The sequence below is a fragment of the Cellulosimicrobium sp. BMG9.22 genome, assembly GCF_059159975.1.
In genome coordinates, this window is sequence record NZ_JBZGBY010000007.1 from 113,315 (window position 1) to 158,901 (window position 45,587).

Sequence of the window (45,587 nt, forward strand, 5' to 3'; positions counted from 1 at the left end):
GTTCGTGGTGTTCGCCACGAGTCTCCTCGTCGTCAACGTCGTGACGCGACCCGGCGGCGACCCCGTGAGCATCGGCCCGCTCTCCGTGGGCGCGGACGGCCTGACGATCGGCGCCGCGCTCGCGCTGCGCACGCTGTTCGTCGGCGCCCTGTCCCTCACGCTCGTCCTGGCGACCGACCCGGTGCGCCTCATGACGAGCCTGCACCAGCACGCGCGGCTGCCCGCGACGTGGACGTTCGCCGTCCTCGCGGCGCACCGCCTCCTCGTCGAGCTGCCGGGCGCGTGGCACACGATCCGGTGCGCGCAGGCGGTGCGCGACCCGCGACGTACGCCCGGCGGGCTGCCCCGTTCGCCGCGTGCCCTCGGTGCTGCCGCGTTCGGGCTCCTCGTCGGAGCGGTGCGGCGGGCCGAGCGCATCACGGTCGCGCTCGAGTCGCGCGGGCTCGGCTCCGGACCGCGCACGACGGCACGACCCGTGCCCCTCGGCCCGGCCGACGTCGTCGCCGCCGGGGCGGTCCTCGCCGTCGCGGCGGCGGTGGTCGTCGCCGGCGTGCTCGGCGGGTGGGTGACCGGGCTCGGGGCCCTCACCGCGTGAGCGTCACCGGCTCGACCACCGCTCCCTCCGCCGGGACGCCCAGCGCGACGTCGGTCGCCCGCCCGCCGCGCACGTGCTCCCGGTACCCCCGGAACGCCAGGGGCACGCCGCGCGCCGCCGTCGGGTCCGGCCCGTCCATGACCTGGACGTGCACGTGCGGCTGCGTCGAGTTGCCCGAGTTCCCGCACCGGCCCAGCTCGTCCCCCGTCGCGACCCGCTGCCCCGGGCGCACCGCGACGGAACCGTCCCTCAGGTGGGCGAGCACGACGAACGCGCCCTGCTGGTCCAGGGCGACGACCACGTGGTTGCCGGCCAGCCCGCTCGCCCCGGCTCGCGCGCGCGACGCCTGCGTGAGCGCGTACCCGAGCAGCGCCGTCGGCGCGCGCCGGGCCTCGTGGTCGGGCTCGCCGTCGTGCACCGCGACCACGGTGCCGGACGCGGGCGCGAGCACCGGTATCCCGAATGCGTAGAACCGCCCGGGGGGCTCGGTCGCGAGCGCCGTGCGCCAGTCGCGCACGGGCGCCGTCCGACGACCCCGGACCGCCACGAAGTCGATCGCGTAGGTCGTCGCGAACAGGTGGGTGCCGTGGCTCGGGACGCGGCGGGCCGGGCTGTTCTCGACACGCCACGTCCCGGCGAAGGGCAGGGCCAGCTCGACGGCGTCGACCATGCCGCTCCCTCCGGTAGGTGCGCCGCCGACGGCGGTGCTGGTCAGGTGCGTGTCAGGTGCGTGTCAGTCGGACGCCGGGACCACCCGGGGCCACAGGTCCTCGGCCGGGGGCGACCACGTCGCGGCGTCGGCGTCGACCTGCTCGCCCGAACGGATGTCCTTGACCTGGTCGGGCCGCGGCTCGCCGTCCTGCTCCGTGTCCGGGGAGGTGCCCGGGAACCAGACGAAGGGGATGCCGCGACGGTCGGCGTAGCGGATCTGCTTGCCGAACTTCGCCGCCGCGGGCGCGACCTCGACGGGGATGCCGCGCGCGCGCAGTGCCGTGGCGACGGTGTCGGACGCCGGACGCGACTCCTCGCGCGCCACCGCGACGACGACGGCGCTCGGCACCGACCGCGTGGCGCGCACGAGGCCGGCGGAGAGCAGGCGCGAGACCAGGCGGGACACGCCGACCGACAGGCCGACGCCCGGGTAGGTGTTCGCGCCGTCGGACGCGAGCGTGTCGTAGCGGCCGCCCGAGCAGATCGAGCCGAGCTGCTCGTGCCCGACGAGCACGGTCTCGTAGACCGAGCCGGTGTAGTAGTCGAGGCCCCGCGCGATCTTCAGGTCGGCCACGACGACGCCGGGCGCACGCGTGCTCGCGGCCTCGATCAGGGCGCCGAGCTCGCCGAGCCCCGTCTCGAGCAGGTCGTGCACCACACCGTGCTCGGCCGCGAGCGCCCGCACACGGTCGATCACCGCGGTGTCGCTCCCGCTGATCGCGGCGAGGGCCAGGCACGCCTGCGCCTGCTCGGGCGTCGCGCCGGCCTCCGCGACGAGGAGCGCGGCGACCTTCTCGGGCCCGATCTTGTCCAGCTTGTCGATCTGGCGCAGCACCTCGTCCACGGCGTCGATCCCGAGCCCGCGGTAGAAGCCCTCCGCGACACGGCGGTTGTTGACGAGCACGCGCACCTCGGGCACGCCGATGTCGCGCAGCGCGCCGAGCGCCTCCGCCATGACGAGCGGGAGCTCGACCTCGTAGTGGTACGGCAGCTCGCCGGCACCGACGACGTCGATGTCCGCCTGGGCGAACTCGCGGAACCGGCCGTCCTGGGGGCGCTCGCCGCGCCACACCTTCTGGATCTGGTAGCGCTTGAACGGGAAGGCGAGGTGCCCGGCGTTCTCGAGGACGTAGCGCGCGAACGGGACGGTGAGGTCGAAGTGCAGGCCGAGCTGCTTGTCGCCCCGGCCCGCCCGCGGCTCCGCCTCCTCGGCGTCCTCCTGGAGGCGGCGGAGGACGTAGACCTCCTTGGAGGTCTCGCCCTTGCGCAGGAGCTGGTCGAGCGGCTCGACCGCGCGCGTCTCGATCCCGCCGAAACCGTGCAGCTCGAACACCCGGCGCAGCGTGTCGAGGACGTGCTGCTCGACGATCCGGCCGTCGGGGAGCCATTCGGGGAAACCTGAGAGGGGTGTGGGCCTGGCCATGGCTCACGATCCTTCCAGACGGGCGCCGCGGGTCCGAATCGTCCGGGCGCGGCCCGGCCGGGCCGGCTCAGGCGCGGGCGAGGAACGGGTTGGTCGCGAGCTCGCGGGCGACGGTCGTCGCGGGCCCGTGCCCGGGGAGCACGTCCCACCGCGGGTCCAGGCGCCCGACGACGTCGCGCAGCGTCCTGGCCATCGTCGCGCCGTCTCCCCCGGGCAGGTCCGTGCGGCCGATCGATCCCGCGAACAGCACGTCGCCGCTGAGCACGAGCCCGGACCTCGGCGCACCGACGAGGTAGAGGGTCGACCCCTCCGTGTGACCGGGCGCGGGCAGCGCGCGCAGCCGGAGCGCTCCGAACATGAGCGTCGCGCCCTCCCCGGCGCCACCGTCGAACGTGCGCACCGACGCGGGCTCGCGGTAGTCCTCGGGGTGTGCGCCCGCCTCGCGCAGCGCCGCACCGAGCGGGCCCGAGACGAGGGCCCCGCGTGCGTCGCCCGCGGAGGCGGGCCGGTGCTCGATCGTGCCGAACGGGTCGGCGAGACGATAGGCGTCCGCGGCGTGCAGCACGACGTCGACGCCGAACTGCTCCGCGAGCTCTGCCGCGTCCCACGTGTGGTCGACGTGCCCGTGCGTCGCGAGCACGGCGCGCGGGACGAGCCCGTTCCGTTCGACGTGGGCGACGACGTCGGCCGCCACGCCGGCGCCGGCGTCGACGACGACGCAGTCGCCGCCCCGGGCGCTCACGACCGTGCAGTTCGTCCCGAAGACCGGGGCGACGACCACGTGCACAGCGACGTCGGGCCGGGCTCCGTCGTGCCCGTCGGGTGCTGCCGGCCCCGCGCCGGTGAGTGCGTCCACGGCGCGAGCCTAGCTCTGGGGACCCGGTCGGCAGGCCCGTGCGCCGCCCTGCCGCCCGGGGCCACCGATACCGGACCGTGACCTGCCCGGCGGGAAACCACCCGTCGCCTGGGCTCTCGATGCCTAGACTGTGCCGTACCGACCGCGGCCGCACCGGGGTCGACCGTGCGCGCCGTCGCGGCGCTCGACGAAGGAGCTGGGGTGTCGACGAAGAGTCAGGAGCGGGCGAAGGCGCGCCGCCGCGAGGAGAAGTGGGAACGTCACGTCGCCCAGCTCCGCGCGAAGCGCCAGCGGACCTGGTCGATCGTCGGCGTCGTCCTGGCCCTCGTCGTCATCGGCGTCGCGGTGTGGTGGGCGCTGTCCGCCACGCAGGCCCCGGGCACCGACCCGGGGGGCGACCCCGGCTCGAGCGCGGAGCCGGGCGAGCACACGCTTCCCCCCGCGTCGGCCGCGGAGGGCCGGGACTGGACCACGACGCTCAGCACGAGCGCCGGCGACGTCACGCTCACCCTCGACGGCGCCGCGGCACCGCAGGCGGTCGCGAGCTTCGTCTCCCTGGCCGAGTCCGGGTACTTCGACGACACCGACTGCCACCGCCTCACGACGGAGGGCATCTCCGTGCTCCAGTGCGGTGACCCCACGGGGACGGGGACCGGCGGTCCCGGGTACAGCTTCGGCCCGATCGAGAACGCCCCGGAGGACGACGTCTACCCCGCTGGCACCGTCGCCATGGCACGCCAGGGCGGGAACGCCGAGTCGATGGGCTCCCAGTTCTTCCTCGTCTACGAGGACTCGACCATCCCGTCCGACGTGGCGGGTGGTTACACGGTGTTCGGCACCATCACGTCCGGCCTGGACGTCGTCCAGGCAGTCGCTGACGCGGGAACCGCGGACGGGTCCGGCGACGGATCCCCCGCCACCCCGGTCACCATCGAAGGAGTTGAGACCCAGTGAGCGAACCCGCCGAGAACCAGGCGAGCACGCCGGCAGCGGAGCCCGTGGGAGCGGGCGAGACCGAACGGGTCGAGGCGACCGAGGTGGAGCCCGCGGCGGTCGACGCGCCGCCCGTCGACGAGAGCACCGAGGACGCAGCGACGGCCGACACCGCCGGGGGCGACACCGGCGGGGGCGACACCGGCGAGCCCACCGCCGAGGCAGCGGAGGCACCGGAGGCACCTGCCGAAGCGGCACCGGAGCAGGCACCCCCCGCCGACGAGGCCGAGGAACCCGCGCCGAACGACGACGAGGCCGCGACGACCGAAACTGAGACGACCGAAGCTGAGCCTGCGACCGAGCAGGCAGTTGCCGAGACCGAGCCGGCAGCGGACGAGGTCGAGCCGACCGCGGACGAGGTCGAGCCGACCGCGGCGGAGGCTACGCCGGAGCCGGCCTCCGACGACGTCGAGCCGACCGAGGCCGAGACGGCGCCAGAGCCAGCTGCGAAGCCGGCCGCGACTCCCCGCCCCGCTCCGCGCCCGAAGCCCTCGGCGATCCCGCACCCGCCCCGCAAGCCCGCACCGACCGCACCGACCGCTCAGGCAGCCGCCGCTGAGGCGCCTGCCGTCCCTGCCGTGCCCGCCGTCCCCGCGCTCGCGGACGACTCCGCGGCGGCCAAGGCCGCGGCCGAGTTCGGGCGCGTCGACGAGGACGGCACGGTCTACGTCCGGGAGAGCGCCGGAGAGCGCGCGGTGGGGCAGTTCCCCGGCGTCGAGGCCGGCGAGGCGCTCACGCTCTACGTCCGCCGCTACCTCGACCTCCAGGCGAAGGTCGCGCTCTTCGAGGCGCGGCTGTCCGGGACGGACCTGTCCGTCAAGGAGATCGACCAGACCCTCACGCGCCTCGCCGAGGAGACGGCCGAGCCGTCCGCCGTCGGCGACCTCGACGCCCTGCGCGCCCAGGTCGAGGCGCTGAGGGCGGTCGCCGCGGAGCGGCGGTCGCAGCTCGAGGCGGAGCGTGCTGCCGCCAAGGCGTCGGCGCTCGCCGCTCGCACGGAGATCATCGAGGCCGCGGAGCAGATCGCCGCGACCGACCCGAGCCGGATGCAGTGGCGCCCCGCCGGTGAGGAGCTGCGCACCCTCCTCGACCGCTGGAAGGAGGCGCAGCGCTCGGGCCCGCGTATCGACCGCACGAGCGAAGAGGCGCTGTGGAAGCGCTTCAGCCATGCGCGCACCGCGTTCGACCGCGAGCGCCGGCACTACTTCGCCGAGCTCGAGCAGCGCAACAGCGCCGCCAAGGAGGCGAAGCAGAAGCTCGTCGCCGAGGCGGAGGCGCTCTCCTCCAGCACCGACTGGGGGCCCACGGCGGGTGCCTACCGCGACCTGATGGCCCAGTGGAAGGCCGCCGGCCGTGCGAGCCGCAAGGACGACGACGCGCTGTGGGCACGGTTCCGCGCCGCCCAGGACACGTTCTTCCAGGCGCGCGACGCGGCGAGCTCGGCCACCGACGCGGAGTACGCGGCAAACCTCGAGGTCAAGGAGGCGCTGCTCGCCGAGGCCGAGGCGCTGCTCCCGGTCAAGGACCTCGGGGCGGCCAAGGCCGCGCTGCGTGACCTCCAGGAACGCTGGGAGGAGGCGGGGCGCGTGCCGCGCGGCGACCTGCAGCGGGTCGAGGGGCGCCTGCGTGCCGTCGAGAACGCGATCCGTGACGCGGACCAGGCGCAGTGGACGCGGACCAACCCCGAGACGCGGGCGCGCGCCGAGGGCGCAGCCGCCCAGCTCGAGTCCGCGATCGAAGGGCTCGAGGCGGACCTCGCCGCCGCCCGGGCGAAGGGCGACAAGCGGGCCGTCGCGGACCTCGAGAGCTCGCTCGCGGCTCGCCGGTCGTGGCTCGAGCAGGTCGTGCGCGCGGCGGAGGACTCGCGCGGCTGACGACGGGCCGCCGTCGGTTCCGCCCGGAGGGGTCGGTGCTCGTCCACAGACGAGCGCCGGCCCCTTTCGCGTGCGCGCGTCGTGCGGCACCGTGTCGGGATGCGCACCGCACTCCTCCACACCGACCGGTCCCCTGTCCACTTCCCCGGCGCCGCGCCGGTCCCGGGGTACGTGGTGCCCCCGCTGGACCCGGAGCCGGGTCTCCTCGTCCGACCGGCCGAGGTCGGAGGACCCGCGGCCTTCCAGGACCTCGTGCGCCGTGGCGCGCTGGTCCGGCTCTGGGACGACGTCGGGGCACCCGCACGCGTGCCGGTCACCTCGACGCTCCGGGCGCTGGCGGTACGTGACCTCGTGCCGTCTCAGACCGTCGTCGCCGGGGCCGCGGCCGCCTGGATCCTGTGCGGCTCGGCTCGGCCACGCCAGCTCGACATCGTCGTCCCGCCGGGCCGGCACCGTCCGGCCCCCCTCGTCGGCCGGGCACCGCGCCAGGCGCACGTGCTGCGCGACGAGACGCAGCTCGTCGCCGGGGTGCTCGTCACGAGCGTCACGCGGACCGCGCTCGACGTCGCGACCCGCCGCCCGCGGGCGGAGGCGCTCGTGACGCTGCGCCGGCTCCGGGACGCGTGCGCCCTCGACCTGGCGGCCGCCGCACGCTCCCTGGAGCTGCGGTACCGCTGGCCCGGGCGCGACGTCGCCCGGCAGACCCTGGGACTCCTGCTCGCCGCGGACCGCGAGCCGGTCTAGGTTGGACCGCATGGCCGCAGCGACGACACCTCCGGTGGAGCTCGAGGTCGAGGGCCGCACCGTCCGGGTCACCAGCCCGGACCGCGTCGTCTTCCCCGCACGGGGGCTGACGAAGCTCGACGTCGTGCAGTACTTCGTGAGCGTCGGGGACGGGATCCTCGGTGCGCTCGTCGACCGGCCGACGACGCTCGAACGGTGGCCCAAGGGAGTCTTCGAGGGTGCGCGCATGAGCACACGCACCGACAACAGCGGCGACGCGTTCTACCAGAAGCGCATCCCCAAGGGCGCACCCGACTACGTACGGACGGCACGCATCGCGTTCCCCAGCGGCCGCACCGCCGACGAGGTGTGCCCCAGCGAGCTGGCCGTCGTCGCGTGGGCCGCGAACCTCGGGACGCTGACGTTCCACCCGTGGCCGGTGCGCGGCGGGGACGTCGAGGCCGTGGACCAGCTCCGGATCGACCTCGACCCGCAACCGGGCACCGACTTCGACGACGCGGTGCGGGTCGCCCCGCACCTGCGCGAGGTCCTCGACGAGCTCGACCTGCCGGGGTACCCGAAGACGTCGGGCGGGCGCGGGATCCACGTCTTCGTCCCGATCTCGCCCGAGTGGGACTTCGTGGCCGCCCGCCGCGCGACGATCGCTATCGGCCGGGAGCTCGAGCGCCGCCTGCCCGAGCAGGTCACGACGAAGTGGTGGAAGGAGGAGCGGGGCGCGAAGATCTTCGTGGACTACAACCAGATGGCGCGCGACCGCACGATCGCGTCCGCGTACTCGATCCGCTCCAACCAGCGCGCCACCGTCTCCGCTCCCCTGCGCTGGGACGAGCTCGGCGACGTCCACCCCGACGACTTCGACGTCCTGTCCATGCCGGGCCGGTTCGCCGAGGTCGGCGATCTCTTCGCGCCCCTGCGCGCGGACCGCGACGAACCGGGCGCCTCGCTGGAGCCCGCCCTCGAGCTGTCGAGACGGGACGAGGCCGAGCACGGACTGGGCGACCTGCCCTATCCGCCGGAGTACCCGAAGATGCCGGGCGAGCCGAAGCGCGTGCAGCCCAGCAAGGACAAGGACCGTTCCCGCGAGTAGCCCGCGCGGGTCGGCGCGCCTGCCGCGGCCTCAGCCGACCCCGGGCGCTCCGGGCAGGATGCTCGTGAGGTCGTAGCGCACGGGCTCCTCCAGCTGCTCGTACGTGCACGACCCCGGGTCGCGGTCGTCGCGCCAGCGCCGGAACTGCGCGGTGTGCCGGAACCGCGACCCCTCCATGTGGTCGTACGCGACCTCGAGCACCCGCTCGGGCCGCAGCGGCGTGAACGACAGGTCCTTGCCGGAGCTCCACCGGGAGACGGCGCCCGGCATGCGCTCGCCGGCCGGGTTCTCCCAGCCCGACCACGGGTGCTCGTCGGCGGCGGGCGTGCCTGGCTCGACGACGAGCGGGGCCAGCTCGGTCACGAGGGCGGCGCGGCGGGCGGCGGGGAAGGACGCGGCGACGCCCACGAACTGGAGCTGCGCCGCGTCGTCGTACAGGCCGAGGAGCAGGGAGCCGAGGAGCGGCTTCGCGGGCGTCGACGTCTTGTGCAGCCGGTAGCCCGCGAGCACAACGTCGGCCTCGCGCCCGTGCTTGATCTTGAGCATGGTGCGCTTGTTCGGCTGATACGTGCCGTCGAGCGGCTTCGCGACGACCCCGTCGAGCCCGGCCCCCTCGAAGGTCTCGAACCAGTCGCGCGCGACGGCGACGTCCCGGGTGCGCGGGGTCGCGTGCACCCACGGCCCGTCGAGACCGAGCACGTCGAGGGCTTCCTGACGGCGCGCGAGCGGCTGTCCGGTGAGATCCTCGTCGTCGAGCGCCAGGACGTCGAACACGACGAGGCTCGCGGGCGTCTGCTCCGCGAGGAGCCGCACGCGCGACGCGGCGGGATGGATGCGCTGCTGCAGCACCTCGAACTCCAGCCGGCCACCCTGCGCGACGACGATCTCGCCGTCGACCACGCAGCGCGGCGGGAGGGCCTCCCGCACGGCGTCGACGACCTCGGGGAAGTAGCGCTCCATCGGTCGCGCGTTGCGCGAGTCGAGGCGCACCTCGTCCCCGTCGCGGTAGACGATCGTGCGGAACCCGTCCCACTTCGGCTCGTACACGTAGCCGCCTGGCGTCGCGTCGGGCTCCGGGACGTCGGGGACCGACTTCGCGAGCATGGGCAGGACGGGCGGCACGACGGGCAGGTCCATGTGCCGATGCTGCCACCCGCACCGCCCTGCTGCGCGCCGGCCCGCCGTCAGACCGGAAGCTGTGGCGCCTCGGCGGCCTTCGACCCGGTGATGCGGTAGACGTCGAACACGCCGTCGACCTTGCGCACGGCGCTGAGCACCTGCGCGAGATGACCCGGCTCAGCCATCTCGAAGACGAACCGCGACAACGCGACGCGGTCGTTCGACGTCGACACGGTCGCCGAGAGGATGTTCACGTGGTTGTCGGACAGCACCCGCGTGACGTCGGACAGCAGCCGGGCCCGGTCGAGGGCCTCGACCTGGATCTGCACGAGGAACATCGCGTTGCTGCCCGTGGTCCAGGTGACGTCGACGATGCGCTCGGGCTGGTTGCGCAGCCCGACGACGTTGCCGCAGTCCGCCCGGTGCACGCTCACGCCCTGCCCGCGCGTGACGAAGCCGATGATCTCGTCCCCGGGCACCGGCGTGCAGCACTTGGCGAGCTTGACCCAGATGTCGTCGACGCCCTTGACCATGACGCCCGGGTCACCCGTACGGACGCGGCGCGCGGTGTGACCCGGGCGCGCCGTCTCCGCGACGTCCTCGACCGTGCCCTCCTCGCCGCCCATCGCCTGCACGAGCTTCGAGACGACGTTCGCCGCCGACACCTGGCCCTCGCCGATCGCGGCGTACAGCGCCGTGACGTCCGCGAAGCGCAGCTCGTTGGCGAGCGCGACGAGCGACTCGTGCGACAGCAGCCGCTGGATCGGCAGGTTCTGCTTGCGCATCGCCTTCGCGATCGCGTCCTTGCCGTGCTCGACCGCCTCCTCGCGACGCTCCTTGGAGAACCACTGGCGGATCTTGTTGCGTGCGCGGGGGCTCTTGACGAACGCGAGCCAGTCGCGGCTCGGTCCTGCGTTCTCGGACTTCGAGGTGAGGACGTCGACGGCGTCGCCGTTCTCGAGCGTCGAGTCCAGCGGCACGAGGCGGCCGTTCACGCGCGCGCCCATCGTGCGGTGCCCGACCTCGGTGTGCACGGCGTAGGCGAAGTCGACCGGCGTCGATCCCGCGGGCAGGGCCATGACGTCGCCCTTGGGCGTGAAGACGTAGACCTCGGCGCCGCCGATCTCGAAGCGCAGCGACTCGAGGAACTCGGCGGGGTCGGCCGTCTCGCGCTGCCAGTCGACGAGCTGGCGGAGCCAGGTCATGTCGTTGCTCGTGGTGTCGCTCTTGTCCGACTTCGCAGCGGACTTCGCGGTCTCCTTGTACTTCCAGTGCGCCGCGACGCCGTACTCCGCACGCCGGTGCATCTCGTGCGTGCGGATCTGGATCTCCACGGGCTTGCCGCCCGGGCCGATGACCGTCGTGTGCAGCGACTGGTACATGTTGAACTTCGGCATCGCGATGTAGTCCTTGAACCGCCCCGGGACGGGGTTCCACCGTGCGTGCAGCGCACCGAGCGCCGCGTAGCAGTCCCGGACGGTGTCCACGAGGACACGCGTGCCGACCAGGTCGTAGATCTCCGCGAAGTCGTGGCCGCGGACGATCATCTTCTGGTAGATCGAGTAGTAGTGCTTGGGGCGGCCCGTCACCGTCGCCTTGATCTTCGCGCTGCGCAGGTCCGCCGTGACCTGCTCGCGCACGACGGCGAGGTACTCCTCGCGCGCGGGCGCCCGCTCGGCCACCAGGTGCACGATCTCGTCGTACACCTTGGGGTACAGGGCCTGGAACGACAGGTCCTCGAGCTCCCACTTGATGGTGTTCATACCCAGCCGGTGCGCGAGCGGGGCGTAGATCTCGAGCGTCTCGCGCGCCTTGCGCCCGGCCGAGGACGACGACACGTACTTCCAGGTGCGGGCGTTGTGCAGCCGGTCGGCGAGCTTGATGACCAGGACGCGGATGTCGCGCGCCATGGCGACGACCATCTTGCGCACGGTCTCGGCCTGCGCCGCGTCGCCGTAGGTCACCTTGTCGAGCTTCGTGACGCCGTCGACGAGCATCGCGATCTCGTCGCCGTACTCGTCGCGCAGCTGGTCGAGCGAGTACTCCGTGTCCTCGACCGTGTCGTGCAGGAGCGCCGCCGCGAGGGTCGACCCGTCGAAGCCGAGCTCCGCCAGGATCGTCGCGACCGCGACCGGGTGCGTGATGTAGGGGTCACCGCTCTTGCGGAGCTGGCCCCGGTGGGCGCGCTCCGCCGTCGCGTACGCGCGCTCGAGCGCGGAGAGGTCGGTCCGCGGGTGGTTCGTCCGCACCGCCTGGAGCACGGGCTCGAGCGCAGGACTCCCGGCGTTGGGCCGCGCGCCGAACCGGACCAGGCGGGAACGCACGCCCCGGCCCCCCGAGCCGCCCTGGCCGCCGGCGGGCTGCCCGCCCGGCGCCTGGTTCCCGGGCGCGCGCGACGTCCGCGTGTTCTCGCTCATGCGCGCCTCCTCCCGAGTGCCGCCGACCGTCGTCGACCACCGGACGACGAGCCGACCGGAGAGGCAATCCTACGACCCGACGTGCACCAGCGTGGTCACGTCGCGGCCGACGAGCCGTGCGCGGCCGCCGAGGCCGTCGAGCTCCATGAGGAACGCCAGCCCCACGACGACACCGCCGCCCCGCTCGACGAGCTCGGCACCGGCCGCCGCCGTGCCGCCGGTCGCGAGCACGTCGTCCACCACGAGAACGCGCGCACCGGGGGGCAGTGTTCCCGTCCGCAGCTCGATGGTCGCCGTGCCGTACTCGAGCTCGTAGGTCACCGCGTCGGTCGGCGGCGGCAGCTTGCCCGCCTTGCGCAGCGGCACGAACCCGACGCCCAGGTGGGTCGCGAGCGGCGCTCCGAGAAGAAAGCCCCGCGCTTCCATGCCGGCGACCAGGTCCACCCCGCCCGTGGCGCGCGCGACCTCGGCGAGTGCGTCGACGACGTGGCGGAAGGCGTCGCCGTCCGCGAGCAGAGGCGTGATGTCACGGAAGGTGATGCCCGGCCCGGGATAGTCGGGCACGGCCCGGACGAGCTCGAGCACCCGGGCAGCACGCTCGGTGCCGAGAGCGGCGAGGCCGACCGCACGCAGGCCGTCGACCTCGCCGCCCGGGACGCCGTGAGGATCGCCCGTCACGGACGACGGCGGCGCGGCTGCGCCTTGTTGCCCAGGTGCGCGCCGGGCTGCAGCTGGCGGTGGCCCGCCGCCACACCCGCCGCGGCGAGCTGGGCGTCGTCCGCCGCATCGTCCCCGTCCGCCGTGGCCGCGGCGAGACGCTCGGCACGCAGCGCCTCGACCTTGCGCGTGTGCTCGGCGATCGCCGGCTCCTTCTCGCGCAGCCACACCTCGAGGGGCGTGGCGAGGTAGATCGACGACGCCGTACCGACCGCGATGCCCACGAACAGCGACAGCGAGATGTCCCGCAGCGTCCCCGCGCCGAGCGCGAACGCGCCGATGAAGAGGATGCCTGCCACCGGCAGGAGCGCGACGACGCCCGTGTTGATCGAGCGGACGAACGTCTGGTTGACACCGAGGTTCGCGCGCTCCGCATAGGTGCTGCGCGTCTGGTCGAGCACCCCCGCGGTGTTCTCCCGCACCTTGTCGAACACCACGACCTTGTCGTACAGCGAGTACCCGAGGATCGTGAGGAAGCCGATGATCGTCCCCGGCGTGACCTCCCAGCCCACCGCGGCATAGACGCCGGCCGAGATCAGCAGGTCGGCCAGCAGCGCGATGATGGCCGCGAGCGACATGCGCCAGGCGCGGAAGTAGATCGCCATGAACACGGCGACGAGGGCGATGAACACGACGACGCCCCACAGGGCGCGCGACGAGACGTCGCTGCCCCACGTCGGTCCGACGAAGTTGCTGGTGACGTCGGCGACGTCGACGCCGTAGGCGTCGGCGAGCGCGGCGGCAACCTGGTCGACCTGGTTCTCGTCCTCCAGCTCGGCGGTCTGCACCCGCAGGGCGTTCTCCCCGACGCTCGAGACGCGCGGCTCGCTCTCGGGAGCGACGGAGTGGACGGCCTCGACCGCGAGCTCCTGCTGCTTCGTGGTCACACCGGAGACGGTGAACTCCGAGCCGCCGCGGAAGTCGATGCCGAGGTTGAGGCCCTGGATCAGGAGCACGGCGACCGACAGCAGGCTGAGGATCCCCGCCACGGTGAACCAGCGCTTCCGACGCTGGACGATCGGGTACGACCTGCGCCCCGTGTAGAGGTCGTTGCCCCACTGGGCAAAGCTACGGCCGGCCATCAGCGGTTCTCCTCGTTCTCGCCAGGGGACGCAGGGCGTCCGTCGGCGGGCGGCTCAGGCTCATCGGACACGTCGGGGGCCGTCGCCTGGTCGGCGGCACGGCGCTCGGCGGCGCGGCGCTCGGCGATGGTCAGGCGACGTCCGTCATCCGTCGTCACCGGCGGTCTGGCCCTGGAACCGGCGAGCACCAGCTCGTCCTCGCTCGGCGACGACGTCGCCGGGACCGGCTCGTCGACGGGGGCCTCCTGGGTGTCGCGCGACGCGCTCGTCCTCCCCGCGACCACGCGCCCCGCGCCGACGTAGCGCGGACCCCTGGTCTGAAGCCGGTCCGGCGACAGGCCGGACCACCTGTGGCCGTCGCGGAAGAACGGCACGCGCGCCAGGAGCTCCATCACCGGGTGCGTGAACCAGAAGACGACGGCGACGTCGATGATCGTCGTCAGACCGAGCGTCACGGCGAAGCCCTGGACGCCACCGACGGCCAGGAAGTACAGCACGATCGCGGAGAGCAGGTTCACGGCCTTGGCCGCGAGGATCGTGCGCCGGGCGCGCAGCCAGCCCTTGGCGACCGCCTGCTGCAGCGTGCGGCCGTCACGGAGCTCGTCCCTGATGCGTTCGAAGTACACGATGAACGAGTCAGCCGTGAATCCGATCGCCACGATGAGGCCGGCGACGCCCGCGAGGGACAGCCGGTACCCGATCCCCCACGAGAGGAGGACGATCGCGACGTACGTGATGACGCCGGCGACCACGAGCGAGGCGATCGTGAGGAGTCCGAGCGTCCGGTACTGGAAGAGCGAGTAGACGAAGACCAGCAGGAGGCCGATGACGCCGGCGATGAGCCCCTTCTGGAGCTGCTCGCTGCCGAGGGTCGCGGAGATCTGCTCCTGGCTCTGCACCTCGAACGTCAGGGGCAGCGCGCCGAAGTTGAGCTGGTTGGCGAGGGTCGCCGCGCTCTCGCGGTCGAAGGTGCCCGAGATCTCGGCCTTGCCGTCGGGGATGACGACCTGCGACACGGGCGCGGAGATGACGAGCCCGTCGAGCACCATCGCGAACTGGTTCTGCGGGGCCGGCAGCGACGTGAGGCGCGTCGTGACCTCGCGGAACTTCGCCGTGCCCTCGGAGTCGAACTCGATGTTGACGACCCACACGTTCGTCACGGCACCGCTCGGCGTCGACCGCAGGCCGGAGTTCGCGTTCGAGATGTCCGTGCCCTCGATCTCGACGGGGCCGAGGATGTACTTGGCCGTGCCGTCGTCCGCGCACGAGACGAAGGCGGCGTCCGTGGGCCCGCTGTCGCCGCCGACCTGGTTCTCCGGCAGCGTGCAGTCGAGCGCGTCGAACTGCGCCTGCAGCTCCGGCGTGATCTGCGTCAGGTCGCTCGGGTTCTCCGGGCGGGTGGTCGCCTCGTCCTCGGTGCCCGTCGTCGCGTCGTCGGCCGGGGCCTCGGTCGCGGTGTCCGTGCCCTCGGCGGCCGGCTCCGTCTCCGTCTCCGTCGTGGCGTCCGCCGACTCGGTGGCCGCCGGAGCGTCCTCGGCCGCCGGGTCCTCCGCGGCGCCGTCCTCGGTCGCCGCCCCGTCCTCGGTGGCGGTGGCGGTCGGGGCCCCCACGGTGAGCACCGGTCGGAACCGCATCTGCGCGGAGGTGCTGACGAGGTCGATCGTCTCCTGCGACGGCTGGCCCGGGATGCCGACGACGATGTTGCTGCTTCCCTGGCTCGTGATCTCGGCCTCGGCGACACCGGAGGAGTCGATGCGCTGGCGGATGACGTTGATCGCCTGGTTGATCGTCTCGGGCGTGACCTCGGAGTCGTCCTCCGTCACGGGCTTCAGGACGATCTGCGTCCCGCCCTCGAGGTCGAGGGCGAGAGCGGGGGCGAACGAGGCGCCGTCGGGGTTGTCCGTGGAGCGTCCGTCGAGCTGGGTTCCTGCCACGAGCGCACCGAACGGGACGACGATGAACAGGATCAGGAACAGGACGATCGTCCGGACGGGCCTGGAACGGCGCGTGCTGGAGTTGGCCAACTGTCTGTCTTTCTCGTGCGGTCGACCGAGGGCCGACCAGGTCAGGCGCCGGTCGCTCGACGCGACCGGCGCACGGTCACTTGCTCTCGGTGCCGTCGTCGCGGCGGTCGCGCTCCGGTCGCTCGTCGGTGAGGCCGGACAGGTCGTCGGGGACGACGAGGTCGTCGTCCTTCGACGAACCGGCCGAGGCGGTCGCGGGGGTGCCGTAGTCCGAGTCGGACGCCTCCTCGAGCTCCGAGGCCTCCTCCTCGGCCTCGACCGGCGGCTCGATGAGCTTGGCGATCGCGGCGCGCAGCCAGCGCGACTGGTTGCCCGGCGTGGACTCGATGACGATCACGTCGGCCTCCTCGTCGACCTCGACGATGGTGCCGAACATGCCGGAGCCCGTCATCACCTCCTGCCCGGGGGCAAGGTTCGCCCGGAAGTTCTGGGCCTCGCGCTGCTGCTTGCGGGTGCGGCTGGTCATGAGGAACATCGCACCCGCCGCGAGGGCGAGGATGAGGATGAAGCTGATATCCATGACGGGGTCTCACGTGTCCTGTTCTGTGCGGGATCTGCGCGCAGTCTAGGCGTGCGCGCACGGTTCACCAACGAGCCGTCTCGCCGCGGAGTTCCGCCCGCTCGGGATCCCGACCATCCTAGTGCCTCCCCGGGCGGCCTGTGACGGCGGTCACCAGCAGGGCGCGGTCCCGCACGTGGACCAGCGGCCAGGGACCCGCCCGGGGACGTCAGGCGTCGAACAGCGTGCCGCCCTCACGGGGCGGGGTGAGGCCGAGGTGCGTCCACGCCGCCGGGGTGGCGACCCGTCCTCGGGGCGTCCGGCCGATGAGCCCCTCGCGCACCAGGTAGGGCTCCGCGACGGTCTCCACCGTCTCCGGCTCCTCGCCGACCGTCACCGCGAGGGTGGTGAGCCCGACCGGCCCGCCGCCGAAGCGGGTGCACAGCGCCGTGAGGACGGCGCGGTCGAGCCGGTCGAGGCCGATCGGGTCCACCTCGTACACCTCGAGGGCGGCACGGGCGGCCCGCAGGTCCATCACCCCGTCCCCGCGCACCTGCGCCCAGTCGCGCACACGGCGCAGGAGCCGGTTCGCGATGCGCGGGGTGCCGCGCGAGCGTCCGGCGATCTCCTGCGCCGCGTCGGCGTCGAGCGAGACGCCGAGGAGACCGGCGGACCGTGCGAGGACCCGCTCGAGCTCCTCGCTCGAGTAGAAGTCGAGGTGGCCGGTGAACCCGAAGCGGTCGCGCAGCGGAGCGGGCAGCAGGCCTGCGCGCGTGGTCGCGCCGACCGCCGTGAAGGGCGGCAGGCTCAGCGGGATCGCGCTCGCTCCCGCGCCCTTGCCGACGATGACGTCGACGCGGAAGTCCTCCATCGCCATGTAGAGGAGCTCCTCGGCGGGCCGCGCCAACCGGTGGATCTCGTCGATGAAGAGCACCTCGCCCTCCTCGAGCGAGGAGAGCACGGCCGCGAGGTCTCCGGCGTGCTGGATCGCCGGACCGGACGTGACGCGCAGCGACGCGCCGAGCTCCGCCGCGATGATCATCGCCAGCGTGGTCTTGCCCAGGCCGGGCGGGCCGGAGAGCAGGACGTGGTCGGGCGAGCTGCCCCGGGCGAGCGCCGCCTGCAGCACGAGCGAGAGCTGGTCGCGCACGACGGACTGCCCCACGAACTCCTCGAGCCGCCTCGGCCGCAGCGCCGCCTCGGCCGCGCGCTCCAGGTCGTCCGCGCCCGCGGCGACGATGCGCTCGGACGAGAACGACCCGCCGTCGTCGCTCTCGTAGTCGGCGCCGCCGGCGCCCACCCGGTCGAAGTTCGCCACGGTCAGCCCCGAGGTCCGCCGAGGACGCGCAGGGCGGCGCGCAGCGCCCCCGCCACGTCGGTGGCCTCGACGACGTCGACCCCGGCCTCGGCCAGCACCGTCGACACCGCGTCGTCCGCCGCCTTGAGGTTCCAGCCCAGCCCGACGAGCGCCTCGACCACCTGGTCCCGACGGTCGTCGGCGGCGCGCTCCGCGGCCGGACCGGCCGCGGCACCCGGCGCGTCGGTGCCGGTGGGCGGCCCGAGCTTGTCGCCGAGCTCGAGCGCGATGCGCTGCGCACCCTTGTTCCCGATGCCCGGGACGCGCACGAGCGCCGCGATGTCCGCGCCCGCCACCGCGCGCCGCAGCGCGTCGGGCGTGTGCACCGCGAGCATCGCGAGCGCGAGCCTCGGACCCACCCCGCTCACCGTCTGGACGGTCTCGAAGACCGACCGCTCGTCGTCGTCGGCGAACCCGAAGAGCGTGAAGGAGTCCTCCCGGACGACGAGGCTCGTCGCGAGGCGCGCGGACTCACCGACCCGCAGGGCCGAGAGCGTCGCCGGCGTCGCGTGGACGAGATATCCGACTCCCCCGACCTCGAGCACCGCGCGGTCGAGCTGGACGTTCGCCACGACACCCGCGAGCGACGCGATCACCGGTGCTCCTCTCGGTCCGGCTCGACGAGCCGGGGATTCAGTTCAGGGTCTGGCCGGGGCGGGGACGTCGAACACCCGTACGACCGGCGCCACTCTAGCAAGACGCACCCACGTGCCGGCACAGCGACACGGAACACCCGAATGACGCCGAGATAGCGACGTCCCGCGCGCGACGACGCTCCGGACCGTCGCAGGCCGCTACCTCGGCGGGACGTCGCTATCTCGGGGTCCGGGGCTTCGTCCGGGACGCGCGCTCGGCCGCGGCCCACGCGCGCTGCGCCGAGGTCAGCTCGTGCCGCTCCCCGCCCTGCAGCGCCCCGGCGGGCCGCCACAGGTGGCAGATCGCGAGGGCGAGAGCGTCCGCGGCGTCCGCCGGCCTGGGCAGCTCGGCGAGCCCGAGGATCCCGGCGACCATGCGCTGCACCTGCTCCTTGCCCGCACGCCCGCTGCCGGTCACGGCCGCCTTGACCTCGGACGGTGTGTGCAGCGCCACGGGGACGCCCCGGCGTGCGGCGGCAAGCATCGCGAGCCCCGCCACCTGCGCGGTACCCATGACCGTCCCGACGTTGTGCTGCGCGAACACGCGCTCCACCGCCACGACGTCGGGCACGTGCTCGTCGAGCCACGCGTCCAGCCGGTCCGCGATCCGCAGCAGCCGCAGGTCGACGCTGAGCTCGGGGTCCGAGCGCAGCACGCCGACGGCGACCATCTCGGCCCGGCGCCCGGGCCGGGAGTCCACCACCCCGACCCCGCACCGGGTCAGCCCAGGGTCCACTCCGAGAACGCGCACTCCCCGACCCTTTCACGTGGACGACAGGGACCCGTCGCGCCACGCGGACCGGCGACGGACCTGCCAGCGGGGCGGCCGGGAGGTCGGTGCGCGGTCGTGGACGGGCCTGGCGGGAGCGCCGCGAGGAACGAGCGGCGCGGATGGTAGACCGCGCACCGACCTCCCGGCCGGCCCGCGTCCCGACCAGCGGGGAGCGAGCCCCGCGAATCAGTCGTCGTTCTCGAGCTCCGCCATGACCTCGTCCGACGCCGCGAAGTTCGCGTAGACGTTCTGCACGTCGTCACTGTCCTCGAGCGCGTCGATGAGGCGCAGGATCTTGCGCGCGCCGTCGGCGTCGACCTCGACCTCCATGGACGGGTGCCAGATCGAGTCGGCGGAGTCGTACTCGATGCCGGCCTCCTGGATCGCGGTGCGCACGGCGACGAGGTCGGTGGCCTCGCACAGCACCTCGATGACGTCGCCCTCGTCGCTGACGTCCTCGGCGCCCGCGTCCAGGGCGGCGAGCATGACGTCGTCCTCGGTCACGCCGCCGCTCTTGGGCACGACGACGAGGCCCTTGCGGGAGAACAGGTAGGAGACAGAGCCGGGGTCGGCGAGGTTGCCGCCGTTGCGGCTGAAGGCGAGGCGCACCTCGGAGGCCGCGCGGTTCTTGTTGTCGGTGAGGCACTCGACGAGGACGGCGATGCCGTTGGTGCCGTAGCCCTCGTACATGATCGTCTGGTAGTCGACGGCGTCGGCGCCCTCGCCCGACCCGCGCTTGACGGCGCGGTCGATGTTGTCGTTGGGGACCGACGACTTCTTGGCCTTCTGGACGGCGTCGAACAGCGTCGGGTTGCCCGCGAGGTCTCCGCCGCCGGTGCGCGCGGCGACCTCGATGTTCTTGATGAGCTTCGCGAAGAGCTTGCCGCGCTTGGCGTCGATGGCCGCCTTCTTGTGCTTGGTCGTGGCCCACTTGGAGTGCCCTGACATGCGTTCCTACCCCTTCGCGATTCTGACGAACAGCTCGTGCACGCGCGCGTCCCCGGAGATCTCCGGGTGGAACGAGGTGGCGAGCAGCGATCCCTGCTGGACTGCGACGATCCTACCGGCGGCGGCCACGGGGATGCCGGGCGCCTCGTGCTCGGGGATGCGGGCGAGCACCTCGACGCCCGGCCCGACCTCCTCGACCCACGGGGCGCGGATGAAGACGGCGTGCACCGGCGCCGCCGGAACACCGGCGAACGCGAGGTCGGTCTCGAACGAGTCGACCTGACGTCCGAACGCGTTCCGCCGCACGGTGACGTCGAGCCCGCCGATCGTGCGCTGGTCGGCGGTGCCGCCGAGGATCCGGTCGGCGAGCAGGATCATGCCCGCGCACGACCCGTAGACCGGCAGGCCTTCGGCGATGCGCGCGCGCAGCGGTTCGTCGAGCTCGAAGATCCGCAGGAGCTTGTCGATGGTCGTCGACTCGCCGCCGGGGAGCACGAGCCCGTCGACCGCGGCGAGCTCCTCGGGCCGCCGCACGCCGACGGTGCGGGCGCCCGCGTGCTCGAGCGCGGCGCGGTGCTCGCGCACGTCGCCCTGGAGGGCGAGGACACCGATCGTGATGGTCACGAGGGGTGATGATACGTCGGCGCGCCTTGCTAGCCTCGCCGTCGTGACCTACCCGCCCGGCCCCGGACCGTCCGCGCCGTACCCCGGCCCGTCGACCTCGTACCCCGGGGTTGCGCCACGTCCCCCGCGCAGCACGCGCGGCGCGACGGTACTCGTCGTCGTCGGTGCCGTCCTGCTCGCGGTCGCGCTCGTCGCGGGGGTCCTGGGCGTGACGACCTTCCTGCGCGCCCTCCCGACCGGTGTGGTCGACGGCGCGGGTGAACCCGGTTCGGCGGCCCTCGCCTCCGGTGACGTCCCCGGCACGGCCGAGCTCGAGCTCGTCGGGGGCGAGCCGTACAGCGTGTGGGCGGTGGTGCCCGCCGACGGCGAGGGGTTCGACGTCGACGACGTCACCGTCACGTGCCCGGATGGCGACGCGGCCGTGCGGTTCCCCTCGGTCTCGGGCAGCTCCGGCGCGGGGTCGCGCTCGGCGAGCACGGTGGCCGAGGTGACGGTCCCGTCGACGCAGACCTGCACGGTCGCCGTCGCGCAGGGCACGGCGTCCGCCGGGACGACGTTCGTCGTCACCGAGGGCTGGCGGTTCGGCGAGTTCTTCGCGACCGTCGGCGGCACGATCCTGCTGTGGTTCGTCGCGATCGGCGGTGGCCTGGTCGGCGCGGGCCTGCTGATCGGCGGGATCGTCTGGCGCGTCGTGGCACGCCGCGGCTGACCCTGGCCGGCTGCCTCGGTGGCGCGTAACGGCCCCAGGACCGGCCTCAGTGCTCGCGCGCGAGCCCGAGGTGCCGGGTCACACCGTCCCAGCCCCGCAGCAGCGGCCGCACGAGGTCGACGAGCCCCTCGGGGAAGACCTCGATCTCGACGCGCGCGAGATCGTCGAGGTCCCACCACCGCATCTCGTCGACGACGTCGAGCTCGACGTCCGTCCACCCGTCGCGGCTGAGCTCCTCGCCCGCGAGGACGGCTCCGCGCAGCCGCGCGAGGTAGATGACCTCGTCCTGGCGGCAGTGCTGGCGGTAGAAGTCGAAGACCGCGCTGCGCGTGTAGACCGGGCCGACGAGAGCCGTGGGCTCGAGCGCGATCCCGGTCTCCTCGCGGACCTCGCGCAGGGCCGCCGCGGCGTCGTCCTCGCCCTCGTCGATGCCACCGCCCACGGTGAACCACCAGGACCGCTCGGGCTGGTCGACGTCGTGCCCTCGGACGAGGAGCACGCGGTCGGCGTCGTCGAGGAGGACGACGCGCGCGCCGCGCCGGAAGTAGAGGCCGTCGTCTCCGAGCACCCAGTCGGGGCCCAGGGACGAGGGTGCGTCCGTCCGGTCCGTCACCGCGTCGCCTCGTGGTTCGTGCCTGCATCGACGGAATCGACGGCATCGACCAGGTTCTCGGGGAGCGTGACTCCGACGGCGTCGGCGTCGTACGCGTCGCGGCGCGCCTGGACGTCGTCCATGTTCTCCTGCGCCCAGAGCCGTACCTGTCGCACGGTCCGGTGCAGCGAGAGGCCCAGGTCCGTGAGCGCGTACTCGACGGTGACGGGGACGGTGGGCGTGACCTCGCGGGTGACGAGGCCGTCACGCTCCAGGGAGCGCAGCGTCTGCGTGAGCATCTTCTGGCTCACTCCGGCGATGAGGCGGGAGAGCTCCGAGTATCGACGAGCGGCAGGCGCACCGTCGCCGTCGGCGCTGTCTCCCCCGAGCGCGCACAGCACCAGGACGACCCACTTGTCGGAGAGCCGGTCGAGGAGCTGACGGCTCGGGCACACCGCCAGGAAGGCGTTGTACCTGTTCCTGGCCTGGTCGCGCTTCTCCGCCGCGCTGGCTGTCGTCATCAAGACCCCTTCGAGTCGGTATGTAACGCACTCTGAGGTGTGTACTTCCCCACGTAGAGCAACTCTCCGAGAGTAGGGCGAGCGGCGGCCGAGGAGCCACCGCTGACCCTCGACGAAGGAATGCGATCGATGATCACGACCTCTCTGCTTCCTGGCGGAACCTGGGACCTCGGCGACCGCACGGTGACCCGGTTCGGGTACGGGGCCATGCAACTCGCCGGACCCTGGGTGATGGGCCCGCCTGCCGACCACCAGGGCGCCGTCGCCGTTCTCCGCGAAGCGGTCGAACAGGGCGTCACGCACATCGACACCAGCGACGCCTACGGCCCGCGGGTGACGAACCGGCTGATCCGTGAGGCGCTGCACCCGTACCCGGAGTCGCTGCTCGTCGCGACGAAGGTCGGCGCGACGCGGGACGCCGAGGGCGGCTGGCCCACCGCCCGTGATCCCGAGTCGCTGCGCCAGCAGGTGCACCAGAACCTCGAGTCCCTCGACGTGGACGCTCTGGACCTGGTGTACCTGCGTATGGGTGACGCGAACGGACCCCGACCGGGCTCGGTCTCCGAGGCCTTCACGACCCTCGCCGACCTCCAGCAGCAGGGCTTGATCAGGCACCTGGGCGTCAGCAACGTGACCGCCGACCAGGTCGCCGAGGCGCGGAGGATCGCCCCGGTCGTCGGCGTGCAGAACATGTACAACCTCGCCCGTCGCGACGACGACGCACTCGTCGACCGGCTCGCCGCGGACGGCATCGCCTACGTCCCGTTCTTCCCGCTCGGAGGCTTCACGCCGCTGCAGGCGGATGCGCTGTCGTCGGTGGCGGAGCGCCTCGACGCGACGCCGATGTCGGTCGCGCTCGCCTGGCTGCTGCAGCGCTCCGAGAACATCCTGCTGATCCCGGGCACGTCCCAGGTGGCGCACCTGCGCGAGAACATCGCGGGAGCGGCGCTCCGCCTGTCCGACGGAGACGTCGCCGATCTGGACGGCATCGGTTCGTGACGATGTCACGCCGGTCCGCCTGATCGACCCGGAACGACCGGGCCCACGCCGCCGGACCTCGGCGGCGTGGGCCCGGATCGCCTCGTGTTCCAGCGACTACCAGCCGCGCTCGGCGAGCCGGTGCGGGACGGGGATGTCGTCGACGTTGATGCCGACCATGGCCTCGCCGAGGCCGCGCGAGACCTTGGCGATCACGTCGGGGTCGTCGTAGAACGTCGTCGCCTTGACGATCGCGGCGGCGCGCTCGGCCGGGTTGCCCGACTTGAAGATGCCCGAGCCGACGAACACGCCCTCGGCGCCGAGCTGCATCATCATCGCCGCGTCGGCGGGCGTGGCGATGCCGCCCGCGGTGAACGTCACGACGGGCAGCTTGCCGGTCGCCGCGACCTCCTTGACGAGCTCGTACGGCGCCTGGAGCTCCTTGGCGGCGACGAACAGCTCGTCCTCCGGCAGCGACGTGAGCCGGCGGATCTCGCCGCGGATCGTGCGCATGTGCGTCGTCGCGTTCGACACGTCGCCGGTGCCCGCCTCGCCCTTGGAGCGGATCATCGCCGCGCCCTCGGTGATGCGGCGCAGCGCCTCACCGAGGTTGGTCGCGCCGCACACGAAGGGCACGGTGAACTGCCACTTGTCGATGTGGTTGGCGTAGTCGGCGGGCGTGAGCACCTCGGACTCGTCGACGTAGTCGACGCCGAGCGACTGGAGCACCTGCGCCTCGACGAAGTGTCCGATGCGTGCCTTGGCCATGACGGGGATCGAGACTGCCGCGATGATGCCGTCGATCATGTCGGGGTCGGACATGCGCGAGACGCCGCCCTGCGCACGGATGTCGGCAGGCACGCGCTCGAGCGCCATGACGGCGACGGCGCCGGCGTCCTCGGCGATCTTCGCCTGGTCGGGCGTGACGACGTCCATGATGACGCCGCCCTTGAGCATCTCGGCCATGCCGCGCTTGACCTTCGCGGTGCCGACGGAGGCCACGGCAGCGGCCCCCTCCGCGGCACCCGGGGCGCTCTCGACAGGGACGTTCTGGTCGGACACGTTGGTCACCGGTACCTCACACCTTCAGGGTCAGGGGTGCGCCGCGCTCGTCGCGCGGGCGCCGTCGAACAGGCTCGACGGCACATGCTCGCACGCCGTTGCCATCCTATCGCCGCGCCGTCCACCGGCCGCCGCCGCGTCGTCGTCGGGCCCGGACCTCAGGCCCGGCTCGCCGGCTCCGCGGGACGCGAGAGCGTGGCGGGCCACGCGTCGTCGAGCTCGACCGTGGCGGGCATGGGGGCATGGCCGGCGAGGTGGAAGAGCCGGACCCACCACTTGCTCCGCACGCGTTGCGCCTGGGCGACGGCCTCGTTGTGGAACCGGCGTGCGAGCTGCGCCCGGTACCACGCGGCGGAGAGCGACCCGAGCAGCTCGTCACCGGACGGCTCGTCCTGCGACTGCGTGGCGACCTCGGCAGCGCCGGGCTCGTCGGGATCCTCGAGAGCGGAGCGCAGCGTCGCGGACAGGTCGCTCTCGGCCAGCGCGCGCGACTCGGCCATGCCGCCGAGCAGCCGACGCGGAGGCGGCCCGCCGTCGCCGACCATGCCGGGCACGGTCGCGGCGAGCCGGCGCGCGTCGGCGTCGTCGTCGAGCACGGCGTGCGCCGCCTCCACCACGAGGAGCGCCGAGGCGGGGTCGAGCTCGCCCGAGGCGGCGAGGTCGACCGCGGCCGACGCGCGGCGCACGAGCTGCGCGTCGAGAGCCAGTCGCGACGCCATGACCTTGCGGTGCAGGCGGTCGAGCCGCGACGCGGCGACCCAGAGGAGCCACCCGACGAGCACGGCGAGGACGAGGACGAGGACGGTGATCTCGGACCAGCTCATGGTCGTCCCGCCTCCTCCGGCTCGGTGCGTGCGCGCCCGATCAGCCAGCCCCCGCGGTGCGACCGCGGATCTTCGTGGACCGGGATCACGGCTTCCGAGGCCGCGAGCACCATGTCGTACACCGCGTGCACCTGGTCCGTCACGGTGGACCAGTCGAACCGGCGGACGAACTCGCGCGCGCGGGCGCGGTAGACGTCGCGGCGGGCGGGGTCCGCGAGCACGTCGAGCACGGTCGTCGCGAGCGCGTCGCCGTCCCCGACCGCGAACAGCGCGCCCGCCGCGCCGTCGTCGAGCACGCGGCGGAACGCCCCGATGTTGCTCGCGACGACGCACGCCCCTGCGCTCATGGCCTCGACGAGGACGATGCCGAAGCTCTCGCCGCCCGTCTGGGGTGCGATGTAGAGGTCCACGGACGCGAGCAGGCTCGCCTTGTCCTCGTCGCTCACGCCGCCGAGGAACTCGACCGACGCCGCGAGCGGCCCGAGGGCCTCGATCGCCGCGTCGCGGCCGTCGTCGCCACGACCGGCGACGAGGAAGCGCGCGCCGGGCACCTGCGCGAGGATCCTGGGGATCGCCGCGGTGAGGACCGGGAGACCCTTGCGCGGCTCGTCGAGGCGTCCGAGGAACGCGATCGTCGGGGCGTCGGGCGTCCCCTGCCAGCGGGCGGTCGGCGCCGCGGACGCGAACGCGTCGACGTAGACGCCGTTGGGGATCACGACGGCGTCGCCCCCCAGGTGGTCCACGAGGGTCCGCCGGGCGTCCTCGGACACCGCGATGCGCGCGTCGATCTTCTCGAGACCCTGGCGGACGAGGGGGTAGGCGATCTGGAGCGCACGCGAGCGCACGAGCGACGTGTGGAACGTCGCGACGATCGGTCCCTGGGCGATCCACAGCGCGACCATGCTCAGCGAGGGGTTCACGGGCTCGTGGATGTGCAGGACGTCGAACCGTCCCGCCTCGAGCCACCGGCGGACGCGGCCCGCCGTCCGGGGTCCGAAGGTCACGCGCGCGACCGAGCCGTTGTAGCGGACGGGGATCGCGCCGCCGACCCGGGTGAGGTAGTCCGGGACGGGGGTGTCGTCGTCGGCGGGCGCGAGGACCGAGACCTCGTGGCCCTGGGCGATGAGCGCCTCGGCGAGGTCGCGCACGTGGAACTGGACGCCCCCTGGCGCGTCGAACGAGTACGGGCAGACGATCCCGACGCGCAGGCTCATGCGGTCCGCTCCGCGTCGTGGGCGTCGGCGGTCGGGGCCGACGGGGCGTCCTGGTCGCCCGCTACGGCTCGGGTGCGGGCGTAGCGGTCCGGGTCGAGGTCGTCGACGAACACCTTCTGGAGCATGTGCCAGTCCTCGGGGTGCTCGCGCAGGGCGACGCTCAGCGCGTCGACCCAGGCCTGCGTCGCGGCGGCCACGCGCTGGGCGCGCGGGACGTCCTGCGGGATCTCGACGCGCGGGAAGAAGTGGATGACGATCCCCCAGGGGGTGCCGGCGGCGCGCCGTCGGGCGCCGCGCAGGCGCTCGTAGTGGATGCCGGTGGGGATCAGCGGCGTCCCGGTGCTCACGGCGAGCGCCGCCGGCCCGGCGGCGACGCGCGCGCGGTGGCCGAAGAGGTCGACCTCGATCCCGCGCGCGGTGAGGTCGCGGTCGGCGAGGAGCGGGATGATCTTGCCCGGGCGGCCCGCACCGCGCACGAGCTCGCGGAAGACGTCGCCGTCCCCCAGCGCGAGGATCTCGAGCCCGAGGGAGTTGCGGAAGGCGAGGAACTCCTCGAACAGCTCGTCCGGCTTCAGCCGCTCGGCGACCGTGAGGACCGGCGCGATGTTCGGCGAGGCGTACGCTCCGGCGAGGTCCCAGTTGCCCTGGTGCGACAGCGCCATGACCGGGCTGCGGTCGCCGTCGAGGTGCACGGTGAGGTTCTCGTACCCGACGAGGCGGACGCGGGCCTTCACCTGCTCGGGCGTCCACGCGGGCAGGGTGAACGCCTCGCGGTAGTAGCGCATGTACGAGCGCATCCCCGCCCGCGACAGGCGACGCAGCGCGCGCGTCGACAGGCCGGGCCGCACGCGCGCGAGGTTGCGCTCGAGCTGACGCACACCACCGCCGTGCAGGAGCCACGTCACGTCCGCCACCGCGGTGAACAGCCCGCGCAGGAGCGGGTCGGGAACCTTGCGCGCGTTGCGCCAGGCGAACGTGAACGCCATGCCGGCGTCGAGTGCCATCAGCGACCTTCCTCCGTCTCGTCCGTCCGGGGCGTGGTCGCCGGTGTCGCGCCCGCGAGCGCGAGCGTCTGCCGCCGGACCGTCGCGACGCGCTGCACGATCGTCACCGCGCTCGCGAGGGCGAGCAGCCCGAGCACGACGACGAGCACGACCGGAGGGAGGCCGAGGCCGACGAGCCCCGCCGCGACGAGCGCCGCGACGAGCCGGTCCGCGCGCTCGGCGATGCCGACCTGCGCCGTCATGCCGACGCTCTCGGCCCGGGCGCGCGCGTAGGGCACGACCGCGCCGAGCGCGAGGCACGCGAGCCCGACGACGGTCCCCCACGCCGCGAGGTCGGGCGTGAGCCGCGGGTCGTCGCCGCGCACGAACCACAGGACGAGCCCGATGAACACGGCGGCGTCCGCGAGCCGGTCGAGCGTCGAGTCGAGGAACGCGCCCCACGGCCCGGACCGTCCCGCGCGACGGGCCATGACGCCGTCGAGCACGTCGGAGAACGCGAACACCATGACGACCATGACCCCCGCGAAGAGGTGGCCGGTCGGGAAGAGCCACAGCGCGCCGGCGACGACGCCGAGCGTCCCGACGACGGTCACGGCGTCTGGGCTCACGCCGAGACGCAGCAGGAGGGCGGCGAGAGGTGTGAAGAGGCGCGTGGTCAGCGCGCGCAGGCGGCCGAACATCAGGCGTCCCCTCCCGTCGGTGTGCCGTCGGACGGGTCGTGCCCCGCCACCGGCCAGGCCGCCGCGAGCTTCGCCCGCGTGTCCGCGAGCAGCTCGGGCACCGCCTTGGTGTGCGCGACGACCGGCAGGAAGTTCGCGTCGCCGGTCCACCGCGGCACGACGTGCTGGTGCAGGTGCGCGGCGATGCCCGCGCCCGCGACCGCGCCCTGGTTCATGCCGAGGTTGAACCCGTCCGGGCTTGACACCCCGCGGACGACGCGCATCGCTGTCTGCGTCAGGCGGGCGACCTCGATCGTCTCCGCCTCGGTGAGCTCCGTGTAGTCGGAGACGTGGCGGTACGGCACGACCATGAGGTGGCCCGGGTTGTACGGGTAGAGGTTGAGCACGACGTAGGCCGCCGCCCCGCGCGCGACGATCAGCCCGTCCTCGTCGGAGCGGTCGGGGATGCGGCAGAACGGGCACTGGCCGCGCGAGTCGTCGGCGGGCTTGTCCTGTCCCCCGATGTACACCATCCGGTGCGGGGTCCACAGGCGGTCCAGGCCGTCGTCGAACCTGGGGTGCTCGTCGGGCCGTTCGACGGTCACCGAGGGGTCGGGCACGGCGCCCGGCGCGACCTCGCGGGCCGCGCCGGGTGCCCCCGTGCGCTCGTCGCTCACCGGCGCGTCACACCTGCACGCGGTCGCGGACGGCGGTGACGATGCGCTCGACCGCCTCCGTGACTGGCACGCCGTTGTCCTGGCGCCCGTCGCGGTAGCGGAACGACACCGCGCCGGCCTCCGCGTCCTCGCCGCCGGCGATGAGGACGAACGGGACCTTCCGCGTGCTCGCGTTACGGATCTTCTTGCCGAAGCGGTCGTCGGAGTAGTCGACCTCCGCGCGGATCCCCTGGGCCTTGAGCTGCGCGACGACGTCGGCCACGTAGTCGTTGAACGGCTCGGCGACCGGCACTGCGACCACCTGGACGGGCGCGAGCCACGCCGGGAACGCGCCCGCGTAGTGCTCGACGAGGATGCCGAAGAAGCGCTCGATCGATCCGAACAGCGCGCGGTGGATCATCACCGGGCGCTGGCGCGTGCCGTCCGAGGCGGTGTACTCGAGCTCGAACAGCTCGGGCTCGAAGAAGTCGAGCTGGATGGTCGAGAGCTGCCACGTCCTCCCGATCGCGTCCTTGGCCTGGACCGAGATCTTCGGGCCGTAGAACGCGGCGCCGCCCGGGTCGGCCACGAGCTCGAGGCCCGACTCCGTCGCGACCTGGCGCAGGATCTCGGTCGCCTCCTCCCACGTCGCGTCGTCGCCGACCGACTTCTCCGGGTCGCGCGTGGACAGCTCGAGGTAGAAGTCCTCGAGGCCGTAGTCGCGCAGGAGGTCGAGCACGAAGGTCAGCGTCGAGGACAGCTCGTCCTTCATCTGCTCGCGCGTGCAGTAGATGTGCGCGTCGTCCTGCGTGAACCCGCGGGCACGCGTCAGGCCGTGCACGACGCCCGACTTCTCGTACCGGTACACCGTGCCGAACTCGAAGAGGCGCAGCGGCAGCTCGCGGTACGAGCGGCCCCGCGAGTTGAACACCAGGTTGTGCATGGGGCAGTTCATCGGCTTGAGGTAGTAGTCCTGCCCCGCGCGCCGCACGTTGCCGTCGTCGTCGAGCTCCTCGTCGAGGTGCATGGGCGGGTACATCCCGTCCGCGTACCAGTCGAGGTGGCGCGACGTCTGGAAGAGGTTCGCCTTGGTGATGTGCGGCGTGCTGACGAACGAGTAGCCGGCCTGCACGTGCCGCTTGCGCGAGTACTCCTCCATCTCCATGCGGATCGTCGCGCCGTTCGGGTGGAACACGGGCAGGCCGGAGCCGATCTCCTCCGGGAACGAGAAGAGGTCGAGCTCGTTGCCGAGACGGCGGTGGTCGCGGCGCTCGGCCTCGGCGAGCCGGTCGAGGTACGCCTTGAGCTCGTCCTTCGTCGGCCAGGCCGTGCCGTAGATCCGCTGGAGCTGCGGGTTCTTCTCGCTCCCGCGCCAGTAGGCCGCGGCCGAACGCATGAGCTGGAACCCGTTGCCGATCAGCTTCGTCGACGGCAGGTGCGGGCCGCGGCACAGGTCCTTCCAGACCACGGTCTCGCTCTCGCGCCCGGCGCCACGGACGTTGTCGTAGATCGTCAGCTCGCCCCCGCCGACCTCGACGCTCGCGCCCTCGGTGTCGTCGGCCGCGCCGCCCTTGAGCCCGATGAGCTCGAGCTTGTACGGCTCACCGGCGAGCTCGGCGCGCGCCTCGTCCTCCGTCACGACGCGGCGGCGGAAGGTCTGCCCCTCGCGCACGATGCGCGCCATCGCCTTGTCGAGGGCCTTGAGGTCCTCGGGAGTGAACGGGGTCTCGACGTCGAAGTCGTAGTAGAAGCCGTCGGTGATCGGCGGGCCGATGCCGAGCTTCGCGTCGGGGTTGACCTGCTGGACCGCCTGGGCGAGCACGTGGGCTGCGGAGTGGCGCAGCACGGACAGACCTTCCGGGGAGTCGATCGTCACGCCCTCGACCTCGTCGCCGGGAGCGAGCGCCGTGTCGAGGTCCTTCAGGACGCCGTTCACGCGGACGACGACGACGTCGCGGCGAGCGGCGAAGAGCTCCGTGCCCGTCGTCGCCGTCTCCACCGTGACGGTCCCGTGCTCGGGGGCGGTGGTGACTGGTGGCTGGACGACGTCCGACACGTGCTGCTCCTTGCAGGTGGGAGGACGCCGGCGGCGTCCTCGATGAGCGGTCGTCGAACGTCCGGGCGGTCCCGGGCGCTCGAAGGGGCGCCGTCGACGACGGCGCCCCTCGATCGTACCGACCCGCGCACGCGGGACGAACCGGATACCTCCGACCGCCCGCCGCGTGTCCGGGCTACTTGTCGTTGGCCTGCTTGGCCTTCTCGGCGAGCGTCTCGACGTGCTTGTCCACGGAGTCCGGCGCGACCCCCTTGATCGCGCCTGCGACCTGGTCGATGTTCTCGTCGGTGAGGAACTCCTTCGCCTTGCCCACGAGGTCCCCGAGTCCGCCCTCGTTCTTCGGCGTCTGCTCCGTCATGGCCGATCTCCCTGCTGTGCGATGGGTCGGCGCGGGGCTGTCCGCGCCCGTCTCGCACGCTAGCCCGAGGACGGACGCTGCGCCACGGGTCGCCACGGCCGCGCGACCGACGCGGCCACCCCACCGGTCTCAGACCGAGGTCCACCGCCGGTAGCCCCGGCGCCCGGCTCGCTCCCACGCCGTGCCGAAGTCGGCGAGCGCCTCGTCGGCCCGTTCCCGCTCGACGCCGACGAGGAGGCCGTAGCTGAACCCGTTCTCCCCCGAGAGGTTCGCGCGCATCCCCAGCTCCCGCAGGGTGCGCGCGAGCGCGACCGCGTCGTGGTGCTCTCCGAGCGCGTCTTGCACGGTCTCGAGGCGCTGCGCGAACCGCGCGGCGTCCTTGCCGATGGCGGGCTCCATCGACTCCCCCGCGTACCGCGCACGCTTGGCCGCCTTGCGGACGTCGTGGAGGAGCTCGTCCCGCCGCTCCGGCGACGCCGCGGCCGCCGTGCGCGCGCGACGACGCGTCCTTCGCCAGGCCGTGCGGGCGAGCGCGGGGAGGACCTCTGCCGCCGGGCGGGAGGCGCGGTCCGCGAGCGGCGGCGCCTCGGCGAGCGCCGCGAGCGCGGCGAGCAGGTGGAGGTAGCGGGCCTGGTCCATCTGCCCGACGGCGGTGCGCCACGCGTCACGGTACCGGCGGTCGAGCTCGTCGACGACGCGGGCCCGCACCGGCCCGACGACGAGCTCGGTCGGCAGCCGGTCGAGCACAGTACGCATCCGGTCACGCGCGACCTCGGCGTCCCGGGCTTCGCCCAGCACCCGGCCCCACCAGCGCAGCTCGTCGCGCACCGGGTCCGTGACCCGGCGGTCGAGGAGCGGCCGGAACGTCGCGAGCGCGCTGCGCAGCCGACGGGCCGCGACGCGGGACGCGTGCACGGCGTCCGGCGCGTCCCGGCGCACCGCGGGGTCGTGGCGCACCAGCGCGTCGACCTGCTCGAGCAGGTAGCGCACGACGACGTCGCCCGCCGTGCCGGGCGACTCGCGGTCGCCGCGGTCGCTCTCTCGAGAACCAGGGACGACGTCCGCAAGGGCGCGGGCGAGCTTCGGGCCGCTCGGCCCGACGCTCGCGCCGGCGTCGACCAGCGCATCGACGACAGAGCCCAGCAGGGCCTCGGGGTCGTCCGTGGCGAGCCCGGCGGGCAGGAGCTCGACCTCGATCTCGCGCCAGGTGTCGGTGTGCGGCGCCGCGACGAGACGCTCCGCGTCGACCCGGTCGTCGGCGACCTCGACGAGCGCGGCGCCCGGGTCCCGGGCCTCGCGGAGGACCACGGCCGTGCGCGTGGACCGGACGCGGCAGACCGGCACGAGCGGCGACCCCCGGGTCAGACCCAGCACGAGCCCGGCGAGATCGTCGGGCGGGACGGGCGCGGCGTCCGGCGCGGGGAGCACCGGTGGGAGGGGTGCCGCGTCGCCACCGAGCGGGCGGCGCACCTCGTCGCGCACGTCGCCGGACACGGGCAGCTTGAGGTGCCAGCCGGCGTCGTCCCCGCCCGTCCGGCGCCGCAGCGTGATGCCGCGGGCGAGCAGGCGCAGGTCCGGCGTGTCGTAGTACAGGGCGTCCAGGTGCAGTGGCTCTCCCGTCTCCGCCACCATCGCCTCGCGCGCCAGGTCGGGCACGGTCCAGCCGTCGGGAGCGCTCAGCGTGCGCTCGCGCTCTCGGTAGTCCACCGGCTCGTCCTCCCTCGGTCCCGCCGTCCCTCGACCCTAGGAGCGTGGACCGACGCACGCAGCGCCACGGCCCCCAGCGGTCCGGGGACCGTCAGCGGGCAGGTCGAGAGGAGCGCAAGGTCGCCGCGACCGAGAGCCACCCGCCGCGCGGGCGGACCAGCACGAGGTCCGCCCGCGCGCCGGGGACGAGAGCACCCCGGTCCCAGAGCCCGGCCGCGCGGGCCGGGCCGGACGTCACGAGCGCGACGGCGCGCGGCAACGACGCCAGCCCTTCGCGCACGAGCACGTCCACCGCGGCGAGCATCGTCGCCGGCACGTAGTCGGACGCGAGCGCGTCCACGAGTCCGCCCGCGACGAGCTCGCGCGCCGAGACGTTCGCCGCGTGCGATCCCCCGCGCACCACGTTCGGTGCGCCGGCCACGACGAGCACGCCGCGGTCCCGCGCGGCACGCGCCGCCTCGAGCGTCGTCGGGAACTCCGCGACCGCGCCCCCGCGGGCCGCGAGCGCCTCGACGTCGGCGATCGTCTCCGGGTCGTGGCCGGCGAGGCGCACGCGCCCGGCCCTGGCCAGCCCGCCCAGCCACTCGAGCGTCGACGACGCGACCTCGGCGCGCTCCTCGCGCTCGGACCGCCAGCGCCCCACGTGGTCGTGCGCACCGTCAGGGGACATCCCCGCCCGTTCCACGAGCCAGCGCTCCATCGTCTCGGGGCGGGCGTACTGCCCGATGCCCGGCGTGTGGTCCTCGTGGGACACCAGCGGTGGCGCCTGGTCGGCGGGCAGCGCGTCGAGTACCGCACGCAGCGTCTCGACCGCCGCGGGGCACCGGATGTCCAGGCGGTGCAGCACGCGCGCGCCGTCGTCGTGCGCGGCCGGGTCCGCGAGCGCCTCGAGCAGCGCGCCGGGCTCGGGCTCGCCCGCGGGCAGGCCGACGGGCGTCCGCTCTCCGTACGCCACGCCGTGGAACGCCGTGAGGACGCCGACCCCCGCGAGGCGGTCCGTCGCGGTGCGGACCGCGAGGTCGAGCGGGAGCCTGGCGCCCGGGCGGGGACGCGCCTCGTGACCGAGCACGTCGGTGTGCACGTCGACGAGCCCGGGCAGGCACAGCGCTCCCCCGCCGTCGAGATCCGCGCGGCCGCCCGGCGGGCGCTCCCCGACCTCGACCACGCGTCCGTCGCGGACCACGACCCGCGCGTCCTCGACCGTCCGGTCGGGCAGCACGGCGACGACGCCGCCGAGCACGTAGTCGCGTGGCGCGCGGGTGACGTCGTGCGGAGCGGTTCGGGCGGGCATGGCCGCATGTTGTCCGGACGACCTGGCGAGACGGTGAACGACAGTTCATCGCCCGTTCACCGTTCTCCGACCGTCGGTTCTCCGGACCCTCGCAGACTCCTCGACGGCGCCCGCCCCGGACGCCGCCCCACGACGTCACACCGGAGACGACGACATGAAGACCACCACCACCACCTTCGCCGCCGTGGCGCTCGCCGGCATCGCGGCGCTCACGCTGTCCGCGTGCGGCGGCACGAGCGAGGCCGCCGACGGCGCGGGCGACAGTGCCTCCGCGGCGGCCTCCGGTTTCCCCGAGGTCATCCGCCTGGGTGCGATCCCCGCGGAGAACTCGACCGACCTCGCCGCGGGCTACGAACCGATCATCAAGATGCTCGAGGAGGAGACGGGCTCGACCGTCGAGGTGAGCCAGGCCTCCGACTACGCCGGTGTGATCGAGGGCCTCATCGCCGACAAGGTCGACATCGCGTTCCTCGGCTCCTTCGCGTACGTCATCGCGACGCACAACGACGCGGCGATCACGCCGCTCGGTGCGGTGATCGAGGAGAAGGGCGCCGAGCCGGGCTACTACTCCCTCGGCATCACCCAGGGCGACAACGCCGAGATCGACGGCCTCGAGGACTTCGAGGGCCGCAGCGTGTGCTTCGTCGACCCGGGCTCGACGTCGGGCTTCCTCTACCCGAGCTCCGGGCTCATCGACGCCGGGGTCATCGAGTCCGGCACGGAGAAGGACCTCGCGGCCGGCGTGCAGCCCGTCTTCGCGGGCGGCCACGACGCGTCGGCGCTCGCCGTCGCGGCCGGCGACTGCGAGGCCGGCTTCGCCATGCAGTCGATGGTCGAGGAGACGCTGCCCGCCGCGGGCGACCTCGCCGAGGGCGACCTCAAGGAGGTCTGGAAGTCCCCGAAGATCTCCGGCTCGCTGTTCGTCGGCAACGACTCGCTCGGCGAGGAGAACATCGCCACGCTGACCACGCTCATCACGGAGAAGGCCAACTCGGACTACCTCCTGGAGCAGGGCTTCTGCGACGGCGAGTGCCTCCTCACGGACGAGGACGCGTGGGGCTTCGCGCCCGCGCAGGACTCGGACTACGACGGCACGCGCGAGGTCTGCACCCTCACCAAGTCGGACAAGTGCGAGGGCTGACCGTGCCCGAGCCCACCGGTTCCACCGCAGGTCCGACGGCGGGCGAGCCACTCGTGCGGGTCCGTGGTCTCGTCAAGGAGTTCGACGGGACCACGGCCCTCGCGGGGGTCGACCTCGACGTGGCGCGCGGCGAGCTGCTCGTCCTGCTCGGCCTGTCCGGCTCGGGCAAGTCCACCCTGCTCCGCTGCCTCAACGGGCTGCACCGGCCGAGCGAGGGCGAGGTGATCGTCGCCGGCACGCGGGTGGACCGCGCGTCGTCGCGCGAGCTGCGCCGGCTACGGACCGAGGTCGGGTTCGTGTTCCAGCAGTTCAACCTCGTCGGCAGGCTCACCTGCCTCGAGAACGTGCTCATCGGCGGGCTGGGCCGGGTGCGCGGGCCGCGGTACGGCGTCTCCACGTACTCGCGCCGCATGCGCGAGGAGGCGCTCGGTCACATCGAGCGCGTCGGGCTCGCCGACCAGGCGTACCAGCGCGCGGACACGCTCTCGGGCGGCCAGCAGCAGCGCGTCGCCATCGCGCGCACGCTCATGCAGCGCCCGCAGCTCGTCCTCGCGGACGAGCCCGTCGCGTCGCTCGACCCCGAGAACGCGGGCGCCGTGATGGACCTGTTCGTCCGGGTGTGCGCGGAGGAGGGCCTGACCGTGGTGTGCACGCTGCACCAGGTCGACCTGGCTCTGGGCTGGGCGGACCGCCTCGTCGGGCTGCGCAACGGCGAGAAGGTCCTCGACCGTCCCGCCGCCGGCCTGACCAAGGACGAGGCGATGGCTATCTACCGGCGCGTCGCGCCGGGGACGGCGAGCGAGCCCGTGACCGCCGGGGCGCTCGCGTGAGCGCCCCGAGCCAGGCGCCGGAGCGGACGCGGACCGGATCACGACCGCCGCACGACCCCGACAGCGGAGGTGGCGGCCGGTTCCCCGTCCGGCCGCGCCTGACGCGTCCGCAGCGGACGCTGCGCTGGCTCGCGGGCGGCTTCGTGGTGCTCAGCCTCGTCGCCGCGTCGTCGATCGGCCTCGACCTGCCGACGCTCGTCGCAGGCGGAGAGGACGTCGCGAACCTCGTCGAGCGGATGCTGCCGCCCCGGCTCGACGACCCCGCGCGCGTCGCCACGCTCGCGCTCGACACCGTGCTCATGGCATTCCTCGGCACCGTGCTCGCCACGGTCCTCTCGGTGCCGCTCGCGTTCCTGGCCGCCCGCACGACGACGCCGCACCCGCTCGTCGCGACCGTCGCCCGAGGCGTCATCACGTTCTGCCGCGCCGTGCCCGACCTCGTGTTCGCCGTGCTCTTCGTGCGCGCGCTCGGGCTCGGCATCCTGCCGGGCGTCCTCGCGCTCGCGCTGCACTCGGTCGGCATGCTCGGCAAGCTGTTCGCCGACGCCATCGAGGACGCCGACCCGGGTCCGCGCGAGGCCGTGCGCAGCGTCGGCGTCGGCCGGCTGCGCGAGCTGCTCAACGGCGTCGTGCCGCAGGTGGTGCCGTCGTGGATCTCGGCGTTCGTCTACCGCGTCGACATCAACCTGCGCACGTCGGTCGTGCTGGGCTTCGTCGGGGCGGGCGGCATCGGGTTCGCGCTCCAGGACGCGCTGCGCGGCCTCGTCTACCCGAAGGCGCTGGGGATCGTCGCCGTGATCCTCGTGCTCGTGGCCGCGATGGAGCTGGTCTCCATGGGGATCCGGCGCTCGCTGCTCGCGCCGCGCCGGCCCCGCTTCCGGCGCGACCGCGCCGTGCGGTTCGTCTCGGGCGCCGCGGCGCTCGGCATCACGGTGCTCGCGTTCGTACGGCTCGACATCGACCCGCGCGAGCTCGTGACATCGGTGCCCGACCTCCTCGAGGTCGCCGGACGGATGTTCCCGCCCGACCTCACCACGCTCGGCCCGGCCCTGTGGGAGGCGATGCTCCAGACGCTCGCCATCGGCCTCGTCGCCACGGCGATCGGCATCGCGCTCTCGCTCCCCCTCGGCCTGCTCGCCGCCCGGACCGTGGCGCCGCACCCCGTGGTGCACGCCGCCGCCCGCACGACGATCCTCGTCGTGCGGTCGATCCCCGAGCTCATCCTCGCGGTCGTGTTCGTCGCCGCGGTCGGCCTCGGCCCCGTCGCGGGGGCGATGGCGCTCGGCATCGGCTCGATCGGGTTCCTCGGCAAGCTCGTCGCCGACGCCGTGGAGGAGATCCCCACCGACGCGGCCGAGGCCGTGCGCTCGGTGGGCGGCGGGTGGTGGAAGGTGCTGTTCTCGGCCGTCCTCCCCCAGGGCATGCCGTCGATCGTCGGGTCGTCGCTCTACCTGTTGGACGTCAACATCCGCACGTCCACGATCCTCGGGATCGTCGGGGCGGGCGGCGTCGGCTTCCTGCTCTTCGAGGCCATCCGCACGCTCCACTTCGAGGTGGCCGGCGGCATCGTCCTCCTCGTGTTCATCGTCGTCCTGCTCATCGAGAGGCTCTCCGGGTGGATCCGCGCACAGCTGACCTGACCACCGTCGCACTGTGGGAGGGCGGTGAGGCGATCCGGCTGACGGAGGTCCCGCTGCCCGACCTCAAGCCGCGCGAGGTGCTCGTCCGCGTCCGCCTCGCGACCGTGTGCGGCAGCGACCGGCACACCGTGTCGGGAAGGCGCTCGGCGCCCGCGCCCTCGGTGCTCGGCCACGAGGCCGTGGGCGAGGTCGTCCGCCTCGGTCCGGACGCCCCGCTCGCCGACGACGGCATGCCCGTCGCCGTGGGCGACCGGGTCGTCTGGGGCGTGACCGTCGTGTGCGGCGTGTGCGACCGCTGCCTCGCGGGCCGCAGCGCCAAGTGCCGCTCGGTCCGCAAGGTCGGGCACGAGGCGTTCGCCTCCGACTGGCCGCTCAGCGGCACGTACGCGCGCCACGTCGTCCTGCCCGACGGCGCGACCCTCGCTCGGGTGCCCGCGGGCCTGCCAGACGTCGTCGCCGCGCCGGCCGGGTGCGCGACCGCGACCGTGATGGCCACGATCGAGGCCGCCGGACCGCTCGCCGGTCGCCGGGTCCTCGTGAGCGGCGCCGGGATGCTCGGCATCACGGCGGTCGCGGCGGCGCGCGACGCGGGTGCGGCCGAGGTCGTCGTCACGGACCCCGACGCCGGACGGCGCGGGCTCGCGCTGCGCTTCGGCGCGACGTCGGCGCGCGGGGCCGACGAGCCGGTCGGCCTCGTGGACGTCGCTATCGAGCTCTCGGGAGCGGGGTCCGCCGTGTCCCGGTGCCTCGACCTGCTCGACGTCGGCGGCCGCCTCGTCCTCGCGGGCTCCGTCGCCCCGGCGCCTCCGGTCCCGCTCGACGCGGAACGCGTCGTGCGCGGCTGGCTCACGGTCACGGGCGTGCACAACTACGAGCCGCGGCACCTGCGCGCCGCGCTCGACCTGCTCGCCCGCACGCACCCCATCGCGCCCTGGCACGAGCTCGTCACCCCGCCGGTCTCGCTCGCCGAGCTCCCCGGGGTGCTCGTGGGCCCGGCGGGCCCGGCGCCCCGCGCGGCGGTCGTCCCGTGACGCGGTCGCCGGCGTCAGTCCGCGCCGCGCGCCGCTCAGGCCGTGCCAAGCTCGACGACGACGCGCACCGCGTCGGCGCGGATCCATCGCTCCGTGAAGAGCAGCGGTTGCCCGTCCTGCTCGGCGCGCGCGAGGCTGACGACGAGCCAGGCCGGGTCCCCGGTGCGGCAGCCGAGACCCGGGCTCGCGTCGTCGGGGGCGGACTCCATGCTGGCGCGCGTCCACGCGCGCTCCGGGACGACGCCGGCCGTCGCGCGCAGGATCGCGTCGAGCGACTCCTCGTGCCGCAGGGCCGTCACGAGCTCCGGCACGAGCGCCGTCGTCAGCCACTCGACGCCCCACGCCGCGGGCATGTCGTCGATGAAGGACCGGCGCACGAGGCGGAAGCCGGGCTCACCGGCGTCGACCCCGAGCGGGCCGGCGACCTCGGGCGGCAGCGGGACCTCGTCGCACGCGAGCACGACGGCACGCGTCGTCGCGCCCGCCGCGCGCAGGGTCCGGCTCCACGAGGGCGGCTTGCCGGGCGCCACGAGGTAGTCGACGCGACGTCTCGTGAACGTACCGAGGCCCTGGATGCGGCTCACGAGCATGCGGCGCTCGAGCTCCTCGAGCGCCGCGCGCGCCGCGGCGCGCCCCACGCCGAACCGGCGCCCGACGTCCGCCTCCGACGCGACCCGCGTGCCGGGAGCGAGCCGCGACAGCTCGGTGGCGAGCACCTCCACGATCTCGGTCGACCTGTTCACCCGCGGACCGTACAGCCCGCACATGACCCCCGGGTGAACGACGCCCGGGGCAGGGAAGGACAACCATGAGCACGCCCTCACCCGGGCACGTCGTCGTCGTCGGCGCGGGCGTCGTCGGCCTCGGTACCGCCGCCGAGGCGCACCGCCGCGGCTACCGCGTCACCGTCGTCGAGCAGGCGGCCTCGGTCGTGGGCTCGTCGGTCCAGAACTTTGGGCACGTCTGCGCCACGGCCCAGGCCGGGACCGCCCGCACCTACGCGCTCGCGGCCCGGGAGCGCTGGCTCGCCCTCGGTGCCGCCGCGGGGTTCCGGGTCGCGACGACGGGCACCCACGTGGTCGCCCGGACCGCGGCGGAGCTGCGGCTGCTCGCCGAGCTCGCCGCCGAACGCGGCGAGGCCGAGGTCCGGCTGCTCTCAGCGGACGAGACGCGGGAGGCGACCGGCGTCCGGCCCGAGCCCGTCCTCGGCGGGGCGCACCTGCCGCTCGACCTCCAGGTCGACCCCCGCGCCGCCGCGCCCGCACTGGCCGCCTGGCTCGAGGCGCAGGGCGTCACGTTCGCGTGGCGCACCGCGGCACGCGGCGTGCGCACCGGACGCGTCGAGACGACGCGCGGCCCGCTCGACGCCGACGCGGTCGTCGTCGCCGCGCACCACGACCTCGACCGGCTCCTGCCCGACGTCGCCGCGGACGCCGGTCTGCGCCGGTGCCGTCTGCACATGCTCCGGGTCCGCCCCGACCGGCCGCTGCCCCTCGCGACGCCGCTGCTCACCGGGTGGTCGACGGTGCGGTACGCGGCGCTCGCGGCCTGCCCCTCCGCGCGGGACGTCGCCGACGAGCTCGCGGCGACCGACCCGGCGGGCGCGCGGTGGGACCTCAACCTCATGACCACGCCGCAGGCCGACGGCACCCTGATCCTCGGGGACACCCACGTGCGCGACGTCGACGCGCCCGTGTTCCAGGACGAGGCCGGCTACGAGGTGCTCCTGCGCCTCGGGCGCGACCTGCTCGGCGCGGACCTGGCCGTCGTCGAGCGCTGGCAGGGCACCTACGCGACCGCCCCCGACCGCGAGTTCCTCGTCGCGGAGCCCGAGCCGGGGGTCCACGTCGCGACCGTCACGACGGGCATCGGCATGACGACCGGTCTCGGCCTCGCCGTCGACGTCCTGGACCGCGCCGGGCTCACGGGCTGATCTGGCCCATCGACCCGCCCGAAGCATGAACTCGCACTACCACTGGAAGGACACGACCATGATCGCTCTCGCCGCCCTGGACATCGCCGGCACCACCGTTGAGGAGGGCAGCGCCGTCTACCGCGCCCTGCACGAGGCGGTGCGCCGGCACGGCAGCATGGCCGAGGTGACCGACGTCGCGCACTGGATGGGCGCCGACAAGCGCACCGCCATCCGCGCCCTGCTCGCGCTCGGCGGCGACTCGACCGCCGTCGAGGAGACGTTCGTCGACTTCGAGCGGCTCCTGCGCGAGGCGTACGACGAGACGCCGCCGGTCCCGATGCCGGGCGTGCTCGACGCGTTCACCGCGCTGCGGGAGCACGGCGCGCGCATCGCCCTGACGACCGGCTTCTCCGCCGACGTCACGAACCTCCTGCTCGAGCGCCTCGGCTGGCAGGACGGCGTGCTCGACACCGTCGTCACGACCGACGACGTCCCCGCCGGGCGCCCCGCGCCCTACATGGTGTTCCGGGCGATGGAGCGCACGGGCGTGACGCGCGTCGCGGACGTGCTCACCGCCGGCGACACGGTGCTCGACCTCGAGGCGGGCACGAACGCCGGGGCGGGCACCGTCGTCGGCGTGCTCAGCGGCGGCGTGCCGCGCGAGGTCCTCGCCGCCGCACCGCACACGCACCTCCTCGCGAGCGTCGCCGAGCTGCCCGCGCTGCTGCACGGCCTCGCCGACGGCGCCGAGCGCGCGGAAGGGCTCGTCGCTTCGGCGTCCTGAGCGCGCCGGGCCACGCCCGAAGGTCGAGGGGCCGTCACCTGCCGGGGTGGCGGCCCTTCGGTCGTGAGGGCGGAACTCTGCGACCTTGGTCACGATCGGGGTCACGAGGTGGAGCGCTGCCGGAAGCGGTTGTTTGAATGATCAACCGTTCGCGGGCGTCCGCCCTCGCGAACCGCCCCTCCGTCCTGGACGGGCCTCTCCCCCAGCCTTGATTGCGTGCCGTGCCTCTCCCTGCCCTGCCCCTGCCCCGCCCTGCCCGGACGACCCCCGACCGCTCCCCGTGGCGCGCACTGCGCCACCGCTCGATGCGCTGGTGGTCCGGCGCGAACCTCGTCTCCAACGCCGGCGCCTGGATGCAGCTGACCGTGCAGAACCTGCTCGTCCTGCAGATCACCGGCTCCGCGGCCGTCACCGGTCTCTCGCTCGCCGTCCAGGCCGCCCCCGGCCTGCTCCTCGGGGTCGCGGGCGGCGCCGTCGTCGACCGGTGGCCCCGCAAGCTGACCGCCGCGGTCAGCCAGGCGGTGCTCGGCCTCGTCGCCCTCACGACGGCGGGACTCGTCGCCCTGGATCTCCTCAGCCTCCCCGTGCTGCTCGCGCTCTCCGCGGTCACGGGCCTCGTCGCGACCGTCGACGGCCCGGCGACCGCGCTGCTGGGCAACGACCTCGTGCCCGTCGAGGACGTCCCGTCCGCCATCGGGATCGGGTCCGTCGTGCACAGCGCCGGACGGCTCGTCGGCGTCGCGATGGCGGGCGGTGCCGTGGCACTCGCCGGGCCCGCCGTCGCGTACGTCGCCAACGGGGTGTCTCTGCTCGGCGTCGCCGCGGTCGTCCCGTTCCTCGTGCTCCATCCCGACGCCGCACGGTCGGCGCCACGCCCGGTGGCCGAGGAGCCGACCGCCCTCGGCGCGGAAGCCGCCGTGCCCGTCCTCGCACCCGACGCCGCGGCGCCGGTCGTCGGCCGCGGGACCGCGACGCGCGATCCCGGAGCCCTGCGCTTCTTCCTGGGTCGTCCCCGCCTCGTGGCGCTGCTCGTCGTCACGGCGGTCAGCGCCGTACTCGGCCGCAACTACACCCTCACGCTCGCCGTGCTCGTCACCGGGGCGCTCGCCGGCGGCGCGCGGGAGTTCGGGACGGTCTCCACGGTGCTCGCCGTCGGCGGGATCGTGGGAGCGGTCCTGGCCGGGCGCCTGCGGCGCCCGACGGTCCGCCTCGTCGCCGTCCTCGCCGCCGTGGGCGCCCTGCTCCAGGTCGTCGCGGGGCTCGCGCCGACCCTGACCGTCCTGCTCCTCGTCGTCGGCCCGATGGCCCTCGTCGAGTCGATTTCGGACACGGCCGGGACCACCGTGCTCCAGACCGACCCGCCGCCGCACATGCGCGGCCGCGTGCTGGGTGTGTGGCGCAGCGCGAGCACCGCGTGGGGCCTCGCGGGCCCGCCACTCCTCGGCCTGCTCATGGAGCTCCTCGGCGCGCGCGGCGCACTGGTGGCGGGTGGGCTGGTCGTCGCAGGGACCGTCGGCGCCGGCGCGCTGCTCCGCCGCCTGCGTGTGCCGACGACGACGCGGTCGGTCGCCCTCGATGCGTCGGCGACCGCCGGTGGCACGACGCCCCCGTCCCCGCGGCGCCCGGACGCACTGCCGGGGCTTGCGCCCGAGCCGGTGCCGGCCCTGGCAGACGAGCGGCCCGCCGAACCGGTACTGATACCCGCCTGAGGCCCGGCGGTGGAACGCGAGAGGCCGTTCCCGCTGCTGCGGGAACGGCCTCTGACATGCGGTGAGCTCGGTGGGCGATACTGGGTTCGAACCAGTGACCTCTTCGGTGTGAACGAAGCGCGCTACCACTGCGCCAATCGCCCGAGTGCGTGGTCGATACTAGCCTGAACCGGACCGGATCGAAAAACCGGCCCCGCGCGCCTTGACGGTCACGGGTCGAGACGCTCCCGACGGCACCGCTCGAAGAGCTCGCGCGCCGCGAGCGAGATGGTCCCGGCCACGACCTCGACGCCGTCGAGCCAGGTCACGGGCTGGACGTTGCGCACCGAGCCGGTGAGCAGGAGCCCGGCGTCACCGGCGCTCACCTCGTCGAGCACGTCGAACGGCAGCTCGCCCGGTCGTGCCTCGCGCACGGGCAGCCCGGCCTCGTCCGCCCACTCGAGGAGCAGCTCGCGCGTGATGCCCGCGAGGCAGCCCGACGCCAGCAGCGGCGTGACGAGCTCTCCCCCGCGCTCGACGAAGACGTTGGCCCCGGTGCCCTCGCACAGGTCGCCCGCGGTGTTGGCGAGCAGGGCCTCGTCGCCGCCCTTCGCGATCGCGTCAGCGAGCGCGACGACGTTCTCGGCGTACGACGTCGTCTTGAGCCCCGCGACGGCCGACCGTTCGTTGCGCGTCCACGGCGACCGCACCGCGCGCCCGGTCGGCGAGATGGTCGCGGGACCGGCAGCGACGACGACGGTCTGCGCCCCCGGCGTCCGCCCTGACCCGAGCGGCCCGACGCCGGCCGTGACCGTGATGCGCAGGCGCCCGACGGCGCCCGCCCCGGCGCGTGCCCGGCCGTCGGCCTCGGAGAGGACCGCCGTGACGCCGTCGCGCACGCGCTGCTCGTCCGGCGCGTCGAGACCGAGGCCTGCCGCGGACCGCTCGAGGCGGCGCAGGTGGCGGGTCAGGGCGAACGCCTGTCCGTCGAACACGGCACACGTCTCGAAGACCCCGTCACCGACCGTGATCCCGTGGTCGACGGCGCTCAGCGCGTGCTCGGCAGGTCCGACGATGCGGCCGTCGGCCCAGATCACGAGGTTCTCGGACGTGGTCCCTGACGCCGGCGTCGTGGCCGCAGGAGTGCTCATGGCTCCAGTGTGCCGGAGGCGAGGCCGACGAGGCGCCGTGCCTTGAGCTCGGTCTCCTCCCACTCGCGCGCAGGGTCGCTCCCCCACGTGATGCCGGCGCCCGTGCCGAACCGGAGCACGCCGTCGGACCACCAGAACGTGCGGATCCCGACGGCGAGCTCGGCCTCGTCGCCGTCGACCCACCCGATCGCGCCGCAGTACGGACCGCGCGGCACGGTCTCGAGCTCGTCGATGACGCGCAGCGCCGACGACTTCGGCGCACCGGAGACGGAGGCCGGCGGGAACGTCGCGTCCAGGAGTGCCGGCCACAGGCCTGCCGAGCCCGCCAGCTCCGGGAGCACCCGCCCGGCGACCCGGCTCACGAGGTGCACGAGCCCCGGATGGGGCTCGACCGCGAGGAGGTCCGTCACCTCGACCGTGCCGGGCACGCACACGCGCTGCAGGTCGTTGCGCACGAGGTCCGTGATCATGACGTTCTCGGCGCGGTCCTTGGCCGTGAGCCCGACGGCGGTCGCCGCGGTGCCCTTGATCGGCCCGGACGACACGACCCTCTCCGTGACCCGCAGGAACAGCTCGGGCGAGGCGCTCACGACCCACACGGGCTCGACGCCGGCCCCCGCCGGCACGTGCAGCACGCCCGCGTAGGGCGCCGGGTTGCCTCGGCCGAGCCGCCGCGCGAGCGCCGCGGCGTCCGGCTCGCCTCCTGCCACGCCGACGAGCGGGGCCGAGAGCACGCGGCACACGTTGGCCTGGTACACCTCGCCCTCGCGCACCTGCTCGCGCACGTGCGCGACCGCAGCCTCGTACGCAGCGCGGTCCATGGAGCTCGTCCACGACGTCGGTGCGGGCCCGTGCCACGGGGGCTCGCCACCGTCGAGCGAGGCGCCACCGTCGGGCGAGGCGCCGGCGTCGGGGTCACCGACGAGGGTCGGCTCTGCCGGGTCGACGCGCTCGGCGAACCGCCACGCGCGAGCCCGGCCGCCGCGCCCGGACGCCTCGAAGTCGGCGACGACGAACCAGGGCCCGTCGTGCGCGAGCCGCTCCGGCTCGCGCAGCAGGTCCACGCACTCGACGACGCCGCGCGCGGCCCGGCCCGCGAAGCGCGCGAAACCGGGTCCCGTCGGCGTCGTCCCAGGTGCGGGTGCAGGTGCAGGCACGGGGCCACGCTACCGACCGGGCCACGGGCGGTCCGCGGTGACCTGCGCGCCGACACCGAGCCGGTTGGACGTCGGGCGCGAACGTGGACTAATGTCTGGGACGCGCCGGAACGCCGGGGAGCTCGCAAGAGCCCGTCGGAGC

At 74.0% G+C, this 45,587-nt stretch carries 43 protein-coding genes and 1 tRNA gene (1 of these 44 cut by a window edge); 14 read left to right on the forward strand and 30 right to left on the reverse strand.

Going from position 1 to position 45,587, the window contains the following annotated elements; all coding sequences use genetic code 11:
• On the forward strand, positions 1-595 hold the 3' portion of the coding sequence (locus AC4H2H_RS07655; protein WP_494370201.1) for an energy-coupling factor transporter transmembrane component T family protein. 191 nt of this gene lie to the left of the window's left edge; 595 of the gene's 786 nt are visible here — the last part of the coding sequence; the start codon falls outside the window, past its left edge; the stop codon is at positions 593-595.
• Here the strand turns inward: AC4H2H_RS07655 and AC4H2H_RS07660 are convergent.
• The 3 genes from AC4H2H_RS07660 to AC4H2H_RS07670 all read right to left on the reverse strand — a co-directional run bounded on the left by AC4H2H_RS07660 (position 585) and on the right by AC4H2H_RS07670 (position 3,585).
• Complete coding sequence (locus tag AC4H2H_RS07660) at positions 585-1,265, reverse strand: M23 family metallopeptidase (protein WP_494370202.1); 681 nt, start codon at positions 1,263-1,265, stop codon at positions 585-587. The genes AC4H2H_RS07655 and AC4H2H_RS07660 overlap by 11 nt on opposite strands.
• Positions 1,266-1,328: 63 nt before the next feature.
• Positions 1,329-2,729: a histidine--tRNA ligase gene (gene hisS / locus AC4H2H_RS07665; RefSeq protein WP_494370203.1), complete on the reverse strand. Its 1,401-nt coding sequence runs from the start codon at positions 2,727-2,729 to the stop codon at positions 1,329-1,331.
• 67 nt (positions 2,730-2,796) lie between these two features.
• Positions 2,797-3,585, reverse strand: a complete 789-nt coding sequence (locus AC4H2H_RS07670; protein WP_494370204.1) for an MBL fold metallo-hydrolase — start codon at positions 3,583-3,585, stop codon at positions 2,797-2,799.
• Between the two features lie 201 nt (positions 3,586-3,786).
• Here AC4H2H_RS07670 and AC4H2H_RS07675 point away from each other — a divergent pair, with 201 nt between their 5' ends.
• The 4 genes from AC4H2H_RS07675 (at position 3,787) to ligD (ending at position 8,283) form a co-directional block, all read left to right on the forward strand.
• Positions 3,787-4,539: a peptidylprolyl isomerase gene (locus tag AC4H2H_RS07675; protein WP_494370205.1), complete on the forward strand. Its 753-nt coding sequence runs from the start codon at positions 3,787-3,789 to the stop codon at positions 4,537-4,539.
• Positions 4,536-6,452 carry a DUF349 domain-containing protein gene (locus AC4H2H_RS07680; RefSeq protein WP_494370206.1) on the forward strand — a complete coding sequence of 639 codons (1,917 nt, stop codon included), beginning with the start codon at positions 4,536-4,538 and terminating at the stop codon, positions 6,450-6,452. The genes AC4H2H_RS07675 and AC4H2H_RS07680 overlap by 4 nt, the downstream gene beginning before the upstream one ends.
• 99 nt (positions 6,453-6,551) lie before the next feature.
• Positions 6,552-7,196: a hypothetical protein gene (locus tag AC4H2H_RS07685; protein WP_494370207.1), complete on the forward strand. Its 645-nt coding sequence runs from the start codon at positions 6,552-6,554 to the stop codon at positions 7,194-7,196.
• A gap of 10 nt (positions 7,197-7,206) precedes the next feature.
• Positions 7,207-8,283: a non-homologous end-joining DNA ligase gene (gene ligD / locus AC4H2H_RS07690; protein WP_494370208.1), complete on the forward strand. Its 1,077-nt coding sequence runs from the start codon at positions 7,207-7,209 to the stop codon at positions 8,281-8,283.
• A 30-nt stretch (positions 8,284-8,313) separates the two neighbouring features.
• On the opposite strand, the gene AC4H2H_RS07695 is transcribed toward ligD, so the two are convergent.
• From AC4H2H_RS07695 to pdxT, 11 genes are all read right to left on the reverse strand, one after another.
• Positions 8,314-9,420: an ATP-dependent DNA ligase gene (locus tag AC4H2H_RS07695; protein WP_494370209.1), complete on the reverse strand. Its 1,107-nt coding sequence runs from the start codon at positions 9,418-9,420 to the stop codon at positions 8,314-8,316.
• A gap of 47 nt (positions 9,421-9,467) precedes the next feature.
• A complete protein-coding gene (locus AC4H2H_RS07700; RefSeq protein WP_494370210.1) occupies positions 9,468-11,819 on the reverse strand; it encodes a RelA/SpoT family protein in 2,352 nt (783 codons plus the stop codon).
• 69 nt (positions 11,820-11,888) lie between these two features.
• On the reverse strand, positions 11,889-12,452 hold the full coding sequence (locus AC4H2H_RS07705; protein ID WP_494370244.1) for an adenine phosphoribosyltransferase: 564 nt from the start codon (positions 12,450-12,452) through the stop codon (positions 11,889-11,891).
• A gap of 41 nt (positions 12,453-12,493) precedes the next feature.
• Positions 12,494-13,618 (reverse strand): protein translocase subunit SecF, encoded by a 1,125-nt coding sequence (gene secF, locus AC4H2H_RS07710; RefSeq protein WP_494370211.1) that lies wholly within the window; start codon positions 13,616-13,618, stop codon positions 12,494-12,496.
• Complete coding sequence (gene secD, locus AC4H2H_RS07715; protein WP_494370212.1) at positions 13,618-15,642, reverse strand: protein translocase subunit SecD; 2,025 nt, start codon at positions 15,640-15,642, stop codon at positions 13,618-13,620. Before secD ends, secF begins: the two co-directional genes overlap by 1 nt.
• Positions 15,643-15,718: 76 nt before the next feature.
• Positions 15,719-16,162 (reverse strand): preprotein translocase subunit YajC, encoded by a 444-nt coding sequence (gene yajC / locus AC4H2H_RS07720; protein WP_494370213.1) that lies wholly within the window; start codon positions 16,160-16,162, stop codon positions 15,719-15,721.
• A gap of 208 nt (positions 16,163-16,370) precedes the next feature.
• Positions 16,371-17,381, reverse strand: coding sequence for a Holliday junction branch migration DNA helicase RuvB (gene ruvB / locus AC4H2H_RS07725; RefSeq protein ID WP_494370245.1), 1,011 nt, complete (start codon positions 17,379-17,381; stop codon positions 16,371-16,373).
• Positions 17,382-17,461: 80 nt separating this feature from the next.
• Positions 17,462-18,094, reverse strand: coding sequence for a Holliday junction branch migration protein RuvA (gene ruvA / locus AC4H2H_RS07730; protein ID WP_494370214.1), 633 nt, complete (start codon positions 18,092-18,094; stop codon positions 17,462-17,464).
• A 217-nt stretch (positions 18,095-18,311) separates the two neighbouring features.
• Positions 18,312-18,884 (reverse strand): crossover junction endodeoxyribonuclease RuvC, encoded by a 573-nt coding sequence (gene ruvC / locus AC4H2H_RS07735; RefSeq protein ID WP_494370215.1) that lies wholly within the window; start codon positions 18,882-18,884, stop codon positions 18,312-18,314.
• A 207-nt stretch (positions 18,885-19,091) separates the two neighbouring features.
• Positions 19,092-19,853 (reverse strand): YebC/PmpR family DNA-binding transcriptional regulator, encoded by a 762-nt coding sequence (locus AC4H2H_RS07740; RefSeq protein WP_494370216.1) that lies wholly within the window; start codon positions 19,851-19,853, stop codon positions 19,092-19,094.
• 6 nt (positions 19,854-19,859) lie between these two features.
• Complete coding sequence (gene pdxT, locus AC4H2H_RS07745) at positions 19,860-20,477, reverse strand: pyridoxal 5'-phosphate synthase glutaminase subunit PdxT (RefSeq protein WP_494370217.1); 618 nt, start codon at positions 20,475-20,477, stop codon at positions 19,860-19,862.
• 43 nt (positions 20,478-20,520) lie between these two features.
• Here pdxT and AC4H2H_RS07750 point away from each other — a divergent pair, with 43 nt between their 5' ends.
• Positions 20,521-21,186 carry a hypothetical protein gene (locus AC4H2H_RS07750; RefSeq protein ID WP_494370218.1) on the forward strand — a complete coding sequence of 222 codons (666 nt, stop codon included), beginning with the start codon at positions 20,521-20,523 and terminating at the stop codon, positions 21,184-21,186.
• Between the two features lie 46 nt (positions 21,187-21,232).
• On the opposite strand, the gene AC4H2H_RS07755 is transcribed toward AC4H2H_RS07750, so the two are convergent.
• Positions 21,233-21,799 carry an NUDIX hydrolase gene (locus AC4H2H_RS07755; RefSeq protein WP_494370219.1) on the reverse strand — a complete coding sequence of 189 codons (567 nt, stop codon included), beginning with the start codon at positions 21,797-21,799 and terminating at the stop codon, positions 21,233-21,235.
• Positions 21,796-22,299 (reverse strand): winged helix-turn-helix transcriptional regulator, encoded by a 504-nt coding sequence (locus AC4H2H_RS07760; RefSeq protein WP_494370220.1) that lies wholly within the window; start codon positions 22,297-22,299, stop codon positions 21,796-21,798. The genes AC4H2H_RS07755 and AC4H2H_RS07760 overlap by 4 nt, the downstream gene beginning before the upstream one ends.
• Positions 22,300-22,428: 129 nt before the next feature.
• Here AC4H2H_RS07760 and AC4H2H_RS07765 point away from each other — a divergent pair, with 129 nt between their 5' ends.
• Positions 22,429-23,298 (forward strand): aldo/keto reductase family oxidoreductase, encoded by an 870-nt coding sequence (locus AC4H2H_RS07765; RefSeq protein ID WP_494370221.1) that lies wholly within the window; start codon positions 22,429-22,431, stop codon positions 23,296-23,298.
• Between the two features lie 96 nt (positions 23,299-23,394).
• Here the strand turns inward: AC4H2H_RS07765 and pdxS are convergent, their stop codons facing one another.
• The 10 genes from pdxS to AC4H2H_RS07815 all read right to left on the reverse strand — a co-directional run bounded on the left by pdxS (position 23,395) and on the right by AC4H2H_RS07815 (position 34,108).
• A complete protein-coding gene (gene pdxS, locus AC4H2H_RS07770; RefSeq protein ID WP_494370246.1) occupies positions 23,395-24,279 on the reverse strand; it encodes a pyridoxal 5'-phosphate synthase lyase subunit PdxS in 885 nt (294 codons plus the stop codon).
• A 218-nt stretch (positions 24,280-24,497) separates the two neighbouring features.
• Positions 24,498-25,163, reverse strand: coding sequence for a hypothetical protein (locus tag AC4H2H_RS07775; protein ID WP_494370222.1), 666 nt, complete (start codon positions 25,161-25,163; stop codon positions 24,498-24,500).
• Positions 25,160-26,371, reverse strand: coding sequence for a glycosyltransferase family 4 protein (locus AC4H2H_RS07780; RefSeq protein ID WP_494370247.1), 1,212 nt, complete (start codon positions 26,369-26,371; stop codon positions 25,160-25,162). The genes AC4H2H_RS07775 and AC4H2H_RS07780 overlap by 4 nt, the downstream gene beginning before the upstream one ends.
• 2 nt (positions 26,372-26,373) lie before the next feature.
• On the reverse strand, positions 26,374-27,381 hold the full coding sequence (locus AC4H2H_RS07785; RefSeq protein WP_494370223.1) for a phosphatidylinositol mannoside acyltransferase: 1,008 nt from the start codon (positions 27,379-27,381) through the stop codon (positions 26,374-26,376).
• Positions 27,381-28,061 (reverse strand): phosphatidylinositol phosphate synthase, encoded by a 681-nt coding sequence (gene pgsA, locus AC4H2H_RS07790; RefSeq protein ID WP_494370224.1) that lies wholly within the window; start codon positions 28,059-28,061, stop codon positions 27,381-27,383. Before pgsA ends, AC4H2H_RS07785 begins: the two co-directional genes overlap by 1 nt.
• Entirely contained in the window at positions 28,061-28,660 is a 600-nt protein-coding gene (locus tag AC4H2H_RS07795; RefSeq protein WP_494370248.1) for an HIT family protein, read from the reverse strand. The genes pgsA and AC4H2H_RS07795 overlap by 1 nt, the downstream gene beginning before the upstream one ends.
• Before the next feature lie 64 nt (positions 28,661-28,724).
• Positions 28,725-30,752, reverse strand: coding sequence for a threonine--tRNA ligase (gene thrS, locus AC4H2H_RS07800; RefSeq protein WP_494370225.1), 2,028 nt, complete (start codon positions 30,750-30,752; stop codon positions 28,725-28,727).
• A 175-nt stretch (positions 30,753-30,927) separates the two neighbouring features.
• On the reverse strand, positions 30,928-31,110 hold the full coding sequence (locus AC4H2H_RS07805) for a hypothetical protein (protein WP_494370226.1): 183 nt from the start codon (positions 31,108-31,110) through the stop codon (positions 30,928-30,930).
• Positions 31,111-31,239: 129 nt separating this feature from the next.
• Entirely contained in the window at positions 31,240-32,817 is a 1,578-nt protein-coding gene (locus AC4H2H_RS07810; RefSeq protein WP_494370227.1) for a CYTH and CHAD domain-containing protein, read from the reverse strand.
• Positions 32,818-32,908: 91 nt separating this feature from the next.
• Positions 32,909-34,108, reverse strand: a complete 1,200-nt coding sequence (locus tag AC4H2H_RS07815) for an alpha-D-ribose 1-methylphosphonate 5-triphosphate diphosphatase (protein WP_494370228.1) — start codon at positions 34,106-34,108, stop codon at positions 32,909-32,911.
• Between the two features lie 154 nt (positions 34,109-34,262).
• On the opposite strand from AC4H2H_RS07815, the gene AC4H2H_RS07820 reads away from it, so the two are divergent.
• From AC4H2H_RS07820 to AC4H2H_RS07835, 4 genes are read left to right on the forward strand one after another with little or no spacing between them, the layout of a single operon-like run.
• Positions 34,263-35,249, forward strand: coding sequence for a phosphate/phosphite/phosphonate ABC transporter substrate-binding protein (locus tag AC4H2H_RS07820; protein WP_494370229.1), 987 nt, complete (start codon positions 34,263-34,265; stop codon positions 35,247-35,249).
• A 2-nt stretch (positions 35,250-35,251) separates the two neighbouring features.
• Entirely contained in the window at positions 35,252-36,079 is an 828-nt protein-coding gene (phnC, locus tag AC4H2H_RS07825) for a phosphonate ABC transporter ATP-binding protein (RefSeq protein WP_494370230.1), read from the forward strand.
• Positions 36,076-37,719 (forward strand): phosphonate ABC transporter, permease protein PhnE, encoded by a 1,644-nt coding sequence (gene phnE / locus AC4H2H_RS07830; RefSeq protein WP_494370231.1) that lies wholly within the window; start codon positions 36,076-36,078, stop codon positions 37,717-37,719. The genes phnC and phnE overlap by 4 nt, the downstream gene beginning before the upstream one ends.
• Positions 37,695-38,750: a zinc-binding dehydrogenase gene (locus AC4H2H_RS07835; RefSeq protein WP_494370232.1), complete on the forward strand. Its 1,056-nt coding sequence runs from the start codon at positions 37,695-37,697 to the stop codon at positions 38,748-38,750. The genes phnE and AC4H2H_RS07835 overlap by 25 nt, the downstream gene beginning before the upstream one ends.
• Positions 38,751-38,785: 35 nt before the next feature.
• Here the strand turns inward: AC4H2H_RS07835 and AC4H2H_RS07840 are convergent, their stop codons facing one another.
• Positions 38,786-39,493, reverse strand: a complete 708-nt coding sequence (locus AC4H2H_RS07840) for a GntR family transcriptional regulator (RefSeq protein ID WP_494370233.1) — start codon at positions 39,491-39,493, stop codon at positions 38,786-38,788.
• Between the two features lie 65 nt (positions 39,494-39,558).
• Here AC4H2H_RS07840 and AC4H2H_RS07845 point away from each other — a divergent pair, with 65 nt between their 5' ends.
• The 3 genes from AC4H2H_RS07845 (at position 39,559) to AC4H2H_RS07855 (ending at position 43,158) form a co-directional block, all read left to right on the forward strand.
• Complete coding sequence (locus AC4H2H_RS07845; protein WP_494370234.1) at positions 39,559-40,683, forward strand: TIGR03364 family FAD-dependent oxidoreductase; 1,125 nt, start codon at positions 39,559-39,561, stop codon at positions 40,681-40,683.
• Positions 40,684-40,741: 58 nt separating this feature from the next.
• Positions 40,742-41,449: a phosphonatase-like hydrolase gene (locus AC4H2H_RS07850; protein WP_494370235.1), complete on the forward strand. Its 708-nt coding sequence runs from the start codon at positions 40,742-40,744 to the stop codon at positions 41,447-41,449.
• Between the two features lie 221 nt (positions 41,450-41,670).
• A complete protein-coding gene (locus AC4H2H_RS07855; protein WP_494370236.1) occupies positions 41,671-43,158 on the forward strand; it encodes an MFS transporter in 1,488 nt (495 codons plus the stop codon).
• Positions 43,159-43,229: 71 nt separating this feature from the next.
• Here the strand turns inward: AC4H2H_RS07855 and AC4H2H_RS07860 are convergent.
• The 3 genes from AC4H2H_RS07860 to AC4H2H_RS07870 all read right to left on the reverse strand — a co-directional run bounded on the left by AC4H2H_RS07860 (position 43,230) and on the right by AC4H2H_RS07870 (position 45,445).
• Positions 43,230-43,301 (reverse strand) — tRNA-Val (locus AC4H2H_RS07860).
• A gap of 66 nt (positions 43,302-43,367) precedes the next feature.
• Positions 43,368-44,288: an aminotransferase class IV gene (locus AC4H2H_RS07865; RefSeq protein ID WP_494370237.1), complete on the reverse strand. Its 921-nt coding sequence runs from the start codon at positions 44,286-44,288 to the stop codon at positions 43,368-43,370.
• Positions 44,285-45,445, reverse strand: coding sequence for a chorismate-binding protein (locus AC4H2H_RS07870; protein ID WP_494370238.1), 1,161 nt, complete (start codon positions 45,443-45,445; stop codon positions 44,285-44,287). Before AC4H2H_RS07870 ends, AC4H2H_RS07865 begins: the two co-directional genes overlap by 4 nt.
• Between the last annotated feature and the right edge of the window lie 142 nt (positions 45,446-45,587).

What these genes read in the sequence shown, in the direction of transcription:
- AC4H2H_RS07660 (WP_494370202.1), bottom strand. Translation starts at nt 1,265, where the DNA reads ATGGTCGACGCCGTCGAGCTGGCCCTGCCCTTCGCCGGGACGTGGCGT.
- hisS (WP_494370203.1), bottom strand. Translation starts at nt 2,729, where the DNA reads ATGGCCAGGCCCACACCCCTCTCAGGTTTCCCCGAATGGCTCCCCGAC.
- AC4H2H_RS07685 (WP_494370207.1), top strand. Translation starts at nt 6,552, where the DNA reads ATGCGCACCGCACTCCTCCACACCGACCGGTCCCCTGTCCACTTCCCC.
- ligD (WP_494370208.1), top strand. Translation starts at nt 7,207, where the DNA reads ATGGCCGCAGCGACGACACCTCCGGTGGAGCTCGAGGTCGAGGGCCGC.
- AC4H2H_RS07695 (WP_494370209.1), bottom strand. Translation starts at nt 9,420, where the DNA reads ATGGACCTGCCCGTCGTGCCGCCCGTCCTGCCCATGCTCGCGAAGTCG.
- AC4H2H_RS07700 (WP_494370210.1), bottom strand. Translation starts at nt 11,819, where the DNA reads ATGAGCGAGAACACGCGGACGTCGCGCGCGCCCGGGAACCAGGCGCCG.
- secF (WP_494370211.1), bottom strand. Translation starts at nt 13,618, where the DNA reads ATGGCCGGCCGTAGCTTTGCCCAGTGGGGCAACGACCTCTACACGGGG.
- yajC (WP_494370213.1), bottom strand. Translation starts at nt 16,162, where the DNA reads ATGGATATCAGCTTCATCCTCATCCTCGCCCTCGCGGCGGGTGCGATG.
- AC4H2H_RS07740 (WP_494370216.1), bottom strand. Translation starts at nt 19,853, where the DNA reads ATGTCAGGGCACTCCAAGTGGGCCACGACCAAGCACAAGAAGGCGGCC.
- AC4H2H_RS07760 (WP_494370220.1), bottom strand. Translation starts at nt 22,299, where the DNA reads ATGACGACAGCCAGCGCGGCGGAGAAGCGCGACCAGGCCAGGAACAGG.
- AC4H2H_RS07765 (WP_494370221.1), top strand. Translation starts at nt 22,429, where the DNA reads ATGATCACGACCTCTCTGCTTCCTGGCGGAACCTGGGACCTCGGCGAC.
- AC4H2H_RS07775 (WP_494370222.1), bottom strand. Translation starts at nt 25,163, where the DNA reads ATGAGCTGGTCCGAGATCACCGTCCTCGTCCTCGTCCTCGCCGTGCTC.
- AC4H2H_RS07785 (WP_494370223.1), bottom strand. Translation starts at nt 27,381, where the DNA reads ATGGCACTCGACGCCGGCATGGCGTTCACGTTCGCCTGGCGCAACGCG.
- pgsA (WP_494370224.1), bottom strand. Translation starts at nt 28,061, where the DNA reads ATGTTCGGCCGCCTGCGCGCGCTGACCACGCGCCTCTTCACACCTCTC.
- AC4H2H_RS07805 (WP_494370226.1), bottom strand. Translation starts at nt 31,110, where the DNA reads ATGACGGAGCAGACGCCGAAGAACGAGGGCGGACTCGGGGACCTCGTG.
- AC4H2H_RS07815 (WP_494370228.1), bottom strand. Translation starts at nt 34,108, where the DNA reads ATGCCCGCCCGAACCGCTCCGCACGACGTCACCCGCGCGCCACGCGAC.
- AC4H2H_RS07820 (WP_494370229.1), top strand. Translation starts at nt 34,263, where the DNA reads ATGAAGACCACCACCACCACCTTCGCCGCCGTGGCGCTCGCCGGCATC.
- AC4H2H_RS07845 (WP_494370234.1), top strand. Translation starts at nt 39,559, where the DNA reads ATGAGCACGCCCTCACCCGGGCACGTCGTCGTCGTCGGCGCGGGCGTC.
- AC4H2H_RS07850 (WP_494370235.1), top strand. Translation starts at nt 40,742, where the DNA reads ATGATCGCTCTCGCCGCCCTGGACATCGCCGGCACCACCGTTGAGGAG.
- AC4H2H_RS07865 (WP_494370237.1), bottom strand. Translation starts at nt 44,288, where the DNA reads ATGAGCACTCCTGCGGCCACGACGCCGGCGTCAGGGACCACGTCCGAG.